Raw genomic sequence first — 57,117 nt, 5'->3', positions numbered from 1 at the left:
TCCAAGCCCGGTCTGGCCGGAATTGCGCGACTTCGTGACCAACTCTCAGGAGCGCGTCAGTTGGGACAGTGAATTGCGCAGCAAAGACGGGCGCGAGGTGATCTGCCGGATCGACCCGATCTGCCATGGCGCAACGCTGATCCGCTTCTGTCACAACTCCAAGAACCGTGATGCCCACCCAGAACCTGACGGGTTGAAGATCGTTTCCGCCTGAGCATCGGTTTCCAATCTTGCAGCCCGCACCAAGCCGGGTAAACATGCCCGCATGACCCAACACAGCGCGGCGTTCACCTCGACCTCTCCTGATGAAACCGCGCGACTTGCCATTCGTCTCGGAGCTAGTTTGCGTGCCGGTGATACGCTGCTTTTGGAAGGCAATATCGGCGCCGGGAAAAGCCATTTCGCCCGCGCTCTGATCCTGTCGCGACTTGCCGAACCCGAAGACGTGCCGTCACCCACCTTCACCATCGTACAGGCCTATGACCTGCCCGACTGTGAGTTGTGGCACGCCGATCTGTACCGCTTGGGTGATCCGGACCAGATCGTCGAACTGGGTCTTCTGGATGCTTTTCAAAACGCCATCTGCCTGATTGAATGGCCGGATCGGCTTGACGATTTGGTACCGCCAGAGGCTTTGACGGTGCGTCTTGAAAACCCCGACACATCCGACCGTCGCGACATCACCTTGTCCTGGACCCATCCGGCATGGTCGGATCGCGTTGCGGAGGCATTGGCATGAGCATCGATGCGTTTCTGACCGCGCAGGGCTGGGCCGGAGCGACCCGGGAACCACTGGCCGGTGATGCGTCTTCGCGCCTGTATATCAGGCTCTATCAAGGCTCAAAACGCGCAATCCTCATGATCGACCCACAAGACGACACAGAGCGGTTTGCAAAGCTGTCTGCCGAATTGAACAGTCTCGGCCTGTCCGCTCCAACCATCTTTGCCAAGGCGCCCGGCCTGATGTTGATCGAGGATTTCGGCAACGCGCAATTCGCCAAGGTCGCGCAGGAACGTCCTGAACTGGAAGTCGACCTGTACGCCGCAGCAACAGATGTTCTGTGCCATCTGGAAACCTGCCCTGTGCCGGCAGGTCTGTCGCGCGCAACGCCTGACGTGCTGGGTCAGATGATCGAACCGGCATTCACCCACTACCTGCCACGTCTTGGCATCAAGAATGACGCCGCAGCGCAGACCATCACCGCACGCTTGACGGACTTACTTAGCCTGCATGTGCCCGATGAAACTGTGCTGGTTTTGCGCGACTACCACGCAGAGAACATGATCTGGCTGCCGGAGCGGGATAACCTGCGTCGCGTGGGCCTGCTTGATTTTCAGGATGCCTTAGCCGGACCCCCAATCTACGATCTGGTATCGATGCTGCAGGACGCTCGCAGGGAAGTCTCTATAGCCTGCCAAACAGCCACGCTGCGCCATTACCTCGACCGATCTGGCCGATCCGAAAGCACGGTGATGCCGATGTTTCACCTTCTGGGTTTACAACGGAACCTACGCATACTCGGCATTTTTGCCCGCCTCGCCACCGAACGGCAAAAACCGGGTTACCTGTCACTGATCCCTAGGGTCTGGGGCCACATTAGGACAAGCCTCGCTACCCCGGTCGCCCATGACCTGGAACCGCTGATCCTTGATCTGTTCCCCGAACCCACGCCGGAACGCTTTGCTTCGAGGGCGCAGTGATGCCAGACGCCGTAATGCTTTTCGCCGCCGGGTTTGGCACGCGGATGGGGACCCTGACCGAGGACAAACCCAAACCTTTGATCCGCGTCGCGGGCAAGCCGCTGATCGACCACGCTATGGACTTCGTTAAAGCCATCTCCCCGGCATGTGTCGTTGCGAACGCCCATTACAAGGCGGATCAGATCGTCGATCATTTTGCCGGAACCGACGTTCGGGTCTCTGTCGAATCTCCTGAGATCCTTGATACCGGCGGCGGGCTGAAAGCTGCGCTGCCCTTGCTGAAGGCCGATGTGGTTTTCACGATGAACACAGATGCCGTCTGGGACGGGCCCAATCCGTTGGAAGTGCTCAAGGCAGCTTGGAGGGGTGACATGGACGCGCTACTCTTGTGTGTCCCCATGTCCCAAACCGTTGGACGTTCCGGCAAGGGTGACTTCGACATCACGTCTGACGGTCTGGCCCATTGGGGCAGGTACACTGTTTATTCCGGGGTTCAGATCATTCGGGCTGGACAAGTCTCTAAATCACCTGAAAACGTGTTTTCGCTCAGAACAATCTGGGAGGAACTGGAGGCAAAAGACCGGTTGCATGCGGTGACCTATCCCGGTCTCTGGTGCGATGTGGGGCATCCCGACGGGATCACCCTTGCCGAAGACATGTTGAGGTCTGCGGATGTTTGATCCGACGGACCGAGCGCGCCTGTTCGCGTTGCCTCCTGGGGCCGATTTTGCCCGTGAGCTTGCGCTTGGCCTGAAGTCGCGCCTTGCGGATCACCCGCCAGACGCCATGGCGCGGGTCGAGCTGTTCCTGAACACACGACGCATGCAGCGGCGGGTGGAATCCGTGTTCGACAGTCTGGGCGCCGGCTTCCTGCCAAGGATGAGGCTTATCACCGATCTGGCCGATCCCGTGGATCGCGCGAGCCTTCCCCGCCCGACGCCCGCACTGCGCCGCCAACTGGAACTCGCGGAACTGGTGCGCAAGCTGATTGATGCCGATCCAAGCTTGGCACCGCGTTCCGCAGTTTACGATCTCGCGCAAAGCCTCGGCGCGCTTCTCGATGAAATGCAGGCCGAAGGCGTGACGCCCGAGGATATCACAAACCTCGATGTGACCGACCAATCCGGCCATTGGGAGCGTGCCCAGCGCTTTCTGAATATTGTCACGCGCTACTTCGATCCAGACAGTGACACCCCAGATGCCGCTACCGTCAATCGCATGGCATTGGACCTCCGCTTGCGGCGCTGGCAGATCGCACCGCCAGAGCACCCCATCATCATTGCGGGATCGACCGGATCGCGCGGCTCGGCCTTTCAACTGATGACAGCCGCCGCGTCCCTACCGCAGGGCGCAGTTGTCCTTCCGGGGTTCGATTGGGACATGCCCGCTTCAACCTGGGATGTGCAGCGCAGAAACGTTCGCAACTCCGAAGCCATGCAAGGCGAAGACCATCCGCAGTTCCGCTTTGCCCGATTGCTGGAACGGCTGGAGTTGGAGCATCGCGATGTTGTCCCATGGACACATACACCCCCTCCAAACCGGGAGCGCAACGCGTTGGTGTCACTTGCGCTGCGCCCCGCCCCGGTCACGGATCAGTGGCTTCTGGATGGGCCGAACCTGCCGTCCTTGTCCGACGCGACACAGTCTCTAACCTTGCTCGAAGCGCCATCTCCCCGCGATGAAGCGCGGGCAATTGCCATGCGGTTGCGGCAAGCGGCCGAAGATGGCGTAACTGCTGCCTTGATCACACCGGACCGGATGCTGACGCGCCGGGTGACCGCTCTTCTGGACCGTTGGGGCATCCTGCCCGATGACAGCGCGGGCACCCCTGCACAATTGACCGCTCCGGGTCGGTTGCTCCGTCACATTGCCCAGCTTCGGGTCAACGGACCGACCGCCGATGCGCTTCTGACGATCCTGAAACATCCGCTGTGCCATGCGGGTGCCGATCGCGGGCAGCATCGCCTCTGGACCTCGGAAGTGGAACTGTTCATCCGCAAGACCGGCATCCCTTACCCGGACTTGTCGCAACTGATGTCGTGGAAAGGTGCGGACACAGCACAGGACTGGCTTGCCTGGATGGATCGCTGCCTGCTGCAACCCGCCGTTTCAGCGGCAAACGATCTGGATGCGCACGTCGCGCATCATCTCGCGCAGGCCGAGGCGATCTGCGCGGGCTCAAGCAGCGATGATGCATCTGAGCTTTGGAACAGGAAGGCGGGTGAGACCTGCCGCAAAGCCTTTGACGCGTTGATCGAAAACGCCGGGTTCGGAGGGAAACTCTCTGCGCGCGACTATGCGGACCTGGTGGACAGCCTGTTGCGCGCGGAAGAGGTCCGCGACCGCGATGCACCGCATTCGCAAATCCTGATCTGGGGAACCATTGAGGCCCGTGTAATGGGCGCTGATCTGGTGATCCTAGGCGGGCTGAACGAACAGTCATGGCCAGATGCCCCGCCCGCTGATCCGTGGCTGAACCGGCGCATGCGGCAGCAGGTGGGCCTTCTGCTTCCGGAACGTCGCATTGGCCTGTCGGCACATGACTTTCAACAGGCCGTCGGTGCAAAGGAGGTCTGGCTGAGCCGAGCAGTCCGGTCCGAAGACGCCGAAACCGTCCCGTCGCGCTGGATCAACCGCCTGACAAACCTGCTACGCGGTTTGCCTGAAACCGGTGGGCCCGATGCTCTGGACGCGATGCAGAGCCGGGGGCGTCACTGGCTGCGGCTGGGACGCGCGCTGGAGCAACCCATCTTCGCACCCGCTGCACCGCGCCCCTCACCCGTGCCGCCGGTGATCGCGCGGCCCAACGAATTGTCTGTCACCAATATCGAGAAACTGATCCGCGATCCTTATGCGATCTACGGGTCCAAGATCCTGCGGCTGCAGCAGCTTCATCCGATCCAACATGCACCAAACCCGATGCACCGGGGCACCGTCATTCACAAGGTGTTCGAGAAATTCGTCTCTGATACGGCCCAAAATGACCAATCAATCACCGAAGGTGCGCTATTGTCGATCGCTCAGAGCATCCTCGTTGCCGAGGTGCCCTGGCCGACGGACCGCATTCAGTGGCGCGTTCGGATCGAGAAGATCGCGCGCTGGTTCGTTGAAAACGAAATCGCCCGTCAAGCTTTGGCAACGCCCGTCCTGTTCGAGAAGAAAGGCGCGATGGACATTGCCGATCCCCCGTTTCGCATCACCGCCAAAGCCGATCGGATTGACATGAACGACCGCGCCGAGGCGTTCGTCTACGACTACAAGACGGGAACAGCACCAACCAAGGATCAACAACTGCAGTTTGATGTGCAGTTGCTCGTGACGGCGGCCCTGATCCTCGAAGGCGGGTTTGACACGTTCAGCCCCCGCTTTGTGGCAGAGGCCCGCTATATCTCGCTGGCCGGCGACGGCACGGAAGTGCCTGCACCGCTTGGGGACTGTCCGCCAGAGCGCGTCATGGAGATGCTAAGGTCGCTGATCGACGCCTACCGCCACCCGGATACTGGCTACACCGCGCGAAACCGCATGCACAAGGATGCATTCGGATCGGATTATGACCAGCTGTCGCGCTACGGGGAATGGACGGTGTCCGACCCTGCAACCAAGGTGCGCCTGACATGATCCGCAACGAGGCGACCGAGGCACAGGTCCGTGCCGCCGACCCCACGGCCTCAACATGGCTCAGCGCCAATGCGGGGTCCGGCAAGACGCGCGTTCTCACCGACCGCGTTGCGCGGCTGCTGCTGGGGGACACGCGCCCCGAACATATCCTGTGCCTGACATTCACCAATGCTGCGGCAAGCGAGATGCAGAACCGTCTGTTCAAGCGGTTGGGCGAATGGGCGATGTTGGACAACGCATCCTTGCGTGCACAGCTTGAGGAACTGGGCGAAGACCGCGAACGCCTGACACCCGATTTCCTGTCCCGCGCGCGGACGCTCTTTGCCCGCGCCATCGAAACGCCGGGCGGCCTGCGCATTCAGACGATCCACGCGTTCTGCGCATCCATCTTGCGGCGCTTTCCTTTGGAGGCTGGCGTCAGCCCGCAGTTTCAGGAAATCGACGACCGTGCGGCGCAATTGCTGCGAGAAACCATCCTCGACGAGATGTCCAGCGGTCGAGACGCGCACCTAATCGCCGACATTGCCCGCATCGCGTCAAACGAGCCGTTGCAGCTGTTGGCGGAATCCATCGTGGGCCAGCGCGACGGGTTTACCCCTGCATTGACCCGCGCTGACCTGATGCACCGCTACGGTCTGTCCGAAAGCGACTCGCTGTCCATGTGTCTCGCTCAGGTGTTTCCCCGCGACGAAACCGCGTTTTTGGCCGATTTAGTGCCTGACCTTCGCACGGGCGTCGGCATGGACAACGGACTGGCGGATGCCATCGGCACTGTTCAGGCAGGCGGCGTTGATGCGCTGTTGGCGATGGAAGCCGTCGTGTTCACCCAGAAAGGCGAGCTGCGCAAATCGTTGCCGCCTTCCGCCAAATTGCGCAAAGGCGCATTGGCCGCCAGCGTCAATCGCCTCGAAGACCTCTACCAACGGGTCGAAGCCGCGCGCGAGACGCGTCTGGCGCTGGAAGCGGTGGATCGGGATGCCACGCTGCACCGCTTTGCCGAGGCCTTTCTGCGCCGTTACGAAGAGACCAAACAGGCACGCGGGTGGCTTGATTTCGACGACCTGATCACGCGCACACGCACCTTGCTGACCGATCGGCAGCAGGCGCAGTGGGTGCTCTATCGCCTTGATGGAGGGATTGACCATATCCTTGTGGATGAAGCGCAGGACACCAGCCCGGCGCAATGGGATGTGATCAACAAACTGGCGCAGGAATTCACCTCAGGCGAGGGCGCCCGCGACGATGTCCGGCGTACGATCTTTGTCGTTGGTGACAAGAAACAGTCGATCTATTCCTTCCAAGGCGCCGATCCCCGCGAATTCGACACGATGCGCAGCGCGTTTCGCGAACAGATGCGGGCAACCGATGCGCCGCTTAAGGATGGGCAACTCAGCTATTCGTTCCGGTCGTCTGTGCCGATTCTGCGTTTGGTGGATCAACTGTTCCAAGGACGGAACAAGGCCGGTTTTCTGCCAGATCAGACCCACATATCGTTCCACGACCAAGTTCCCGGCCGCGTCGATCTGTGGCCCCTGATCGAACCCGCCGAAAACACCGAGGACGACCTGCCATGGGACACACCCGTTGATCGGGTCAGCCCCACGCATCACAACGTGATCCTCGCCAAGCGGGTCGCGCGGTTCATACACCAGACGCTCGAAAACAGGACCGCGATTCCCGTCGGGGCAAAGAACGGTGAGGTAGAGGCGCGGGCTGTTCATGCCGGGGATTTCCTGATTCTTGTGCGCAGCCGAGGTGCGCTGTTCCACGAAATCCTAAAAGCCTGCAAGGCGCTCAGCCTGCCAATCGCCGGCGCGGACAAGCTCAAGGTGATGGCCGAACTCGCGGTCAAGGACCTGCGCGCGCTTCTCTCCTTCCTCGCCACACCCGAAGACAGCTTGTCTTTGGCCTCTGCTCTGCGGTCCCCGCTGTTTGGCCTCGACGAACAGGCGATTTTCGATCTCGCCCACCGGCGCACGTCGCCCCATCTTTGGGAAGAGTTGCGCCGACGTAGAGACGATTTTCCATTGGTCATGGAAATCTTGGACGATCTGCGCGGGCAGGTGGATTTCCTGCGGCCCTATGATCTGCTGGAGCGCGTTCTGATCCGGCACAAGGGGAGGCAGAAACTCATCGGGCGCTTGGGGGAAGAAGCGGAAGACGGGATTGATGCACTACTCAATCAGGCATTGGCTTATGAGCAGACCGATATTCCAAGCCTCACTGGCTTCCTGCATTGGATGGAAACCGACGACATCGAGATCAAGCGCACCGTCGACAGCGCGGGCGCGCGCATTCGGATCATGACGATCCACGGGGCCAAGGGGCTGGAAGCGCCGATTGTGATCTTGCCAGACACGCACAAAAAGGCCTCCCAGTCCGGAAAGGAAGCATTTGTCCGCGCATCCGGATCCGCCCATTGGCGCGGCTCTGACAAAACACGGGCGGCGTTCCAACGTGCCGCGTTGGAAGAGGCGCGACAGGCCGAGGAAGAAGAGAAGGACAGGCTGCTTTACGTGGCCCTGACACGGGCGGAACGCTGGCTTGTCGTGGCTGCCGCCGGGACCGCGGACAGGAACGCTGAAAGCTGGCATGACCGCGTAAAGGCAACGTTGGAGGCTGTGGGCGCATACCCGCATCGTTTTGGCTTTGCCGATGACAGCCCAAGCGACGGTCTCCGTCTTGAGCATATGGATTGGCCACAGCCGGTGTCTGACAATCCCGCGCTGGAAGTGGACGAAGACATTACCCTTCCCGAACTTTTCGAAACCCGCGCACCGGATCCCGTAAAGCCTACAGGTGTTCTCAGCCCGTCCAATCTGGGAGGTGCCAAAGCGCTGCCGGGAGCGGATGGCGACCTGACGGACATCGCGAAAGAGCGGGGAACTCTGGTCCATCTCCTACTCGAAATCTTGCCTGTGGTGGAGACCGAAGAACGTCAAACCGCAGCGCTCCGTCTTGTTGGCTACCACCCGTTGGCTGATGAATTGATCGCAGAGGCGCTGGCGGTTCTCGACGCCCCGGAACTGTCACCTTTCTTTACAAAGACCGCCTTGGCCGAAGTCGCCGTAACCGCGACGGTCGATGTATTTCCAGACTCGCCGCTTCATGGAGTCATCGACCGCCTTGTGGTGACGGACAACAAGATCATAGCCGTGGATTTCAAAACGAACCGCACCGTACCCGAAACCGAGGATCAGACCCCCGAGGGTTTGTTGCGCCAGATGGGCGCCTATCACGCTATGCTGCGCCAGATTTATCCGGACAATGAGATCGAGACCGGTATCCTCTGGACACGGACCGCCACCTATATGCCGTTGTCGGAAAACCGTGTGACACAAGCACTCGTGAGAGCGCGCCACCTTGACGACCCATCTGAGGCTACCTAGTCTCTCGTTCCGACTGACCCATGCGCCCGAGCCTCAAGGAGAGCCCAAATGCCCACCGTCGCCGTGACCGATGAAACCTTCGATGCCGAAGTCAAGAACTCCAGTGTTCCCGTTGTCGTAGACTTCTGGGCCGAATGGTGTGGCCCCTGCAAGCAGATCGGCCCAGCGCTTGAAGAGCTGGCCGCCGAATATGGCGACAGCGTGAAGATCGCAAAGGTTGATGTCGACAGCAACCCGAACTCCGCTGCCGCAATGGGTGTGCGGGGTATTCCGTCGCTGTTCATCTTCAAAGACGGTCAGGTTGTGTCGAACAAAACCGGCGCCGCTCCGAAAGCCGCGCTCAAAGGCTGGATCGACGAAAGTATCTGATCTTTCGACGTATTCGTGCAAACGCCCGGCCCTCTGCGCCGGGCGTTTTGCGTTGCGGGGCTTGTGTGACATGGCTGTTCAGCCCATATCGGGACAAAGCGAAAAGGACGAAACATGGCTGATAACGACTTTCCCGGCTGGCACGGCACCACGATCATCGGCGTCCGCAAAGGCGGCAAGGTGGTGATCGCAGGTGATGGACAGGTCAGTCTTGGTCAGACCGTGATCAAGGGAACCGCCCGCAAGGTGCGCCGCATTTCACCGGGTGGATATGACGTTGTTGCCGGTTTTGCCGGATCGACTGCCGATGCGTTTACCCTGCTGGAACGCCTTGAGACCAAATTGGAGGCGACGCCGGGCCAATTGCAACGCGCCAGTGTCGAACTCGCCAAGGACTGGCGCACGGACAAGTACCTGCAAAAACTTGAGGCGATGCTGATCGTGTCGGACGGCAAGGACCTGTATGTCATCACTGGCGCAGGCGACGTGCTTGAGCCCGAACATGACGTGACCGCAATTGGGTCTGGCGGGAACTACGCCTTGGCGGCAGGTCGTGCGCTCATGGACACCGACAAGGACGCAGAAGAAATCGCCCGCGCGGCGATGGCGATTGCGGCCGATATTTGCGTCTACACCAACGGCAACCTGACGGTTGAGACGATTCAGGCCTGAATTCAAATCTGTCTCCTGTCGCCGAAAGGAACAAAAACATGACCGATCTCACCCCCCGCGAAATCGTGTCCGAACTGGACCGCTTCATCATTGGCCAGAAGGATGCCAAGCGCGCTGTGGCTGTTGCGTTGCGCAACCGCTGGAGGCGCAAGCAATTGAGCGATGATCTGCGTGAAGAGGTGTATCCGAAGAACATCCTGATGATCGGACCAACCGGCGTCGGCAAGACCGAGATCAGCCGCCGTCTGGCCAAGCTGGCCAAAGCGCCGTTCATCAAAGTTGAAGCGACGAAGTTCACCGAGGTGGGCTATGTCGGGCGCGACGTGGAGCAGATCATCCGTGATCTGGTCGATGCGGCCATCGCCATGACCCGCGACCACATGCGCGAAGACGTCAAGGCCAAGGCGCACGAAGCCGCGGAGCAGCGCGTGATCGAAGCGATCGCAGGAGAAGGCGCGCGGGAAGGCACGCGCGAGATGTTCCGCAAAAAGCTCAAGGATGGACTTCTGGATGACACGGTGATCGAACTTGAGCTTCAGGACACCTCAAGCCCGTTCCCGATGATGGATATCCCCGGTCAACCCAACATGGGTGGCGGTGGCATGATGAACCTCGGCGATTTGTTCGGCAAAGCCTTTGCCGGGCGGACCACCCGCAAACGGATGACAGTCGCCGAGAGCTATGAAACGTTGATCGCGGAAGAAGCCGACAAACTGCTGGACGACGAACAGGTCAAGGCCTTGGCGCTTGAGGCGGTTGAACAGAACGGCATCGTGTTCCTTGACGAGATTGACAAGGTGGCTGCGCGGCAGGAAACCCGTGGCGGCGATGTCAGCCGCGAAGGCGTACAGCGCGACCTGCTGCCTCTGATCGAAGGCACAACGGTCAGCACGAAATACGGTCCGGTCAAAACCGACCATATCCTTTTCATCGCCTCCGGCGCATTCCATATCGCAAAACCATCGGACCTGCTGCCCGAACTGCAGGGGCGTCTGCCAATCCGCGTCAACCTGCGCGCGCTGACTGAAGAGGACTTCGTGCGTATCCTGACGGAAACGGACAACGCGCTGACCCTGCAATACACGGCGCTTATGGCCACCGAGGAAGTGACAGTGACCTTCACCGAAGACGGGATCGCCGCTTTGGCCAAGATCGCAGCGGATGTGAACCAGTCAGTCGAAAACATCGGGGCACGACGGCTTTACACCGTCATGGAGCGCGTGTTTGAGGATCTCAGCTTTGAGGCACCGGACCGGTCCGGCGATCAGGTCACGGTCGATGCAGCCTTTGTTGAAAAGCATTTGGGCGAACTCACCCGGTCTGCTGACCTGAGCCGCTACGTTCTGTAGTCGACGACTGTGACCAACGAAAAAGCCCCGCCGAAACGGCGGGGCTTCTGTGTTTCCGGCAGGAGGCTTAGACCATCCACCACCGCTCTGCCATGCGGGCATTGTCCATCTGCCAGAGGTTGCCGACAGTGTCCGCCGTCGCGACCTTGTTGGACACGGCCTGCACATAGTTGGCAAACATCGGGATGATGACACCGCCATCGTCGCGCAGGATCTGCTGCATCTCGAAATACATTTCGCGACGCTTGTTGCTGTCCAGTTCCGCGCGCGCCGAAAGCAAAAGCTCCTGGAAGCGCGGCTGATCCCACTGGCTGTCGTTCCACGGCACACCGGCTTCGTAGGCTGTTGCGAACATCCAGTCTTCCGTGGCACGGCCCGAGAAGTACGACGCACAGAACGGCTTTTTCAGCCAGACGTTCGACCAGTAGCCATCCGCCGGTTCCTGCACCACGTTGATGTTGATGCCAGCACCCTTGGCCGAAGCCTGATAAAGCTGCGCCGCATCGACAGCGCCGTTGAACGCCGCATCGGACACGTTGAGGTCGATGTTGAGCTCGGTCAGGCCTGCTTCCTTGAGGTAGAACTTGGCTTTGTCCAAATCATAGGCCAGAGGCTCCATTTCGGAATGGAAGTACTGGTTGGCAGGGCCGATCGGTGTGTCATTGCCAGCCATACCGTGGCCCAGCAGGATCTTGTCCACCAGTTCCTGACGGTTGATGCCGTACTTGAGAGCGCGACGGACGTTCACGTCGGTGAACGGATCGACCTTGGTCAGCATCGGGAAGGTGTAGTGCTGGTTACCCGTCACTTCCTGAATGCGGATCATCGGGTTGGCCTTGAGCAGCGCCTCGGTCTTGAAGTCGATCCGGTTGATCACATCCACCTGACCCGTCATGAGCGCGTTCATCCGCGCCGTGGAGTCGTTGATGGCGATGTACTCGATCTCATCAAAGAAACCGGCGCTGTCGCCCTTGTAGTGGCTGTCGACCCGCTTGGCCGTCATACGCACGCCCGGCTCGAACGAGGTCACGGCGTAAAGACCTGTACCGATGCCCTTGGCAATCGCTTCTTCGATCTGACCGGCCGGGTACATCAGCAGGTGATAGTCGGACATCAGGTACGGGAAGTCTGCGTTGCCCGCCTCCAGCGTGAACTGAACCTGGTGTTCGCCGGTTTTCTTCATCTCGCTGATCGCCGCAACGATGGGCTGCGCCGCGGATTTCGCACCTTCCGCCACGTGCAGTTGCAGCGACTCGATCACGTCGTCCGCGCCAAACGGCTTGCCATTGTGGAAGGTCACACCCTGACGAAGGTTGAATGTCCAGGTCTTGGCGTCCGGGGTTGCTTCCCAATCGGTGGCCAGTTCGCCGATCAGCGAACCATCTGCCGCCACTTCGGTGAGGCTGTCGAACACAGCGCCCTGAGCGGAGGCGATCATGTAAAGGTCGGAATGCGTCCGGCCATCCCAGCTGTCCGAGGTGTTTGCACCATTCAGACCTGCCCGCAGGCGACCGCCACGTTTTGCCTGGGCAAACAGCGGCAGGCCGCTGGCCGCCAGAACACCGGCGGCAGCACCGGTTCGAAGTAGTCCACGTCTTGAAATGCGAGTCATCATCGTCTCCCTGTGATTATGAGCGGTCTCAGGCCGCCTGATGGTCCTTCATGGACCGATTCTCATGACATCTTATCAACGGCTGCGTCGCCAATGTTATCAACTCCACGTTCGTTGAGTAGATTAGTAAGCCAATCCGGGTCCATTTCTGGCACCGAACTGAGCAATAGGTCAGTATACGGGTGATGCGGCGGCACGAACATTTCCTGTTTCGGCCCCTGCTCGACCACCTCTCCGTCTTTCATCACCACCACTTCGTCGGCGATGGCTTTGACCGTCGCAAGATCATGGGTGATGAACATGTAACTAAGCTTGAGATCATCCTGCAGCCGCGCCAGCAGTTTGAGGATACCCTCGGCCACAAGCTGGTCCAAGGCACTTGTCACCTCGTCGCAGATGATGAACTTCGGCTCTGCGGCAAGCGCGCGGGCGATCCCTATGCGCTGTTTCTGACCGCCAGACAGCTCGGATGGCAAACGGTCGATATACTGAGCTGCGGGCAGTTCGATCTCGTCGAGCAACTCTTCGACACGGCGACGTTTTTGCTTACCAGTAAGTCCCATGTAGAACTGAACAGGCCGGCCGATGATGTCGCCAATCGTGGTGCGGGGGTTCAGCGCCGTATCCGCCATCTGGTAGATCATCTGCGCCTGCCGCAACTGATCCTTGTTGCGGCTTTTGTAATTCGCGGGAAGCGCTTTGCCGTCGAATTCGATCACACCTTTCGTCGGCGGCAGAAGGCCCGTGATGCAGCGCGCGGTGGTCGATTTTCCCGACCCCGATTCACCCACGACCGCAACAGTGCGACCTTCGTGAATGTCGAAGCTGACATTGTGCAGCACCGGAACCTTGCCATAGGCGGCGGACACGTTCTGAACAGACACCACAGGCGTGGCACTGGTGTGAACCGCTGGTTTTTGCGGACGCTCGAACGCGCGGACAGCCCAAAGGCTTTTCGTGTAGTCTTCCTTCGGCTGGGCCAACATCGTGCGGGTGTCGGACTCTTCGACCTCGTCCCCCTTGAGCAGAACCTTGATCCGATCCGCCATCTGCGCGACCACGGCAAGGTCATGCGTGATATAGATCGCCGCTGTGTCGAACTGCTCGACGATATCGCGGATCGACGCCAGCACTTCGATCTGCGTCGTCACGTCCAAGGCGGTCGTCGGTTCGTCAAAGATAATCAGGTCAGGACGGCAGGACATCGCCATCGCCGTCATCGCCCGCTGAAGCTGACCACCGGACACCTGGTGCGGATAGCGGAACCCGATCTGATCCGGGTTTGGCAGGCGCAAGCGGCGATAAAGCTCGATCCCGTCCTTCACGCTTTCGGCGCGGGACATGACCCCATGCTGCACCGGGCCTTCGGTGTGCTGGTCGATCAATTTGTGCGCTGGGTTGAAACTGGCGGCAGCGGATTGCGCAACATAGGCGATGCGCTTTCCCAGCAGTTCCCGCTTTTTGGCCGCAGACGCGGAAATCAGGTCGATACCGTCGAACATGACCGACCCTTTGGAGATCCGCACGCCGTCGCGCGTGAACCCCATCGCGGCCAGACCTAGGGTCGATTTCCCGGCACCTGATTCACCGATCAGGCCCAGAACCTCACCCTTGTTCAAAGACAGACTAGCGCCATTGATGATCGGCGACCAAACCTCGTCGCTCCGTCCTTCGATCCAGATATCCCGGATTTCAACAAGAGCGCTCATTCCTTCAACCCCGAGCTTCTGTGCAGCATCCAGTCCACTACGAAGTTGACGCCCACCGTCAGCAACGCGATGGCCCCGGCCGCCAACAGCGGCAGCGCAGCGGTCAGCGGCGAGAACGCCGCAAAGTTGATGAACTGCGCCGAGTCGCGCACCATCGTGCCCCAGTCCGCCAGCGGCGGCTGAATGCCCACACCAAGGAAGGACAGAGAAGCAATCGTCAGGAACACAAAGCAGAACCGCAGGCCGAATTCGGCGAGCAATGGCGCGGTCGCATTCGGCAGGATTTCCTTGAAGATCAGATAACCCAAACCTTCGCCGCGCAACTTTGCCGCTTCGATATAGTCCATCACAACGATGTTCAGACCCACCGCACGCGCCAATCGGAAAACACGTGTGCTGTCGATCAACGCGATGATGAGGATCATGTAGACCGTCAGCAGCCACCGCTCTGACCCGGCCCAAGCACTGGCGATCGTCATAAGAAGTAGCGCAAAGATCAGCGACGGGATCGCCATCAGAACGTCCACGGCACGGCTGAGAACCTGATCAAGCCAGCCTTGCAGCGTTGCCGCCAAAAACCCAAGTGTTCCGCCGATGAAAAACGCAAGGCACGTCGTGACAAATGCAATGCCAACCGTGTTCTGCGCGCCGTAGATCAAACGGCTCAGCAGATCACGCCCGATCTGGTCCGTGCCCAGCGGAAACAGCGGATCACCGCCCGTGGCCGCATTCCCTCCTGGCAGGACGTTCACCTTGGCAAACACAGCCTCTTGCCCATGCGGGGCCAACCACGCAGCAAAAATCGCGGTGAAGGCATAGAGGATCACCACCAGCACACCAAAGCTGGCGGTCAGCGGCATCTGCCGGAACAGCTTCTTGCTGCCACGTGTGCCCACGGTCCGACCCAGAGCGCGGAAGAGGTAGGCTGCAATCGCGGAGACAATAAAGAACTGAACCGCCCATCTGAAGAACACAACACCGGCATTCGGAATTCCTGCCTCGTTCTGGGTCGGCTGAAAGAAATACCAGACGGAAAACACCAAAAGGCACGCACCAAGCACATAGCCGAAAGCGACCGCAAAAGGCATGTCCCGGAAAGTAGGTGCATTCCCAGTGGCCTTTTGCCCAGCAAAGCGCAGCAACCAGCCGCCCGCCGCGACGCCCAATAAGATCAGGGCCAATGTCAGCAGCGTGCTCATTTCGGATGCCTCAGACGCGGGTTGGACAGAATCGACATGATGTCCGCTGTCAGGTTCAGCAAGATGTAGGCGGCAGCAAAGATCAGGCAGCAGGCCTGCACCACCGGGATGTCACGGATCTTTACGCTGTCCACGAACAGCTGCCCGATACCGGGATAGACAAACACCACCTCGACAACGACCACACCTGTGATCAGGTACGCCAGGTTCAACGCCACCACGTTGATGATCGGGGCAAGCGCGTTCGGCAACGCATGTTTCACGATCACCCGCATGGGCGACATGCCCTTGAGCCGCGCCATTTCGATGTAGGGCGACGCGAGAAGGTTGATGATCGCGGCGCGCGTCATCCGCATCATGTGCGCCGTCACGACGAGAGTGAGCGTCAGCGCAGGCAGCAGCGTTTTTTCCAACCGCTCGCCAAATGACATGCCCTCGAAGATGTTGGACAGTGATGGAAGGACCGGGTTCAGCACCGCGAGGAACAGGATCAGCACATAGGCCAAAAAGAACTCGGGAGATGAAATCGAGGTCAAAGTTGTGATGTTGGTCGCACGGTCAAACACGGAATTGCGAAACAACGCGGCCAGAATGCCAAGAACCAGTGACACCGGAACAGCGATGCAAGCCGTGACCGCGGCAAGGAACATTGTGTTGGCAAAGCGCGGCGCGATCTGTTGCGCAACCGTGGTGCGCACCCCACTGTCGGCCCCGACAAAGCTCGCGAAGTTCGCCTGCGCAAAGGAATTCCCCAGATCGCCCTGCACGGCTTTTCCAAGCCAATCGAAATAGCGCGTGATCGGCGGCTGATCGAGACCGAGGTCACGCCGGATCGCCTCGACCGCATCAGGCGTGGCGCCCTGCCCCAGAATGGCCTGCGCAAAGTCACCCGGAAGCATGTTGACGGCTGTGAAAATGACGATGGATACGACGAAGAGCGTAAGCAACCCGAGCGCAAGCCGCTGAAGAATGATGCGTAGAACAGAGTGCAACTTGTGGCTTAACCTTGGTTCCCGTCGTTTGCATACGTTAACAACCGGGGGCCACGTGTAAACATCAAATAACGATCAAACGCTAAGATGTTGAGATTCCGTCCATAATGCGAACCAACTCGGCACTGATACCGGGTTCGGACAGGGCATGACCTGCATTGCGCACCATCCGGAGGTCGCACTCGGGCCAAACGCGCGCCAACTCCCAGGCACGAACCGGCGGACAGATCATGTCGTAACGGCCTTGAACGATGGCTCCGGGAATGCCTGACAGGCGGTCCATGTTGTTCAGAATCCAGCCGTCTTCCTCGAGGAAACCGTTGTTGATGAAGTAATGGTTTTCGAGTCGCGCAAAGGCCCGTGCATAGTCACCGGGCGACTCACCCCCCGAACCGCTGGAATAGACCGACGCCAGGGCGTTCTCCCAGGCAGACCACGCCCGCGCAAACCGGGTCTCTGTCCGGAGGTCACCACAGAAGAGGCGACGGTGGTAAGCCGCGATCAGATCATCTCGTTCGTCTTCGGGGATCATATCGACGAATCGGGCCCAGGTTTCCGGCCAGAACTGCCCCGCACCCCCGCCATAAAACCAGTCCAGCTCGGCCTTGGTCATGGTGAAAACGCCACGGAGCACGAGCTGACGGACGCGATCCGGGTGGCTGATGCCATAGATCAACGCAAGCGTGGCTCCCCAACTGCCGCCAAACACGATGAACTGCTCGATCCCAAGCGTTTTGCGGATCAATTCGATATCGGCGACCAGATCCCACGTCGTGTTATTGTTCACGCTGGCATGTGGCCGCGACCGGCCGCAGCCACGCTGATCGAACAGGACAACCCGAAACACCTTGGGATCGAAATAGCGCCGCATCGACGGGCTGCATCCACCGCCGGGGCCGCCATGCAGCACGATCACCGGAATCCCGTTTTCCGCCCCACATTGTTCGACATAGACACTGTGCCCATCGCCCACAGACAGCATGCGCTGGTCATAGGGGTCGATGGGGGGATAAAGGTACTGCACTGCGCGCTTTTGGCTCGGGAATTTATCCATACCCAATCTATATTGGCAGCAAATACCAAAAGACCATGGGGAAAAGTCTTGTGACCGCCACAACAACCGTCGATCCATCTGAAATTGCCAAGTTCGAGGCGATGGCCGCCGAATGGTGGGATCCAGAAGGCAAGTTCAAGCCACTCCACATGATGAATCCTGTGCGGCTTGATTACCTGACGGCACAGATCGCAGCCGAATTTGATCGGGATTTGTCGCAGAAATCCCCTTTCACTGGCCTTCGCCTTCTCGACATTGGCTGCGGTGGAGGGCTTCTGTGCGAACCGATGGCGCGTCTTGGTGCGACCGTTGTCGGAGTCGATGCCGGCGGTAGCAACATTCCGGTGGCGCAGGCGCATGCAAGTCAATCCGGGTTAGAGATCGACTATCGCCACACCACCGCCGAGGCGATGGCTGATGCGGGTGAACAATTTGATGTCGTTCTGAGCATGGAAGTGATCGAACACGTGGCCGATCCACTTGGCTTTCTGTCAGCCTGTCAGCGCCTGTTGAAACCGGGTGGATTGCACCTGTGCTCAACGATCAATCGCAACGCAAAAAGCTTTGCAGCCGCCATTGTCGGGGCGGAATTTATCATGCGGTGGCTGCCAAAGGGCACCCATGATTGGGCCAAGTTCATCACACCGGACGAATTGTACGGGCTGCTCCGGCAGGCGGGCCTTGATCCGGTGGATCGCAAAGGGTTTCAGTTCAATCCCGTGTCATGGAAATGGAGCCTTTCTGACCGCGACCTGAGCGTGAACTATGTGACCGCGGCGGTGAAACCAGCCTAATCCGGGCAGGGATCACCCCCGGCTGTCAGGCTCTTCCAGCTTCACCCGCAACTCCCTGAGAACAGGGATCGCCGCGCGAACCTTGGTCTCGCCCAACTCCTGAACCATCTCGTTGATCAACGGCGTGATCGCCGCAATCGCGGCATCCCGCGCTGCCAGACCGGCGGGGCTGATCGACACCTGCTTGCGACGCGCATCGTCCCAATCGGGCCGAATATGCACATATCCTGACACCTCAAGCTTGCTCAGGGTGTTCGTCATTGCGCCACGGGTGACGTGAAACGCCTTAGCCAGTTGTGCTGGTGTCTTTTCGGACCCGCCCCGCGCCAACTGGTTCAGAACCGAGAAATGCGAGATCTCCATCTTGTTCGGCAACACGCGCGTCAGGCGGTTCCGCAGCAATTGATCTGCGGTCAGCAATTCGCTGAAAAGCGAAATGGCAAGGGGACTGCTGTCAGTCATCAAGGGCCAGAGAATTCTCTATCATGCTGTAAAGACGGAACTTTATGCCGAGCTTGTGCCACGTGCGACATATCGAGGTCAACAAGATGCACCCCCGGTTGCTGACCCGCATCCAACAAAACCTCACCCCACGGCGAAACGACAAGGGAATGCCCATGTGTTGTGCGCGGTTTGCCTATGCTGACCACATGCTGCCCAACCTGCGCCGGGGCCAGAACAAAACAGCCGGTTTCAATGGCACGGGCGCGGAGGAGTGGTTCCCAATGCATCGGTCCGGTTGCCGGCGAAAACGCAGCGGGCACCGTCAGGATGTCAGCTCCTGCTTGCGCCAAGGCACGGTGCAGATAGGGAAAGCGCACGTCATAGCAGACGGTCAGGCCGACATTTCCAAAGGGTGTTTCTGCCAGAACGGCGCGGTTGCCGGGCGCGAACCCGGCGGATTCCCGGAATGTCTCGGTTTCGGTCACCTGCACATCGAACATGTGCAGCTTGTCGTACTGCGCAGCAATCGATCCATCGGGAGCGATCAGAAAGGACCGGTTCGCGAACCGCTCTTCAGGCGGTTCTGCCCTGAGCGCCAAAGAACCGATGAGAATCCAGACACCCAAACGTGCCGCTTCGTCCCGCAGTCCGGCCAGCGTCGGGTCGTCATCCTGACCGACAAGCACACTGCGCTGATGACTGCGGCTGTTGCTGATGCAGTTGGTGACTTCGGGGGTAAGAATGAAACTTGCGCCCTCGGCGGCTGCCTCTCGTACTAAACCCGAAGTGACCCGCAGATTGGCCAAAGGGTCATCCGACGAGGTCAGTTGAAGCAAAGCTGCGCGCATGACGATCAGGCCGCCAGAAGCGGATCAAGCTTGCCCGCCCGGTCCAAGGCGTAAAGGTCATCACACCCGCCGACATGGGTGTCGCCGATGAAGATCTGCGGCACAGTCCGCCCGCCATTGGCGCGCTGGATCATCTCGGGCTTGCGGTCCGGGTTGGCCAGCACATCGATTTCGGTGAACGTCGCGCCCTTCTGGGTCAGCAAACGTTTTGCGGCGTGGCAGAATCCGCAGAGCGGCGAGGTGTAGATTTCGATCTGTGGCATGGCGTATCCCCTTGACTGACTGTCAGGGATTTAAGCCGCCTTTGCAACGCGCGCCAGAACCGTGACATAAATCTCTCTGCACTGTGCGCTTTGACAGGCGGTAGCACAGGCAGCCAGCGTTGCACCGGACGTCATCACATCATCAATAAGCAGGATCGGGCGTCCCTGCAGGCTTTGCGCGTATTTCGTGTTGACCGAGATTGCATCGGAAACTTCCGCAAAACGCGCATCGCGCGACTTGCCATCAAGCGATGCCGTACGCCGGGTCCGGAGCAAGACATTTGGGTCGAATTCAAGCTCCAGCCGTTCTGCAACCGCTTGAGCCAACAGCGCAGACTGGTTGTAGCGTCGCGAAAGCAGCCGAAAAAGATGCAGAGGAACAGGCATGACAAGCGTGTCTTTCGGCATGTCAGGCGGGCACGCCGCAACCATCCAATCTGCCGCCATGTCGACAATTTCATGCCGGTCCCCGTGTTTGAGTCCAAGCACAAGCCTGCGCGCCACGCCTTCGTATCGCAAAGGAGCGCGTCCTCGCGTCCAAGGGCGGCCTAGAGACAGACAATCGTCGCAATGCACAGCAATATCCGATTGGCCGGGGAGTGCGATGCCACACAGATCGCAGACGAGCCCGGTGATGAACGGTGTCTCGGCAAAACAGGCGGCGCAAATTCCGTTGTCCTGAGCGACAAGGCCACCACATCCGAGGCATTGCGGCGGGTAAATCATGCGCAGCGCCGTTTGCAATCCTGCCCGCAGCATCCTATCTGCCGCTCATGTCCGAAACTCCTGCCCTTTTTGATCGGCTTGCCCTGGCCAAGCACCGCAACCGCGCCCGGTTCAATCCAGCGGTTTTTCTGCATGAAGAGGCATTGGCCGACGTGCAAGATCGCATCGCTTTGGTTAACAAGTCCTTTACGGCTCCGACCATTGTGACCCCGTTCCCCGAAATCTGGCAGCCCCACTGGCAAACAGCCCGCATCGTGCCCGACGATGACATTTTGGACCTGACCGAGAACACCCACGACCTGATCGTGCACGCCATGGCGCTCCACTGGGCGAACGATCCTGTGGGGCAGCTGATCCAGTGTCGCCGCGCGTTGAAGCCGGACGGTTTGCTCTTGGTCGTGGCGCTTGGCGGTCAGACTCTGCACGAATTGCGCGCCGCCCTGGGACAAGCCGAGATCGAGGTGACCGGAGGACTGTCTCCGCGGATTTCGCCGATGGGTGAAATCCGCGATCTGGGCGCTCTCCTGCAACGCGCTGGCTTGGCGTTGCCAGTGGCCGACAGCGCCGTGCTCAAGACAAGCTATGCAACGCCGCTGCATCTGATGCACGACCTGCGTGCCATGGGGGAAACAAATGCCTTGTCCACGCGGATCAGGATGTCGACCCGCCGGTCGGTCATTCAGCGCGCGATGGAACTGTATGCAGACTCATATGCCGACGAAACTGGCAGGATTATTGCAACCTTTGAGCTGATCACACTCACAGGATGGGCGCCCGATTCGTCGCAACCGCAGCCATTGCGCCCAGGATCTGCCGCCCAAAGGCTCGCAGACGTGCTCAACACGGTCGAAACGCCGCTCAAAGATTGACCTGACCCAGATAGAGGTTAGTTAGCCGCTAAACGAAGAATAGGATGCCGGCCCGATGTTGGACGCAACGAAAACAGCTCAACGCCCGATTCACGCCCCGACCGATCACCCGAAGGTATCGGCAGAGCGGGTTGGCGTGCTTCTGGCCAATCTTGGCACACCAGACCACTACACGTACTGGCCAATGCGCCGCTACCTGAACGAGTTTCTGTCGGACCGCCGCGTCATCGACTACAGCCCCTGGCTCTGGCAGCCGCTGTTGCAATTGATCATCCTCACCAAACGTCCCTTCAGCTCGGGTGAGGCGTACAAGTCGATCTGGAACGAAGATCAGGGCGAAAGTCCGCTGATGACGATCACGAAGGATCAGACCGCCAAGATCACCAAGGCGATGCAGGACAGGTATGGCGATCAGGTCATGGTCGATTTCTGCATGCGGTATGGCAACCCGTCGACCAAATCCAAGGTCCGCGCAATGGTCGAGGCCGGTTGCCGCAAGATCCTGTTCTTCCCGCTGTACCCGCATTACGCCGGGGCTACATCTGCGACCGCGAATGACCAGTTCTTCCGCGCGCTGATGGATGAAAAGTGGCAACCCACGGTGCGGACCGTCGATCCCTATTACCAGCATCCGATGTATATCGAAGCTTTGGCGCAATCCATCGAACGCGCCTATGCCAAGCTCGAGAAACGCCCCGATATCCTCGTCTGCTCATATCACGGTGTGCCAAAGCGCTATCTGATGGAAGGCGATCCTTACCATTGTCAGTGCCAGAAAACGACGCGCCTTTTGAAAGAGCGGCTGGGCTGGGAAGACTCCGAGATCATGACGACCTTCCAATCGAAATTCGGCCCCGAAGAATGGCTCAAGCCCTATACCGTGGAAGAGGTCGCGCGCCTTGCCGAGGAAGACGGCAAAAAGAACATTGCGGTCTGCGCGCCTGCGTTTTCAGCCGATTGCATCGAAACGCTGGAAGAGATCAACGAAGAGATCAAGGAAAGCTTTGAAGAGGCCGGTGGTGAGCATTTCACCTACATTCCCTGCCTCAACGACGACGATGCGCACATCGCAGCGCTGTCGGCGGTGATCGAAGAGAACCTCAACGGCTGGCTCGATTGACCGGGCCTGTGCCACCGTCAGAAACAAAAAAGGCGGTGCATTGGCACCGCCTTTTTCGTTAGTCCAATCCGCCGTGGATTAGTCAGCAGCAGCAGCAGCCAGCAGTGCGATCAGCACCAGCGGGATGATGATGGCTGCGGACGAGGAGCTTGCTGCGGCTTCTTCAACCACAACGACCGGCTCCATCATCACGTCGTCTTTTGCGTAAGAACCGGCCATTGCTGTCGAAGCAGCACCAGCGAACGCGGCGGCGAGAACGAGTTTCTTCATGTTAACCTCCAGATATTTGCATGTCGGCGCGCAATAGCATCACACGACAGGCACCCAAGACTTACCTCGTAAGACTCTCTAACCAGTATATCGTGCCAAATGCAAACCTATCTTATCGCACGACTTTCCCGCTCCGCCGCTATGTCGTCAAATTAGCAACACCTGCGTGCCAACATTCGCCAGTTCGTAAAGTTCTTCGATATGCTCGTTGTAAAGACCGATGCATCCGTTCGAAGATCGTCGCCCGATCTTGCGTGTGTCATGGGTCCCGTGAATGCGATAATACGTCCAGCTCAGGTGCAGGGCGCGGGTACCAAGGGGGTTGTCCGGGCCCGGCGGCACGTAATCGGGCCATTCCGGATTGCGGATTTTCATCGACGGGGTCGGACGCCAATCTGGCTCAGGATCTTTGAGCACGATCTGCGTGCGACCACGACGTGTCAGGTCTTCGGTCAATGGCACGGAAGACGGGTACAGTCGGTAATTTCCGTTCTCTTCCCAGTAGTGAAGCGCCCGCGAATCGATATCCACGAGGATGGCGCCGTTGGTCAGGTTCGTGAAATAGGGGCGCCAGTCGAGCGTGCGGAAACTCGAAATGTTGCGGCGGACGACCTGCGACAGATCGCGCTCCATCTCGACGGTGGATCCATCGTTCACGTTCTGTGCCAAGGCAGGCGACGCGACAAGCGCGGCCGTTCCTGCCAGGAAACTGCGTCTGTTGACGGGAAAACGCGGATTATTTGCCATTTCATGGCCTCTTCGTCTGCAAAAAAATATGAAAGCTACCTGACATCTATATTGCGTGAATGCCTCAGTCGCAATTCAAAGGAATGTCATATCGGCAAATCTCGGCTTTGTGTGTTTGCTCCCACCCAAGACAGAGGATAAGCCCGGATACGACCAAACTTGGGGCTGATCATGAAGCGTTCGACATTTCTTTTGGGTGCAGCAGCTTTGGCATTGTCTGCCTGCGCAGGCGCACCGCCCCCGCCGACGCTTGGTGCGGATGGCAAGCCCCTTCCCAAGGTTTATCGCATCCGGGCCGCTGACACGGGACGTATCCAGTTCCGCATGCTGGACGCGATCAACGCGTTGCGTCAGGCATCCGGTGCCCCTGCGCTGGAGCTGAACGCGCAGCTAAACGCGGCCGCAGCCACCCATGCACGCGACATGAGCGTGCAGAATCGCCCTTGGCACTTCGGTTCAGACGGGTCTTCGCCCATCACACGCATCCAGCGTGCCGGGTATTCGGGGCGTTTGGTCGGAGAAGCGATCTCGGAAACCTACGAGACGGAACTGGAAACTCTGGGCGCGTGGATGGAAGCACCAAACACACGCACGGTTATCCTTGACCCATCTGCACGCGAATTGGGCTTTTCGTGGTTCCAGGAAGAGAACGGTAAAATCTGGTGGAACCTTGTGCTCGGCGCCCCGAATGAAACCGGGTTTACCCCGGTCAACATTCCCAGCTGAACAACTAACCTGTTGATTTTCTAGGGGTTGATGGTGATGGGCGTACCGTCTCTCACCATCGAGTAAATCTCGCGCATTTCCCGGTTTGTCACCGCGATGCAGCCCCATGTCCAATCGCGCCCACCCTTACGGTTTTTCCACGGCCGCCCGTGAATAAAGATGTCTCCGCCGGGCGATTTGCCCATTGTGCTGGCGACCTCGATGTCCCGCGGACGCGGGTAGTCGATCCCGATCGACAGGTAAAAATTGCTGTTCGGATTGCGGCGATCAATCATGTATTCGCCTTCGGGCGTTTTGCCGTCGCCTTCCACTTGCTTGTGCCCCTCGGGCGCAAAACCAAGGCCGATGTCATAGGTTTTCAGCACCGCGTTGTGATGCAAGAGGTACATCTTGCGATCCGCCTTTTGCACAACGATCCGGGTCACTTCCGGGCCGGTATAGGTGGGAAACTTCCCACAGGCCGTCACACCCAGAAGAAGTGCCAAGAAACAGAAGAGTCGCAACATTGGTTACACTGCCCGATTTGTTTTTCGGACAGTGTACCAGACTGTTCAACCATCGGTAAAACGAAACCGTGAGCGCGGACAGGCAAATTACCGCTGATCCAGCCGCTTTTCGATGGCTTCCAGTCGGGCCAGAACCTGGTCACGATAGGCGTCTGTCTTTTCGTTCAACTCTTCGGCATGGGCATCCTGCATCGAATTCACGATCAGACCCACAAGAAGGTTCACAACCGCAAAGGTTGTAACCATGATGAACGGCACAAAAAATGCCCAGGCCCAGGGGAACACCTCCATGACGGGGCGCACGATCCCCATGGACCATGATTCCAACGTCATGATCTGGAACAGCGAATAGGCCGATCTGCCCAGATCGCCGAACCATTCGGGAAAAGCGTCGCTGAACAACTTGGTCGCCATCACCGCGCCGATGTAAAAGATCAGCGCCATCAAGAGAAACACACTACCCATGCCGGGCAACGCCGTGATGAACCCTTCGACCACGCGCCGCAGACGCGGTGTGGCTGAAATGACCCGCAACACCCGCAGAATCCGCAGCGCCCGCAGGACCGAGAACCCCTGCGTCGCCGGAACAAGCGCGATCCCGACGATCACGAAATCAAAGATGTTCCAGCCGCTTTTGAAGAACCGAAGCCCATGAGCATAAAGCTTGAGCGCAATTTCGAGCACGAAGATCGCCAGACACAAGCTATCGAGCGCGAGAATCACTGGACCCGCGGCTGCCATGACCGCATCCGACGTCTCCAATCCCAGCAAAACAGCATTGAACAGGATCACGCCGATGATGAAATTCGTCACCCAAGCCTGTTCAAGAAACGCTGCCACCTTGTCCCGCATTGCCCTGCCTCGTCAGTTATTTCGGCGCAGAAGCGCCACCAGTTCCACATGGGTCGACCACCGGAATTGATCAACCACCCTGATCCACTCAACATCGTATCCAGCGCGGATCAGCGTGGCGGTATCCCGCGCAAATGTCGCCGGATTGCACGAAACATGGGCAATGCGCGGAACCGAAGACCGCGCAAGTTCTGCAACCTGTGCCGCAGCCCCAGCCCGCGGCGGGTCTATCACCACGCCATCGCATTTGGCCAATTCCTCTGGTTGCAGCGGGTTGCGGAACAGGTCCCGCACCTCGTGTGTGATCCGCTTTAGCCCTTCGGCATTGCGCCACGCATGGTCCAGCGCATTTGTCATGTCACGGTCGCCTTCGACCGCGTGAACCATCGCATCCTGTGCCAGTGGCAGCGCAAATGTCCCACAGCCCGCAAACAGGTCAGCCACCCGTTTTACCCCTGTGAGAGCCTGTTTGACCGCGTCGATTAGCGCCGCTTCGCCCTCGCGCGTGGCTTGCAGAAACGCGCCCGGAGGCGGCGTCAGGTCTGCCGGACCAAGACGCAAAACAGGCGCGCGCCGTTGCAACGCGATGTCATCGTCCCATGCGATGCGGGCAAGATCGTAGTCGCGCGCGAGATCGGACAGTGCCTGATGCAACGCAACATCCATTTCCTTGCCGCCAGTGACCGTGACATCGAGGCCGGTATCCGTCCGCGTCACAAGTGCCGACAATTCGCCCTTGCGCGACGCGCCCAGAACGCCAAGCGCTTCGACCATCGGCAAAGCGGCAGTCAGCTCTGGATGCAAAAGCTGGCAATTCGGAACCGAAATGATCGTGTCCGAGGCCTTCATGTGGAACCCGGCCAAGGCCCCCTTCTTTGTCCGCTTGACGGAAAAGGTTGCTCTCCGACGGGATTTCGCAGGAGACGTGATTGGCGGTTCCAGATCAACTGCAATCCCATGCGCGGCCAAGGCCTGCCGCACCACATCGCGCTTCCAATCAGAAACGAACACATCCGACGCATGTTGCAACTGGCATCCGCCACAGGACTTGGCATGGCTGCACGGTGGTTTGACCCTGTTTTCCGACGGTGTGTCGATCTTGGGATCACGCAGATGTTCACCATCCAAAGTGCCTGTCACCACTTCACCGGGAAGGGCTGCAGGCACGTAAATCGGTCCGTCGGCAATGCCGTCGCCCAGATGGCCCAGTCGTTTGATCTTTACTGTTGTCATGCCGCGGCTTTTGCCTCAGCGCGCCGCATTGGTCGAGGGCTATTCGGCGGCCTCGGCCCCGATAAAGCCGCCTGACTGCCTGTCCCAATAGCGCGCGTAGAGTCCATCCTTCGCAAGCAGCGCGTCATGGGTGCCGACTTCGACGATGTGTCCCTCGTCCATCACCACGATCCGGTCCATGCTGGCGATGGTGGAAAGGCGATGCGCGATGGCCAGAACCGTCTTGCCGCGCATGACGTGATCCAATGCAGTCTGGATCTCGGACTCTACCTCTGAGTCGAGTGCGCTGGTCGCCTCGTCCAGCACAAGGATCGGCGCATCCTTCAGGATCGCACGGGCAAGCGCAATGCGCTGTCTCTGCCCACCCGACAGCTTGACACCCCGCTCCCCAAGATGGGCGGCATATCCGGTGCGCCCCCTGTGATCGACCAGACCCAGAATGAACTCATGCGCCGAGGCACGTTGTGCCGCCTCGAACACCTCTTCGTCAGACGCATTAGGCCTGCCGTAGCGGATGTTCTCCATCGCGGATCGGTTGAACATCGAAGTTTCCTGCCGGACAACGGAAATGTCCGTCCGCAGCGCAATCTGGGTCACGTCGCGGATATCAGTTCCACCCACCGTGATCCGTCCCTTTTCCACGTCATAGAGCCGCAACAAGAGCGACACGACCGTAGATTTGCCAGCACCGGACGCGCCCACAAGCGCAACCTTCTCGCCTTCCGCAACGGTCAGATCAAACCCGTTCAAGGCCCGAGCAGCGCGGCCATACCCGAAAGACACATTGTCGAAATGGATTGGTCCCGTCGGCACGCTGCCCTGCGCAGAGGCGCGGTCGGTGATCCCATGTGTCGGCGTCAGCGTTCCGATGCCGTCCTCGACCTCGCCAATGTTGGTAAAGATCGACATCGCGACCCGACCCAGACGGTTGGTGAGCATAGACAGGCGTGTGGTGATCATCGCAGTCATGGCGATATCGCCGGCGGTGGCGCTGCCCGCGCTCCAAAGCCAAAGCGCACCGAGAATGGCAAACAAGGGCAGAATGCCACCCAAGGTCATCAGCACCATGCGGAACACCGCCGACAACGTGCCAAACTCAATCGATCGGTCGCGGTAGGCATCAAGCGCCCCGCGTGTTGCCGTATCCTCATCCGCATCCCGCGCAAAAAGCTTCACAGCCGCGATGTTGGAATAGATGTCCACTACCTGTCCGGTCACATGGGTACGTGCACCGGCCCGCGCCTTGGACCGTTTCTGAACACGGGGAATGAAATACCGTAATGCGGCCGCATAAAACCCTGCCCACACGACGAAGATCAAAAGCAAGCGCGCGTCGATCGTGAGCATCAAAATGAACGCACCGATGAACATCGCAATCGAATAGATCACGACATCGGACACCTCGATCACTAGATCGGTCAGCGCCCGTGCAGTCTGAATCGCCTTTTGACTGAGTCGACCCGCAAAGTCGTTCTCGAAGAACTGCATGGAATGGCCCAGCGTGTGCTGGTTGAGCCGCGCCAGGACCATCGGATAAAGGTTCGGCCCCAACAAGATGCTGGTCACACCCGCGTCCATCACGAAGATCAGCGGGCGGATCACCAGAAAGAACGCAACACCCACGATGACCACTGGCCAGAACGTGGCCCAGAAGGCACCCTGTTCGGCAATCTCGGTCTGGTCGATCACCCAACCGGTAAAGCGGGCAGCGACAAGTTCGGACATGCCGGTCACAAAGGTGATCGCAAAAGCGATGAGAATGGCCCGCTCGGCACCCCGCAACGCCCAGCGCATGAACGGCAAGATATCTTGCGGCGGGGGGCCCTCTGCGGGATCGAACGGTTTGATGAAATCCGCGATCGCCTTCATTCGGCAGCCTCCGCGCCGATGAACCCGCCGGACTGCCGATCCCAATACCGCGCATAAAGCCCGTTCTGCGCCAAAAGCGCGTCATGCGTTCCGATTTCAGCGATCCGACCGGCATCCATGACGATGATCCGGTCCATATTGGCAATCGTCGACAGACGGTGTGCAATGGCCAGAACAGTCTTGCCCTCCATCACGCGCTCGAGTGCCGACTGGATCTGTGCCTCGACTTCGGAATCAAGCGCACTGGTTGCCTCGTCCAAAACAAGGATCGGCGCATTCTTGAGAATGGCCCGCGCAAGCGCGATGCGTTGTCGTTGACCGCCCGACAGTTTGACACCCCGTTCGCCTAGATGCACCGCATACCCACGACGTCCACGGGAATCCTCTAACCCAAGGATGAACTCATGCGCCTCTGCCTTCTCGGCAGCGCGGAACACTTCAGCCTCTGTTGCATCGGGGCGACCGTACCGGATGTTGTCCAGCGCCGAGCGATTGAACATCGCGGTCTCCTGCGTGACCATACCGATCTGCCGCCGCAAACTGTCTTGGGTGACAGCCGCAATGTCCTGCCCGTCTATGGTAATGCGGCCTTTTTCGGTGTCATAGAGCCGCAACAAAAGCGACACGAGCGTGGATTTACCCGCGCCCGACGCCCCCACCACGGCAAGCTTTTCACCCGCCGCAATATCCAGCGTCACGTCTTCGATCCCGCCCTCGCGCTGTCCATACGCGAATGAAACGCCTTCAAACCGGATGTGCCCGTCTGTCACGATAAGGTCGCTCGCGGTTGGAACATCCTCGATCCGCTGCGCAGGGGCCAAGGTATTCATCCCGTCCTCAACCTCACCCACATGGCTGTAGATCACCATGATCGTGTAGCTGATCCACCCGGTCATCTGAGACAATCGTATCCCAACCGCACCGACGGCGGCGATGTCTCCTGGGGTCACGTTCCCATTGCCGCGCATGGCAATGGCCATACCCACCAATACAATCGGAAGCGCCCCCGCGATGAACATCAAACCGAGGCGAAACAGGGTCTGTGCCTCGCCAAAGCGCAGCGCAGTGCCGCGCAGATGTTCCATCGCGCCCAGCGCTTTTCCGTCCTCGTGCCGATCCCCCGCAAAGAGTTTGACGGTCTTGATGTTGCTGATCGTATCGACAACCTGTCCGGTGACCTGCGCTTTGGCCTCCGCACGGGCAGCAGATCGCGCGCGGATGATCGGCAGCATCACCCGCAGAAATCCCAGATAGACGGCAAACCAAACGGCGAGCGCGAGGATCATCCAAGGGCTGACAGCGCCTACCAGAAACGCTGTGCCAAGGATCGTGGCCAGACCAAAGGTCACCGCGTTGACCGTTTCGATAACGATCTCGGTCAGCGAATTCGAAGCCTGCATCTTCTTCTGTGCAAGTCGTCCCGCGAAATCATTGTCAAAGAAGGTGACGGATTGCCCAAGTGTCCAGCGGAACATGCGCGCCATGACCTGCATCCCGATATTGGGACCAATCATCACCGACTGCGTCAGGGCCAGACCCCCAAACAGCAGCGGGCGCGCGATCAGAAGAACAAAGACACAGGCAAAGATAAGGCCACCGTGTTCCGACAGGAACGCATCAGGCGACGTGGCAGACACCGCATCCACAACATCACCAAGCAACTGCATCGACACAACTTCGGTCAGACCTGCCAAAACCGATATGACAACGCCCAGCCAGACCACTCGCCAACCGCCCCTCAGACACCACGCCATGAACGCGCGAAGCTGAATCGGTGGTACACCCGGGGCCGGTGCGTCGGGATCGATCTGGTTTCCGGCAAGCTCTATCAGTTTTTGGTAACTGTGCCGTATCATTCCGCGGCCTTTGTATCAGGATCAAGGAACCCACCCGACTGGCGGGCCCAGAACCCTGCATATAGCCCGCCTTTGGCCAATAGCGCGTCATGGCTGCCCTGTTCGACAATCCGGCCCTCATCCATGACCAGAATGCGGTCCATATGCGCGATGGTCGACAACCGGTGAGCGATGGCGATGACGGTCTTGCCTTCCATCATGCCATAAAGCGTATCCTGAATCGCCGCCTCGACCTCGGAATCGAGCGCGCTTGTCGCCTCGTCCAACAGCAGGATCGGTGCGTTCTTGAGGATCACGCGGGCCAAGGTCACGCGCTGCCGTTGACCACCCGAAAGCTTGACCCCCCGTTCGCCCACCTGCGCATCATACCCGGTGCGACCCTGCGGGTCTTGCAGGTTGAGGATGAAGTCATGCGCCTGTGCCTGCTTGGCCGCTGCGATCATCTCGGCCTCCGTCGCATTGGGACGGCCATACAGAATGTTGTCCCGGACAGAGCGGTGCAGCAACGAGCTGTCCTGCTGAACCATGCCAATGGCCAGACGCAGACTGTCTTGCGTGACATGCGAAATGTCCTGACCGTCGATCAGTATGCGCCCGCTTTCGGCTTCGTAGAACCGCAAGAGCAGCTTGACCAATGTGGATTTGCCCGCCCCGGATCGCCCGATCAGACCAACCTTCTCACCGGGTTTGATTGTCAGGTTGATCGCGTTCAAGCCCCCGGAATCGCGGCCATAGTGGTGTGTTAGAGACTGAATCTCGATATTTCCCTCGGTCAGGTTCAACGGTTTGGCATCCGGTTGATCCACCAACGTTATGGGCTGGGCAATGGTTTCCATTCCTTCGGCCACAACACCCAATTGGCGGAAGAACGAGGTCAGCGCCCACATGATCCAACCGGTCATCGCATTAAGGCGCAGTGTCAGCGCAGTCGCCGCAGCGACGATCCCGACGCTGGCCTGGCCTTGCATCCAGAGCCAGAATGCCCAACCCACGACGGCAACGATCAAAAGTCCGTTCAGCGTGACAAGCACCACATCCATGATGGTGAAAAGCCGCATCTCGTATTGGAACGTCTTTCGGGTGTTCTCGATCGCGTCCTTGGCGTAAGTCAGTTCGGTATCGCTGTGTGCGAACATCTTGACGGAATGGATGTTGGTATAACTGTCGACCACACGCCCGGTCACCTCTGACCGCGCATCGGACGCTGCCTGCGACGCGGGGCCAACCCGTTTGACTGTCCACACCACCAATGCGCCATACAGAAACAGCCAGCCAATCATGGGAATCGCAAGACGCGGATCCGCCTGCCCAAGCAGAACCAAGGCCCCGATCACGTAGGCCAGCGAGAACGTAATTGCGTCGAACACCTGAAACACCGCTTCGCCTGCGGCGGGTGGGGTCTGCATGATCCGGTTCGCGATGCGCCCGGCAAAATCGTTCTCGAACCAGCCGACCGACTGGCGGAGCACATGCTTGTGCGCCCGCCACCGGATCAAGGTGCCGAAATTCGGCAGAATCGTGTTGTTCAGAAGCAGAACATCCAAGGCCTGCAAGGCAGGCCGAACCAGCAGGATGAACACGGCAAGCGCAATCAACCAGCCGCCATAGGCCTCCCACACCTCTGTCGGATCACCGGCAAGGATATCGACAACCCAACCCATCGCCCAGATGAGCCCGATTTCGATGGACGCAACAACAACCGACATGATCGCGGCATAGACAAAAACCCGTTTGAACGGTTGCGCGTAGTCGAGCATGAACGGCAAAAGCCGCGTCGGCGGTGCATCCTTTTCGTCGTAGCGGCCGTAGGGATCGACCAGATTTTCGAAAAAGCGGAACACCAAACGGTCTCCTTGGGAAACAGGCAAGAGGCCCAGATCACGCAGAAGCGCGTGTGGCCCGTGACGACAGATAAATCAATGTTCGGTGTTGTCCGTATGACACCGCAACTTTAGCGCGGGTTTTTTCCAGAGAAAACCCGTCTACCCCAGAAGATCAGTTTTGCTGAGTGTAAATCCGGATGCGATCCACGTGTCCTCAACCTCGCGCAGCTTTTCGCCCAGCGCGGCACCCGAGTACGCGGGCATCAGATCTCCGGGCTTGACCGGACATTTCTGGTTAGATCCGATTTCGGCGGCACGCATCGCCTCGGGGTCAAGCGGCATTTCCAGAAGCACCGCCCGCAACAGCAGCACATCCCACGCGATGTCTCGTCCATACCGATAGCCAAGTTCAGAAGCCGTTTCCGATGTGGAAATCAGGCTCTGATACTGCCCAAGTCGCCGTTGATCCTTTTTTGATAAACGCAATTCGGTCCCGTCGAATACAGCAAGTGCTGCCAAACGCCGAAGCGGATCTGGCGCCAATCCGACAGACTGCTCAAGATTCACCAACGGGGCCAAACCAGACATCTGGCTTCCTGGCAGAACAGCATTCAAGACGCCGCTCTGCGCCATTGATCCGACCGCCGGTGCCGGTTCGTGCGCAGACAAGAGCTTGATAAGTTCTGCGCCGATCCTCTCGCGCGACAGTCCGCGCAATCCGTCAAGGCTGACCGCGATGGCGGCCAGCGCATCAGGATCAAAACCAAGATCGGGGTCCCCGTACCACGCGGAAAAGCGAAAAAAGCGGAGGATGCGAAGGTAATCCTCGGCAATACGATCCTGCGCAGTCCCGATGAACCGCACGTGTCGCGCTTCAAGGTCAGGCAATCCTCCCAATGGGTCGATAACCCGACCGGACGCGTCCGCATAAAGCGCATTCATCGTGAAATCGCGCCGTGCCGCATCTTCGGCCATGTCTGTCGAAAACCGCACCACGGCATGACGCCCATCGGTTTCGGTATCCGCGCGAAAGGTCGTGACCTCATAGCCGACACCTGCCGAAACGACCGTGATGGTCCCATGTTCAATACCGGTGGGCACCGACTTGAGGCCTGCATCTTGGGCAAGCGCCTGTACGGTTTCCGGCATGGCGTCAGTGGCGATGTCGACATCGGTCACCGGAACACCCATGAGCGCGTTTCGAACGCATCCACCGACAGCAAACGCGCTGTTCCCGCGAGCTTGCAAAGCGGTAAACACCGCTTGCGTGCCCTGCGAACTTAGCCAATCACCGGTAACCCTCATTCCACACCCATCCGATGCGCCAACCCACGCAGGATACGTGCGGTGGCCCCCCAAATGTAATACGGTCCAAACGGAACGGTGTAGTAGTGTCGACGTGTGCCCCGCCAGCGGCGGGATTGAATGGTGAACAACGCCACATCCGTCACATGAGCCAAAGGCACGCGGAACACCTCGGCCACTTCGCCCGGTTCTGGCTGCACATCGAAATCCCGGTCAATCCAACCGATCACCGGCGTGACAAGAAAACCCGTCACGGTTTCATGGGTGGGAAGCGTGCCAAGAACCTCGATATGACCACGCGGCAAGCCCACTTCTTCCTCGGCTTCGCGCAAGGCTGCAGCGATCACATCCGCATCACCTTCATCCTGCTTGCCGCCGGGAAAGGCGATCTGGCCGGGATGGTGTTTCAGCCGTGACGACCGCTTCGTCAAAAGCACCTCGGCACCTTGCGGACCTGCAATAACCGGCACCAAAACACCAGCGGGGCGCAGTTTGCGCCCCTCTGGAAGAACCACATCTGGGTTCAGGTCAAAGTCGGACGATGCCGTACTGTTTTGCAACAACGCCGCTTCAAGCCGCACCCGGTCATTCACCAGACACCTCTTCGGCCTCGAACCCGACGGTCGCAGGATCAAGATCGTAATGTGCGCCGCAGAACTGGCAATCAGCGGTCACGCGACCCTCTGCCGTGGTCATCGTTGAAATATCCTTGGCCGAATAGATCGACAGGCTTTGCCGGACACGGTCTTCGGAGCAGGTACAGCCAAAGCGCACCGGCAACGCATCGAACACGCGCGGTCCCTCCTCATGGAACAGCCGGAACAGCAGGTCGGTCGATGGCAGGGTCGGGCCAATCAGCTCCATGTCCTCAACCGTCGCCAAGTGAAAGTTCACCCGGTTCCAATGTTCGCCCTCGTCCTCGTTCAACAGATCTTCGGCGTGCAACAGACCGCCTTCACCCGATCCACCGTCGGTCGCAAAAGGCGACGCCTTGGGCATGTGCTGGACCATGATCCCGCCCGCGCGCCAATGCTGCGGCACACCTGGCTCGGTAGACTGACCAAAGCTGAGCGCGAATTTGGTCGGCAACTGTTCGGACTGTGCAAAATACGCTTCCGCGCAGCTTGCCAAGGTCTGGCCCGTGAGCGGTGTGATCCCCTGATAAGGCTGCATCCCTTTACCCTGATCCATCAGGATCGCAAAATAGCCCTCGCCGATCTGCGCCATCGCGGGTCCATCGTTGATCCGGTCAGGATCAAAGCTGGCATAAGCGCGGATGCGTGCGGGCTCACCTTCGGCTTCGGGCGCGTAGAAATCCGTGGCAATCATGCGCACAGCACCCTTGGTCTGGATCTGCAATGACAGCTTCCAGCGGAGTTTGATCGTCTGCCCGATCAACGCGGTCAGCAACGCCATCTCGGCCACAAGCGCTTCCACCGGGGCCGGGTAGTTGTGCTGCTTGAGAATTCCGCTCAACACCCCGTCCAGACGGGCCACTCGGCCACGAATGTCCGAACGGTCAAGTTGAAATGGCAGGACGGTGTCGTCCCAGGCGATTTTCGATCCGAGTGTCATGGATTTTCCTTGCTTGCCGCCCTCCGGCATGTTCGGGACTATATAAGGGACGATCCGGCAGGTCCAAGGGGCAGAAGGGGAATGACACGATGCGCAGGTACGGCGAGGCACCCGAAACAGGGCGATCCTACAAGGTTCGAACAGGCGCTTATGCCATTTTGCCAACTGAGGGCAGCTTACTTCTGACACATCAGGACGCTCCGGAACCCGAGGTGCAATTGCCGGGTGGTGGCATCGACCCGGGTGAATCCCCAGTCCAGGCTTTGATTCGGGAAGTCTATGAAGAAACCGGCTGGCGCATCTCCCGACCCCGACGTCTGGGCGCGTATCGGCGGTTCACCTACATGCCGGAATACGATCTCTGGGCAGAGAAGATCTGCCTGATTTACATGGCCTCTCCGGTTATTCCCTATGGCGACCCTTTGGAACCGGGGCACACCGCTTTGTGGATGGGTGTCGATGAGGCGCTGAATACTTTGGCCAATTCCGGCGACCGCGATTTCGTGGCGCGCTATGCGTCACACCTGACCGTATTCCAAAAGCGCAGCTGAGATATCGTCGTCAAACTCGGTCGCGCCAGCCAATCTGTCGCGCAACGCATCGTAAAGTGCATCCAGAAAATCGGGCCCCGAAAGACCCGAAGCAACCGTGCGAACCACGTCGAGAAGACCGACAGTGTCGAGCATTGACCCATCAGGCAGGACTGCTTCGGTAAACCCGTCTGTATAAAGCAAGAGCCGATCGCCCGGTGCCAGCTGGAGTGTGTGATCATGGAACATGGCATCGTCGATCAAGCCAACGGGCAATCCTCCTGAACCGATGAACTCTGCCGTTCCATCACCACGCAGCAGAAGCGGCGGCGGATGCCCCGCTTGGACGAACCGCGCAAGTCCAGTGTCTTGGGCAACATGAACATAGGCCAAGGTCAGGTATTCGGTCACGCCTTGCTGCCCGACCACCCTCGCATTCAGACGTGCCGCCATGTGTGCCGGTGGAAGAAAGGAAAACCCGTCATCCCCCCGCTGCAACGCAAGGTTTTCGTCGGGAAATTCTGAACTCAGGTACCCCGCAACACGAGCCGTCATCATGGCTGACGTGATGCCATGGCCGGATACATCGAGACTAAACAGGCCGAAATCGCCGTTTTCGACCGAGAACATTCCAGCAAGGTCGCCACCGACATGCCCACAGGACCGCAAAAGCACACTGACCCGGCTGTTGCCGAAAATCGCAGATCGGACAGGCATCAAGGATTGCTGCAGCACTCGCGCTTGCTGAAGATCCTTGTCGATGGAGGCATGAATGCTCTGTAATTCGGCCAGCGTGTCAGCGATCACCGCATTCTTCGACCGAAGCTCCTGTTCCATCGACAGGATACGGGCACCGGCATTGATCCGGGCGCGCAATTCGTCGCCATTCACCGGCTTTGTCAAGAAATCATCGGCCCCGGATTCCAGCCCGGTGGCCACGGCCGCCTTTTCGGATTTCGATGTCAGAAGGATAAAGTAGCCATAGGCCGCCCGCCGGGTCGCGCGGAACGCGGCACAAAACTCCGGCCCGCTCAGCCCCGGCATCATCCAGTCCGAAATAATGAAATGCGGCTGAAACGTTTGGCACAGTTCCAAGCCGGTTTCGGCATCTTCAGCCTCCGCCACCTCGAACCCCCAGCGTTTGAGCATGAGGGTGAGGATCCGACGCTGTGCGCGACTGTCGTCAACGACAAGCACGCGACGCAGAAGCGCGTCTTGCACATTGGGGAACGCAAACTTCGCGCTCTGAAACATAACCATCACCAACCCATGCGTCGGCCCCCGGTGTCTCTTTAGCTGCTGGGCGTTAACGGAAAGTGAAAACCAAAATCCACGACATCAGGCAGCGTTGTTTTGCAAAATCTTCATCTTTGATTGCTACCCCGTCCGCGTGATGGAGGGTCTCATGATCGACTGGACACGTGTTGAAGAACTGCGCGATGAAATCGGCCCCGAAGATTTCGCCGAGGTTGCGGAACTCTTCCTAATGGAGGTTGAGGATACGCTGTCTCGGCTCAAAGATGCTGAAAACGATAGCCAGACTCTGCAGGAATTGATGCATTTCCTGAAAGGCTCGGCACTCAATCTGGGATTTTCGCAGCTTGCAGAGACCTGCAGCACAGCGGAATCAGCCGCCGCCAAGGGCAGCATCCAAACTGATATCCCTTACCTGAAATCCCTGTACAACCAGTCCCGCATTCTGTTCGAAGCCGAATACGCGCAGCGGTTCGCTGCCTAGATAAATTTATGGAGTGATGCCGGGTCCGATCCGTCTGCCTGTTCGAAGACGTGATCACGCAAACGTTGCATTCCTGCGATCCATCGGTCCGTATCGGCAGCGCGCTGTGCGAAATAAGTCTGCGCCTCCGGGTGCGGGAAGATCATGAACCGTCCTTCGTCGATCCCCCGCAAAGTCGCCTCGGCCACCGCATCGGGTGTAATCACCCCTTCAGGACGCAAGTCATTGGGCGAATCGTAGCCCAACAACGGCGTTGCAACGTAGAGCGGGCAAACAACAGACACCTGAATTCCGTCCCTGCCGTATTCGATTGCCAGTGATTGCGCCAGACTGACTGCGGCATGTTTCGTCGCGGAATAAGCGGCATCCCCGATCTGCGACAGCACGCCCGCCGCCGATGCGACATTGACCAGAACGCCGGACCGGCGCGCGACCATCTTCGGCAACAGCAACCGCGTCGCGCGCAAATGCGACATGACATGCAAATCCCAGCTTTTTTGCCAATGCGCATCTGACCGCGATGTTGGACCATCTGGCTCGCCCAGCGCGAAACCCGCGTTGGAAAACAACATGTCCACCTGGCCAAAAGCAGCCTCCGCAGCAGCGACCATCTTAACGATGTCACCCGGATCGCTCAGGTCGCCTTGATACGGCACGCCGCCGATCTCATCCGCAATCCGCCCTGCGTGGTCACCGTTCAAATCGCACACAAGAACGTAAACGCCCCGTGCCGCCAAAGCCCGGGCCAAGGCCGCGCCGATGCCCTGCCCAGCCCCGGTGACAATCGCAGTTGCCCCGTCGAACCGCATCAGATCACGAATTGCGACAGCAGATCGTCGTCGGTGATGTCCTGATAGGTAAAACCCGCCGCATTCAGCTGCCCGAAAAGCCGGTCGAAATTGACCGCATTGCGCGTTTCGATCCCGATCAGCACAGAACCGTAGTTTCGCGCCGATTTCTTCAGGTATTCGAACCGTGCGATGTCGTCCTCAGGACCAAGGAAGTTCAGGAAATCCTTAAGCGCACCGGGTCGCTGCGGCAGCCGCAGGATAAAGTATTTCTTCAATCCAAGGTATTTCTGGGCCCGTTCCTTGACTTCAGGCAAACGCTCAAAATCGAAGTTGCCGCCGGTGGTCACGCACACAACCGTACGTCCCTTGATCGACTGACCCAAATCCTGCAACGCATCGACCGACAAAGCACCGGCAGGCTCCAACACGATCCCCTCAACATTGAGCATTTCAAGAATCGTAGTGCACAGACGGTCTTCCTTGATGGTCAGCGTATTTGCCAACCCGATCCCATTAAGCCGCGCAAAGGTCTTTTGCCCGATCTGACCCACCGCAGCGCCATCGGCAAAGGTGTTCACATAATCAAGACGCACCGGCTTGCCGGCCTCAAGTGCCGCGCGCAAACAGGCACCACCAGCTGGTTCGACAAACGTGTATTGGCAATCAGTGCCAAGATAGCTGAGCATGCCAGCCGACAAACCCCCACCACCGACAGGCAAGACGATATGGTCCGGCATCCGGCCCAATTGTTCGATCACCTCGACCGCGACGCTGGCTTGCCCTTCGATCACGTCCTCATCATCGAACGGAGACAGGAAATGTCCTCCGGCTTCGGCGCAAAACGCTTGGGCAGCGGCTAGTGTGTCGTCGAAATAGTCACCAATCAGACGGATCTCGATGCTATCGCCCCCGAACATCGCAGTCTTCTGAATTTTCTGTTGCGGCGTTGTCACCGGCATGAAAATCACGCCGGTCTTGCCGAAATGCTTGCACATATAGGCCACGCCCTGCGCGTGATTTCCCGCGCTTGCGCAGACAAACAGCTCTACATCGGAGCGCTTGCGCATCGCGTTAAACGCACCGCGCAGCTTGTAACTGCGTACAGGGGAAAGATCTTCGCGCTTGAGGTAAATCTCCGCGTCGTATCGTTCCGACAGATGTGCATTGCGCAGCAGCGGCGTCGGCGGGAAAACCTCGCGCATCGCCAGGGTCGCGTCACGCGCGGATTGTGCAAAATCAGTCATATATCCCCCTCGGGGCAGTAGCGCACGGGCGCAAGCGGTCAGTCAATGGGGCGATCTTCGACGAAATGCCCGTAAAGCGTGGTCAAAACCGAAATCCCGATGATCGTGGCGAACCAGTTGACCACCAGCGAATAGACCACGTTGATCGCGGAACTGGGATTATCGTTGAACCACGAAGGAAGCTGGATGATCACGCTTGCGCCGACCACGATCAACGCAAGAACAAGGATCGTTCCGCTTTGCCCCCTGGTCACGTCCCAGGTCTCTCCCAGCGTCAGCTTATCGCCCAGCGCCGCAGCCGGCAGCATCACACCCAAGCGGAAGAACAAATAAGCTGCTAAGCCAATCAGAACCAACGACATGACGCCCGCCAGCGCAGGCAACCCGATCGAAATGATGCCAACGGGAATCGACAGAACCATCACGCCGAGAACAACCAACACGCCGATCAGGATGGACCGCCCGAGATACCCCATGACCGCGGAGCCATGAAACGTCGGCAGCCAGCCAGACGTGCTTTCCCCGGTCAGCGCAAAACGATGCCACGCGACCGCGATCCATAGGCTGGCGATCACCGCCAGAATACCCAAGATGATGGTCGGAAAGATCGTTTCCGGCGACATGACCGGCACCTGCGTTCCTTCGAAGTCCATCATTTGCGGCGGATTCAGGAAACTGTAGACCGTGTAAATGCTCTGAATGAGATACAGAACCAGCGAAAGGCGGAAGGCCTGTTCCAGATTGGCCATCACCAGATTGAACGAATGTCGGAAAATCTGCCAACCTTTCATCCCACTCATCACCCCGTCTCCTCTGCCCTGTTCCAAGGCCACTTCTTGCCCCTGCTCTGAAAAACAAGTAATCGCCCCGGCAAACCCGTTAAAGGAAAACCCATGTCTGCGCCCAAAAAAGTTGTTCTGGCCTACTCCGGTGGCCTTGATACCTCGATCATTCTGAAATGGCTGCAAACGGAGTATGGTTGCGAAGTCGTGACCTTCACCGCCGATCTGGGCCAAGACGAAGAACTGGAGCCAGCGCGCGAAAAGGCGGTCATGCTCGGGATTGATCCTTCGAACATCTACATCGAGGACGTGCGCGAAGAATTCGTCCGCGATTTTGTCTTCCCGATGTTCCGCGCCAACGCACTGTACGAAGGGTTGTACCTGCTTGGCACCTCCATCGCCCGGCCGCTGATCTCCAAGCGTCTTGTTGAAATCGCCGCGATGACCGGTGCCGACGCCGTGGCGCATGGCGCAACCGGCAAGGGCAATGATCAGGTCCGGTTCGAACTGGCGGCTTACGCGCTCAACCCCGATATCAAGGTGATTGCGCCGTGGCGCGAATGGGATCTGACCTCGCGGACCAAACTGCTGGACTTCGCCGAAAAGAACCAGATCCCGATCGCCAAGGACAAGCGCGGCGAGGCACCGTTCTCGGTCGATGCAAACCTGCTCCACACTTCGTCCGAAGGTAAGGTTCTGGAAGACCCCGCGCAGGAAGCGCCCGATTACGTCTACCAGCGCACCGTGCATCCCGAAGATGCGCCCGATACGCCCGAAATGGTCGAGATCACCTTTGAAAAGGGTGATGCCGTTGCCATCAACGGCGAGGCGATGTCCCCTGCCACGATCCTGACCAAGCTGAATGAGCTTGGCGGCAAGCACGGCGTCGGTCGTCTGGACCTCGTGGAAAACCGCTTTGTCGGTATGAAGTCACGAGGCATCTACGAGACACCGGGCGGCACAATCCTGCTCGAAGCGCATCGGGGCATCGAACAGATCACGCTCGATTCAGGCGCAGGCCACCTCAAGGATTCGATCATGCCGCGCTATGCGGAACTGATCTACAATGGTTTTTGGTTCAGCCCCGAACGCGAAATGCTTCAGGCCTTGATCGATAAGAGCCAAGAACACGTCACCGGCACTGTGCGCGTCAAACTCTACAAGGGCTCCTGCAACACAGTTGCCCGCTGGTCGGATCATTCGCTCTATTCCGAGGCCCACGTGACCTTCGAAGAAGACGCGGGTGCCTACGATCAGAAAGACGCGCAAGGCTTCATCCAGCTCAACGCACTGCGTCTGAAGCTGCTGGCGGCACGGAACCGTCGGCTGAGCGGAAAGTAAAAGGCCCCGCCAAAACGGCGAAGCCTCGGAACTGACCTGCCGTCCCAGCGACGGCAGGTCGGTTCAGTAGACTTACATGCCTGACGATACTGCAAAGCCGGTGATCCCGCCCATGCCAAGGTCTGCCAGCATTTCAGCTGCACCAGTGTCGAGGTTGATGGAGTAAAGACCGGCGGTTTCCGATCCTTCCATCTGGAGAATTGCGTACCCCATGTTTTCGCCCTGCGCAGGCGAGAGGATGTCAAATCCACCCATCGCGGCAAGATCAACGGCTTCGCCACCGACAGTGACCGCACCAATCGTTGCGAGCGTGCCTTCATTGTTGGCAAGGCTGACCAGAGCGTCGGTCGCCGCATCCAAGGCATATTGGAACGTGCTTTCCGCCTTCATGCCATTGATCGCATTTGTGTAGGCATTGGCAAAAATCATCGGCTCAGCACCCGCGTTTGCATCGCCATCCGCATAAGCCAGATCGTTGAACCGACGCACCGACCCGGCGCGTTCGTCATTGTCACCGAAGCCTTCAGGGAAATAGACAAGATTGTCACCCGCCGTCGAGACGACCCGCACCGCATCAATCGCGTTGTTGAAGTCGAACCCGACAGAGGCACCCTCTGCCACCATGGCATCGTCCATGAACGACGCACCCAAGTCGGTCATCTCTCCAGACATCGGGTCGATGGTAAAGATGGCCCCATTCGAAAAGCCAAGAAGATGACCTGTCACAGGGCGGTAGGCAATGGCGTGAACGGCTGTTGCAAGATCAAAGGTCATCACATCGCCCGGTGCAGAAATGTCAGACATAACGACAAGCGTCTTTCCGTCATTGGCCAAGGCATGACCCATGGTCGTGGCATGCCCTGCCGCCATCGCGCCGGTTGCCGACATGGCCAAAACGGTCGCTGTAAGTACTGTCTTCATGTGTCTCTCTCCTGATTGCAGGCGGGCTGGATACCCGCGCTTGCAACAAGTCACGCATGGAAGAGGCAGCAAGTTTCACTTCGATCAAAAAAATTATCGGCCGAGTTTTAAGCCATCCAGTTTGCGATACGCTGGAAGTGTCCGCTCCACCAATTCTGCAAGATGACCTGTCAATTCGGGCAACGGTCCTTCGGGACCAGCAAACCCAGTGGTTGCATGCAGAGACTTGTACCAATGCGGCGCCCACACCCCATCGTAGGGCTTTGGCCCGGCAGGCCAGGACAACATGGCCGGATCGAAGTCCAACCCAATTGTTTCGCACAAAGCGCGCAACATGCACTCTGGATCGTCACGGATATCGGCGCTGTCGATCACGACCGGGCTTTGACCAAGCGCCAGAACATGATCGAACAGCTCTGCCTGCGCATCAAATCCGATGTCATCGGTAGTCAATTGCGGATAGCCTTTGGCAAAGCTTGCAACCACGCGGGCGGGATGCCGGATCAGGAAGACATTCACACAGTCCGACATGAACCCACGTGGGATACCGTCGATCATGTGCTGGCACATATGCTTGTGATAGGCGTGGGTTTTTCCGTCAGGAATGGGCCTGATCAGAGACTGTTCCACGGCAACTGCGTCTTCGATCCGATCCGCAAGGACCACGTCGCGCATCGGATGATCAAGTCCTGTCAGCTGCAAATAGGGCCCGTAGAACGGCTCATCCACAACCGCAAAGTCGGCGCGCTGGGCAAAAGAATACATCATTGCGGTCGACAGATTGCGCGGTCCGGACCACATCGCCACTTTCATCTCAGCCGCCTCCCGACAGGTCTCTTTGTCCCGGACGGTATCGCCTGAAGGAGATCGCGCAAGCGGTAACTCGATTTCACCTTCAAGTGAGGCGCCAAGTCAGAAATTGCGTCGTGCCCGTCTTTCATCGCAGGCTGAACCCTATCTACAGGAGGTTTCCCATGCGCCCACTTCGCCGCAGTCGTCCCATGATCCTATCCTTGGCCATTCTTGCCGGGATTTTTCTGCAATCCACCGACGCACATGCGGGGGAAACACGAGAGATCGTCGTTGCGGGAGGATGCTTCTGGTGCGTTGAGGCAGATTTCGAACGCGTAAGAGGCGTAAAAGAAGCGGTGTCCGGCTATACCGGCGGCACAGTAGCAAACCCGACCTACAAACAGGTGACAGGGGGACGCACGGGCCACTACGAGGCGGTGAAGATCACCTATGACAGTGCGGTGGTCGACCGCGACCGCCTTTTCAATCTGTTCTTCCGGTCGATTGACCCCACTGATGCGGGCGGTCAGTTCTGCGATCGTGGGCAAAGCTACGCGACGGCGATTTTCGTCTCTAACGCTGCCGAACGCGCCGCAGCTGAAAAAGCCAAAGCCGATGCGCAGGCCGCCTTGGGTCGCGAGATCGTAACTCCTATTCTGGACGCGTCCGCGTTCTACGAGGCAGAAGACTACCATCAGGACTACTACAAGGGCACCAATCGGGTCCTGACACGCTTTGGCCCGATCCCGCAAAACGAGGCGTATAAGAGATACCGTAAAGGCTGCGGTCGCGACGCGCGAATTGAAGAGCTTTGGGGTAGCAACGCGCCGTTCATCGGCAACTAAGCCAGACGCGCGTCTTCGATATCCTTGAGATCGGGGATCACATCAGCGGTGCCGTGGCGCGTGACCATGATGGCGCCCGCCTGCTGACCCAGTGATATCGCCTGTTCCATCGGCAGACCACGATCCAACCCTGCCACCAGAAAACCGGTGAATGTATCCCCAGCCCCAGTCGTATCAACTGGCGTAACGGGAATCGCGGGGAACGTCTTGTCGGCGCCGTCATCCGTGTTCACCCAGCGACACCCATCGCCCCCGAGTGTCACAATCACATCCCGCACGGGCAAGTCGGTCAGCGCGACGCCCAGCGCATCCGTCAACTGCTGCGCCTCTATTGCATTCATGACAAGAATGTCGAGCATTGGCAAAACCGCCTCGACCGAATGAGCATCGAATGGAGCCGCAGCATATACCACCCGCATCCCCTTTGACGAAGCAAGCGTTGCCCCTTCGATCTGTGCGGAGGTTTCGTTCTGGAACACGAAGGTGTCAGCTTCGGTTGCGGCGGTAAGTGCTGAGGCGATATGTGTCTCTGTCAAAGCGCGGTTTGCCCCGGGATAAAGCAAGATCGCGTTCTCACCGTTATCGTCAACCATGATGACCGCATGGCCCGTCGGCACGTTCAGTTCGACGATATTGCGCGTATCGACACCGTATTCCAACAACCGCTCGACCGCCCAGCGCCCATCGCTCCCCACGGCACCGATATGCACCGCGCGTGCGGCTGCACGGGCAATGGCGACCGACATGTTTGCACCCTTTCCGCCCAATCCACGGCTGTGTTCAGTCGATGCAAGCGTTTCACCGGGCGCAAGCAGGTGTGGCACCTGATAAAACAAATCCGCGTTGATCGAACCGAGGTTATAAACGGCCATGTGTCACCGACCCTTGCACGCCGCCAGAACCGCCATATTCAGAATGTCGCCTGCGGTCATGGAGGTCGAACAAATCTGGATCGACTTGTCGACACCCGCCAGAATCGGCCCGATCACAGTGGCACCCGCCATTTCCTGCATCAGCTTGACGGAAATCGACGCAGAGTGGCGCGCAGGAACGACGAGGATGTTTGCTGGACCAGTCAAACGCTGGAACGGATAGAATTTTTGCGCATTCCGGTTCAGCGCCACATCGACGGTCATTTCGCCTTCATATTCGAAATTCACGCCACGCCGGTCAAGAACGCGAGGCGCAATGTGCATCTTCTCGGCACGTTCGGACACCGGGTATCCGAAGGTCGAGAACGACACGAACGCCACACGCGGCTCTAACCCGATCAAACGGGCCACTTCCGCTGCACGTTCGGCGATATTGGCAAGATCTTCCTCATCCGGCCATTCATGCACCAGCGTATCCGCGATCAGCACAATACGTCCTTTGACCAACAATGCGGTCACACCCGCAGCCCCATGCGCTGCATCCGCGTCGAAGACGTGGTTGATCAACTCAAGCACATGCGCAGATTTCCGCGTTGCCCCAGTGACAAGCGCATCGCCATGCCCCTGTTGCAGCATCAAAGCGCCAAACACATGCCGATCCCGCGCGGCAAGACGGTGAATGTCCTGATGGTCGTAGCCTTTGCGTTGAAGCCGACCGTAAAGCACATCCTTGTACCGGCTCAGATGCTGCGTATTGGCCGCATTGACCACTTCGATCTCGCGCACTGCATCGCCCAAACCGGCCTCTTCCAGTTTGGCCTTCACATCTGCTTCACGACCGACAACCAAGGCTTTGCCAAAACCCGACCGCTGGTACATGACCGCAGCACGCAGCACGCGCGGATCATCACCTTCGGCAAAGATCATCCGTGCCTGCGCCTTGCGCGCCCGTGCATTGATCCCGCGCAGGATGCTTGCTGTCGGATCCATCCGCGATTTGAGTGATTCCTCGTAGGCCACAAGATCAATGATCGGCCGCCGCGCAGCTCCTGTATCCATGCCTGCCTTGGCAACAGCAGGCGGAATGCGGTGTATCAGTCTCGGATCGAACGGTGTGGGAATGATGTAATCGCGCCCGAAGGTCAGGCTTTTTCCATAGGCCAGCGCGACCTCATCCGGAACATCTTCACGCGCGAGGTCGGCCAGGGCCTGAGCACAGGCAATCTTCATTTCGTCGTTGATCGCGCGGGCATGAATATCCAAAGCGCCCCGGAACAGGTAAGGGAAGCCCAACACGTTGTTCACCTGGTTCGGATAGTCGCTGCGCCCGGTGGCCACGATCGCATCCATCCGCACCTCGTGCGCCTCTTCCGGCGTGATCTCGGGATCGGGGTTCGCCATGGCAAAGATCACCGGATTGTCCGCCATCGACCGAACCATGTCCTGCGTGACCGCGCCTTTGACGCTCACCCCAAGGAACACATCCGCGCCGACCATCGCCTCTTCCAGCGTGCGCGCATCGGTCTTGACCGCATGCGCCGATTTCCACTGGTTCATGCCTTCGGTGCGACCTTGGTAAATCACACCCTTGGTATCTGCGACGATGCAGTTGTCGTGGCGTGCGCCCATCCGCTTGAGCAGTTCGATACAGGCAATACCCGCCGCTCCAGCCCCGTTCAGAACGATCTTCACATCTTCGATCTTTTTGCCGGACAGGTGGAGCGCATTCAGAAGGCCCGCCGCACAGATCACCGCCGTGCCATGCTGATCGTCGTGGAAGACAGGGATGTCCATCTCTTCCTTGAGGCGCTGTTCGATGATGAAACACTCGGGCGCCTTGATGTCCTCAAGGTTGATGCCGCCAAAGGTCGGCCCCATCAGCCGCACCGCTTTGCAGAATTCATCGGGGTCTTCGGTGTCCAACTCGATGTCGATGGAGTTCACATCAGCGAAGCGTTTAAAGAGAACGGATTTTCCCTCCATTACCGGCTTCGATCCCAGCGCGCCCAGATTGCCCAGACCCAGAACCGCCGTCCCGTTGGAAATCACCGCGACGAGATTGCCCTTGTTCGTGTAATCATAGGCCAGACCGGGGTCTTTCGCGATGTCTTCGCACGGAACAGCCACACCGGGGGAATAGGCGAGCGACAGATCGCGCTGCGTGGTCATGGGGACGGTGGCCTGCACCTCCCATTTGCCGGGAGTCGGTTCAAGGTGGAAGGCAAGCGCTTCTTCGCGGGTGTATTTCGGGTTGGACATGCGTCAGAGGCCTCATACGTCAAAATCGGGTTTTCCACCCGGGTCGGTCGCCTTAATGTCACGCCAAAGCACCGAGGGGAAGCTTGTGAACGAGAATAAATCGCCCGTCACACCCATGATGGCGCAATATCTGGAAATAAAATCCCAGCATGCCGACGCTTTATTGTTCTATCGCATGGGTGATTTTTACGAATTGTTCTTTGACGATGCTGCGGCTGCATCCGAAGCACTGGACATCGCGCTCACCAAACGCGGCAAACATGACGGTGATGACATCCCAATGTGCGGCGTTCCAGTTCACGCAGCCGAAGGTTACCTGCTGACCCTGATCCGAAAAGGGTTCCGTGTCGCCGTCTGCGAACAGATGGAAAGCCCTGCAGAGGCGAAAAAGCGGGGATCGAAATCCGTCGTGAACCGCGATGTGGTGCGTCTTGTCACGCCCGGTACGCTAACTGAGGAAACTTTGCTAGAGGCGCGGAGCCACAACTTTCTGGCCGCTTTGGCCTGTGTCAGAGACGAATGGGCGCTGGCTTGGACAGATATTTCGACCGGTGCGCTGCATGTTTTGTCGCTCTCGCTTGCACGGGTCGGTCCGGAACTGGCGCAACTGTCCCCGGCAGAGATCCTTATGGCCGAAGGCACGGAAACCGCAGTTGCCAACGTGCTTAAAGATCTCGGACTTGAACCAACGTGGCTCGGCAAATCGAGTTTTGACTCAACAGGCGCGCATGCTCGACTGACACAGCAATTCGGTGTGTCGTCGCTTGACGCCTATGGCCAATTCTCGCGGCCTGAACTCTCCGCAATGGGTGCGTTGATCGAATATCTCGATCTGACGCAAAAGGGTCGCCTTCCCCTGCTCCGCCCTCCGCAGCAGGAAAAGCTCGGCAGTTCCATGCATATCGACGCTGCGACGCGTCGAAACCTCGAGCTGACTCATTCTCTGCAAGGTGGCCGTGCTGGGTCGCTGTTGTCGGTCATTGATCGGACAGCGACGGCAGGCGGCGCACGGCTTTTGGAACGACGATTATCGACCCCTTCGCGTGATCTATCGGTCATCCGCAATCGGCAGGACGCGATAACCTGGGCCATGTCTGACCCGATGATTGCCCGTCAAATACGCGATGCCCTGAAACGCGTCCCTGATGTGGACCGCGCTTTGTCGCGCCTTGGAATGGAGCGTGGCGGGCCGCGCGATATGGCCGCGATTCGCAATGCTCTGACACAAGCAGACGCGATTTATGCCGTGTTAGAGACACATGATCTTCCAGAGGTGCTTCGAAGCGCTGTTTCGACATGTACGGGGCACACTGATCTCGCCACTCTCTTGGACGACGCCCTGATCGCCGAACCACCGCTTTTGACGCGGGATGGCGGCTTCATTGCACCGGGTTATGATGCAGCACTCGACGAAGCCCGCAAACTGCGTGACGAAGGACGCGGCGTCATTGCTGGACTTCAGGCGGAATATTCCGAGTTGGCGGGTGTGTCTTCGCTCAAGATCAAGCACAACAACGTGCTGGGCTATTTTATCGAAACCACATCGACCCACGCACAAAAGATGATGGCGCCTCCGTTGAATGAAACCTTCATCCATCGGCAGACGACAGCTAACCAAATTCGGTTCACGACCGTCGAACTCTCGGAACTCGAACGCCGCATCATGAATGCGGGTGGTGAAGCTATCGAGATTGAAAAGCGGCTCTATGACACCTTAAGTCGGGCGATCCTTCATCGACAGCCCGCACTGAACGCCCTTGCGACCGGGTTAGCGGAACTCGACCTCGCAACGGCTTTGGCAGATCTGGCCATCGATCTCGACTGGTGCCGACCGATCGTAGACGAATCCCGCGCCTTCGAGATTGAGGCTGGGCGACATCCTGTTGTTGAACGGTCTCTCAAAGCGCATGGCGGTACGGGGTTTGTCGCGAATGATTGTGACCTCTCGGCTAATGCAGACAAGGCGTCAATCACGCTACTGACCGGGCCGAACATGGCCGGTAAGTCGACATTCCTGCGCCAGAACGCCCTGATCGCGCTGCTTGCCCAGATCGGGTCCTACGTACCGGCGAAGTCCGCGCATATCGGCGTGGTTAGCCAGATTTTCAGCCGTGTGGGCGCGTCTGACGATCTGGCGCGCGGGCGGTCAACTTTCATGGTTGAAATGGTCGAAACCGCCGCGATTCTGAACCAGGCCGACGACCGCGCCTTGGTCATCTTGGACGAAATCGGGCGTGGAACGGCGACCTATGACGGCCTGTCCATCGCCTGGGCCACTCTGGAACACCTGCAATCCGTTAATAAGGTCAGGGCGCTTTTTGCGACGCATTACCACGAGCTCACCGCTCTTGCGAACAAACTGGATGGCGTGAAGAACGCCACCGTGGCCGTGCGTGAATGGGAAGGCGAGGTGATTTTCCTCCACGAGGTTCGGGAGGGTGCCGCGGATCGGTCATATGGCGTTCAGGTGGCGCAGCTTGCTGGCCTACCACCTGCCGTCATCACACGCGCCCGTTCCGTTTTGGATGCGTTGGAGAAGGGGGAACGCGAGAACACGTCGCCTAAGGCGTTGATCGACGATCTGCCGCTATTCTCTGCCGCAGCTCACGCGCCACAACCCGTCAAACCCAAAGCCGATAACAAAATCGAGGCGCAGATCAAAAATCTGCACCCCGATGAAATGACGCCAATGGAGGCGCTACAGGCTCTGTATAACCTGAAGGCGCTTCTAAAGGACGATTAGGATTTGGGCATCGAACTGACGCCAACCTGCGCCGGACGCAGCAAGCGGTCATAGAGCATGAACCCTTCGGTCGAGACCTGAATGATCTCACCAGCCGTTGTGCCGGGAACCGGTGCTTCGAACATTGCCTCGTGCATCTGCGGATCAAACTTGTCGCCCACCTGCGGTTTGATCGCGGTGACGCCATGCTTGCTGAACACGTTCAGCAATTCGCGCATCGTCAGCTCCACACCTTCGATAAACGCCTTCGACGCTTCGCGTTGTTCTTCGGGAATGGCGTCCAGAGCCCGCTGAAGGTTGTCATAGACTGGCAGAAGATCACGCGCCAAACGCGATCCGCCGTATTGCTGTGCCTCACGACGATCTTTCTCAGACCGTTTGCGCGCATTCTCGGCCTCGGCCAAAGCGCGCATGAACTTGTCCTTCAGATCATCCCGCTCGGCGCGCAGGGCGTCCAATTCCGCCTCCATGCTGTCGATCTCTTCTTCGAGCGCTTCGTTTTCCTCTGCCTCAGCCTCGGCCAAACTGTCGAGGAAATCTTTCGTGTGATCCGTTTCGGCCATTTACTTACCCTTGGTTGCGGTCGCCGAGCAGTTTCCCGACGAGCTGCGCTGTGTAGTCCACGATCGGTACGATCCGTCCATAATTCAAACGGGTCGGGCCTATAACCCCCACCGCACCGATAATTTTACGATCAGCGTTCATATATGGAGACACGACCAAAGAGGAACCCGAAAGTGAGAAAAGTTTATTCTCAGAGCCGATAAAAATGCGCACACCGTCGCCCTGTTCGGTCAGCTCAAGGAATTCGGCAATGTCCCGCTTGCGTTCAAGATCGTCGAACAACTCGCGAATGCGGTCCAGCTCTTCTGCATGGGTGTCTTCGGCCAACAGGTTTGACCGACCCCGCACTATCAGACGTCCTGAATTATCGGCTTGATCGTCCCAGATTGCCAATCCCTGCTCGACCAAAGTGGCCGCCAGCGAATCAAGCTCGCGCCGCTTGTGTGCAATGTCGTCCTTGATCGTGCGTCGCAGATCGGACAAAGTTTTTCCTTCGACGAGCGCGTTCAGGAAATTCGCCGCTTCGCGCATGGAACTTGGCGTTTGACCGGCTGGTGGCTTGAACAATCGGTTCTCGACATGGCCATCCGCAAACACTAGGACCACCAGCGCCTGATCGCCGCCCACAGGCAGGAATTCGATGTGCTTGATCGCCGCCTCGTGTTTTGGCGTAAGGACAAGCGACGCGCCTTGCGTGACACCAGACAACGCAGAGCCCACCCGGTCGAGGATCGTCGCGACATCCTGACTGTTGCTGGTCATTGTTGCGTCGATCTTTTGCCGGTCGTCCTGATCCAGATCACGCACCTCCAACAATCCATCAACAAACATCCGCAAGCCCAATTGCGTCGGAATGCGGCCGGCGCTGATATGGGGACTGTCCAGCAGACCCAGGAACTCAAGGTCCTGCATCACGTTCCGAATAGTGGCCGCCGACACCTTTTCATTCAGCGTGCAAGTCAGCGTGCGCGAACCAACTGGTTCGCCGCTTGACAGATAGCCTTCGACAACCTTGCGGAAGACTTCCCGCGATCGGTCGTTCAATTCATCCAGAAGTTTGGTTCCGTCGCTCAATCGCTCACCTCGTGTCGAAGATGACGGTCATTTCTATGACAGACTATTGGCTTGCGAAACCGGAAAGGCTGCCTGTATCCGTACACAGAACTTTAAAGGATGTGCCATGCGACCGTCAGGACGGAAATTAAGCGAAATGCGCGCGGTTTCAATCGAAACCGGGATCAGCAAACACGCAGAAGGATCGTGCATGATCCGCATGGGCGACACCCATGTGCTTTGCACCGCAACAATCGAAGACCGCGTGCCGCCCTTTATCAAGGGATCGGGCCTTGGCTGGGTGACTGCGGAATACGGTATGTTGCCCCGGTCCACCACAAGCCGGATGCGCCGCGAAAGCACCACCGGAAAGCAAGGCGGGCGCACTGTCGAAATTCAGAGACTGATCGGGCGCAGCTTGCGGGCGGGCGTAGATCGGGTCGCTCTTGGCGAACGTCAAATCAGCATCGACTGCGATGTGATCCAGGCTGATGGGGGCACACGATGCGCGTCTATCACCGGTGGCTGGGTGGCGTTGCGTTTGGCCGTGAACAAGCTGATGAAAGCCGGTGATGTTATCAGCGATCCGCTCATTTCTCCGGTCGCTGCCGTCAGCTGCGGGATTTATGCGGGCCAGGCCGTTCTCGACCTCGATTATCCAGAGGATTCCGAGGCAGGTGTCGATGGCAACTTCATTCTGCGCGGTGATGGCCAATTGATCGAGATCCAAATGTCCGCAGAAGGATCGACCTTTACACGTGATCAGATGGCACAACTCATGGATCTGGCGGATGCCGGGATACAAGAGCTGGTGGCACTTCAACTCAAGGCTGTCGAATGAGCCGCAAATTCGAAGGAAAGCAACTTCTCGTCGCGACCCACAACAAGGGGAAGCTCGAGGAAATTGCCGATCTTTTGAAAGATTACGGTGTCTCGGTCGTTGGCGCGGCCGAGATGAACCTGCCGGAACCAATCGAAGACGGAACCACGTTTGTCGAGAACGCGCGCATCAAGGCTCATGCTGCTGCCAAAGCGACTGACCTTCCCGCCCTGTCGGACGACAGCGGGCTTGAGATTGACGCCCTGAACGGCGCTCCGGGTGTTTATACTGCGGATTGGGCAGAAACAGAGACGGGTCGTGACTTTGTCATGGCAATGGAAAAGGCACACAACGCCATCCTGGCTTCTGGCGTTGAACCGCCCTGGACAGGCCGTTTTGTCTGCACTCTGGTTCTAGCCTGGCCGGATGGCCATGACGAGGTGTTTCCCGGCACGATGGAAGGGCAAATCGTCTGGCCGATGCGCGGAGATCAGGGCCACGGATATGACCCCGTGTTCCAGCCCGTCGGCTATGATGTGACCTTCGGAGAAATGGACCGCTGGGAAAAGAACAAGATCAGCCATCGCGCAGATGCCTTCCGCAAATTCGTGGCCGGGTGCTTTGGCTGAACTCTGGCAAGAGCGCGGATTTGGCCTCTATGTCCACTGGCCGTTCTGTGCCGCCAAATGCCCTTATTGCGATTTCAACAGCCATGTCCGATCCGCCGTAGATCAGGGGCTGTGGGCTGACGCATTAGCCCGCGAAATTCGCCGTACCGGGCTGGAAACCGGGCCACGCGTTCTCACCTCGATCTTTTTTGGCGGCGGCACGCCCAGTCTGATGGAGCCCGAGACTGTTCACACCGTCCTGAGCGCGGCGCGCGATGTCTGGAGCTTTGCCAACGATATCGAAATCACGCTTGAGGCCAATCCCACCTCCGTCGAAGCGCACCGCTTTGAGGGCTATGCCAAACATGGCGTGAACCGGGTGTCTCTGGGTATCCAGGCGCTCGATCCTGACGATCTTCGGAACCTTGGGCGCCTGCACAGCGTGTCAGAGGCACAAGCGGCCTTCAAAACAGCACGAGAGTGCTTTGACCGTGTGAGTTTTGATCTGATTTACGCGCGGCAAAACCAATCTCTTGCCGATTGGGAACGCGAACTAACCACCGCCCTCGACATGGCGGTCGATCATCTTTCACTTTACCAATTAACCATGGAGGAAGGCACCGCGTTTTGGGATCGCGCCCAACGCGGACTGCTACGCGGTCTTCCCACAGACGATCTTGGGGCAGACCTCTATGATCTGACCCAACGACTGTGTGAACAGGCGGACTATACCGCGTACGAAGTCTCTAATCATGCCAAACCCGGCGCGGAATCAAAACATAACCTGCTTTACTGGCGCGGCGGTGACTACGCTGGAATTGGTCCCGGAGCACACGGACGATTGACGATTGACGGGCGTCGCATCGCAACAGAGTGCTGGAAACAACCAGAGGCCTGGCTCAAAGCGGTTAAGGACGGCACAGGAATTAGGGATGGCGTGCTTCTAGATCAACAAGATATAGCGGACGAACGCCTCATTATGGGACTGCGCCTTCTTGAAGGTCTACTGATGGATGACATTTCAGATTATGTAGACAACATGCGTCTGAAACAGCTGGTTGCAGACGGTCTGGTCTGGCAGCAGGACGATCATATTGGGGCGACCGCGACGGGTCGCCCTGTCCTGAATTACCTCATCGCACAACTTGCCAAGAGCTGATCAACGCGCAGAGCTCAGCACCATGCAAAGTGCATCTAGGTCTTCCAAACTATCATAGCTGATTGTGACAGTTCCAGATTCGCCCCCGGCACTGTGATTGATCGAAACTTTCATACCCAAAGCGGCGGAAAGATCGCCTTCCAGCGCCTTTGTGTCTGCGTCTTTTTCAGAACCGCCTGCAGATTTGGTCAAAGCCTTTGGCTTCTTTGCCCCATCTGCGTTCTGCGCCTCGCGAACAAGTCGTTCGGTATCCCGCACAGAAAGGCCCTGGCGTACGATTTGTCCGGCTAAAAGCACAGGATCCGGCGCCGTGATCAACGCGCGGGCATGCCCTGCTGACAACTTACCGTCAACGACAGCCTGCTTCACAACGTCAGGCAGGTTCAACAAACGCAACAGGTTGGCAATGTGACTGCGACTTTTCCCCAACGCCTGCGCGAGCTTTTCCTGCGTATGGCCGAAGCGGGTCATTAATTGATCATATCCAGCCGCTTCTTCAATCGGGTTCAAATCCGCCCGCTGAATGTTTTCGATGATCGCGATCTCAAGAACGTCCTCATCTGAAAACTCGCGGATAACCACGGGAACTTCGTGCACTCCAGCCGCCTGCGCCGCGCGCCAACGGCGTTCACCAGCGACAATCTCATACTGGGTGTCAGAGGTGCCGCGAGGCCGAACGATCAGGGGTTGGATGACTCCTTTGCTGCGGATCGACAGCTTCAGTTCTTCAAGAGCTTCTGGGTCAAACTGACGGCGCGGCTGATCGGGATTTGGGAACAACTGGTCGACCGGCAAAGTGCGGACCGGTCGCTGCCGCGTTGGCGCATCCGCGTCTACGCTTGGTTCGATATCCGCCATCAGCGCGGACAATCCCCGCCCTAAGCCGCGTCTCTGTTCTTTCTTTTCGGCCATCCGATCCACCTACGCTGCTGTGACTGTTTCGTTTTTTCCAAGGAATTCGCGCGCCAATGCCCGATACGCGATGGCTCCCTTGGAGTTGGTGTCATATTCAAGAACCGGCATTGCGAATGACGGTGCTTCGCTGACCCGAACATTTCGTGGGATCACGGTCTTGAACACAAGGTCCCCGAGATTATCCCGAGCATCTGTTTCAACCTGTTGCGACAGGTTATTCCGGGAATCATACATTGTCAGCACAACGCCTTCGATCCTGAGGTTCGGATTCGCCGATTGCCGAACCTCTCGGATCGTCAGCATCAGCTGACTAAGCCCCTCAAGCGCAAAGAATTCACTTTGCAGCGGGACCAGAACGGAATGTGCCGCCACCATCGCGTTGACCGTCAAAAGATTTAACGACGGGGGGCAATCAATCAGGACAAAGTCGAAGGCAAACTGATCCATGTCGGTTTGGCGCAACGCGTCATGCAACAGGTAACTGCGTTTCTCATTCGCGATCAGCTCAATATCAGCCGAGCTGAGGTCTGTGGTTGAGGGCACGAGAAACAGATTTTCCTGACCCGTTTCACAGATGATGTCCGAAAGCGGAAAGTCATCCAGAAGCAGGTCATAGGTTGTGGCGCGTCGGTGTTCGGGCAAGACACCCAGTCCGGTCGATGCGTTACCCTGCGGATCAAGGTCGACGACAAGCACCTTTTGACCGATTTCTGCCAAGGCGGACGCAAAATTTATGGCTGTCGTGGTTTTGCCAACTCCGCCTTTCTGGTTTGCGATCGCTATGATTTTCGGGCCAGCCGGCCGTGTGGGATCAAACACGAGAAAGACCTCCAATCTCCAAAACGGCAGCTTCGGGATGTATGACACTTCTATGCGCTTCGCAGGTGAATCGCCACTTCTTTTGGGCCTCCGCCACCTCATTTCGCCACGTCCCCCCCTTCATGAAGAAAGCTGTTCCGTTTGGTGCAAGGTGTCGTTCTGAGAATCCAAGCAAATCGTCCAGTGGCGCAAGCGCACGTGCGCTGATGACGTCACTGCCCATTGGATCAACATCCTCGATCCGTTTGGCAATGACGGTAAACGGGGTTTTTGTTTCACGTGAAACAGTGCGCAGGAACGTGGCTTTGCGCTGGTCACTTTCCATCAAGGTAACGCTCACACCCATTTCCTGAAGAGCAATAGCAACGACTGCTCCGGGAAATCCACCGCCGGACCCCAGATCAACCCAGGTTTCTGCCCCCTCCGGGCAGAGTGAGGCAACTTGAAGTGAATCGTCAAAATGACGTTTTCCGGCATCCTGCAAGGAAGCTCGGGAAACGAGGTTGATCTTAGGTGACCACTTTACGAGAAGCTCGGCATATATCGCCAATCGCTCCTGTGTTTCACGTGAAACATTCATCCAGCGGCTCGCTCACGCGGAGTAAGCGATCTGATGCGCGACAGGATCAGCAACAAAGCTGAAGGGGTCATTCCATCAATCCGCGATGCCTGAGCGATGTTGGCTGGCTGTGACCGGGACAGTTTGAGCTTCAGTTCGTTTGATAGACCTTCAATTTCAGAAAAATCAAAGTTAGAGGGGATGACTTGCGCTTCGTCCCTCTTCAAAGCTTCGATATCTTTTTTCTGTCGCTCGATATAATTCGCGTACAG

55 protein-coding genes (2 of these 55 only partly in view) are annotated in these 57,117 nt (G+C 58.4%); 21 read left to right on the top strand and 34 right to left on the bottom strand.

What is annotated here, in order from left to right; all coding sequences use genetic code 11:
* The 9 genes from ACMVPR_RS17620 to hslU all read left to right on the top strand — a co-directional run.
* On the top strand, window positions 1-214 hold the final stretch of the coding sequence (locus ACMVPR_RS17620) for a PAS-domain containing protein (RefSeq protein WP_416883927.1). Its footprint begins 1,301 nt before the window's first position; 214 of the gene's 1,515 nt are visible here — the last part of the coding sequence; the start codon falls outside the window, past its left edge; its stop codon occupies window positions 212-214.
* A 51-nt stretch (window positions 215-265) separates the two neighbouring features.
* Window positions 266-739, top strand: coding sequence for a tRNA (adenosine(37)-N6)-threonylcarbamoyltransferase complex ATPase subunit type 1 TsaE (tsaE, locus tag ACMVPR_RS17615; RefSeq protein ID WP_416883926.1), 474 nt, complete (start codon window positions 266-268; stop codon window positions 737-739).
* A complete protein-coding gene (locus ACMVPR_RS17610) occupies window positions 736-1,701 on the top strand; it encodes an aminoglycoside phosphotransferase family protein (RefSeq protein WP_416883925.1) in 966 nt (321 codons plus the stop codon). The genes tsaE and ACMVPR_RS17610 overlap by 4 nt, the downstream gene beginning before the upstream one ends.
* On the top strand, window positions 1,701-2,381 hold the full coding sequence (locus tag ACMVPR_RS17605) for a nucleotidyltransferase family protein (protein ID WP_416883924.1): 681 nt from the start codon (window positions 1,701-1,703) through the stop codon (window positions 2,379-2,381). Before ACMVPR_RS17610 ends, ACMVPR_RS17605 begins: the two co-directional genes overlap by 1 nt.
* Window positions 2,374-5,319 carry a double-strand break repair protein AddB gene (addB, locus tag ACMVPR_RS17600; protein ID WP_416883923.1) on the top strand — a complete coding sequence of 982 codons (2,946 nt, stop codon included), beginning with the start codon at window positions 2,374-2,376 and terminating at the stop codon, window positions 5,317-5,319. Before ACMVPR_RS17605 ends, addB begins: the two co-directional genes overlap by 8 nt.
* The gene (gene addA, locus ACMVPR_RS17595; RefSeq protein WP_416883922.1) at window positions 5,316-8,708 is read left to right on the top strand and encodes a double-strand break repair helicase AddA; all 3,393 of its coding nucleotides are present in this window, start codon (window positions 5,316-5,318) and stop codon (window positions 8,706-8,708) included. Before addB ends, addA begins: the two co-directional genes overlap by 4 nt.
* Window positions 8,709-8,756: 48 nt before the next feature.
* On the top strand, window positions 8,757-9,077 hold the full coding sequence (trxA, locus tag ACMVPR_RS17590) for a thioredoxin (RefSeq protein WP_292265939.1): 321 nt from the start codon (window positions 8,757-8,759) through the stop codon (window positions 9,075-9,077).
* A 114-nt stretch (window positions 9,078-9,191) separates the two neighbouring features.
* Window positions 9,192-9,749 carry an ATP-dependent protease subunit HslV gene (gene hslV, locus ACMVPR_RS17585; protein ID WP_300584225.1) on the top strand — a complete coding sequence of 186 codons (558 nt, stop codon included), beginning with the start codon at window positions 9,192-9,194 and terminating at the stop codon, window positions 9,747-9,749.
* A 38-nt stretch (window positions 9,750-9,787) separates the two neighbouring features.
* Window positions 9,788-11,098 carry an ATP-dependent protease ATPase subunit HslU gene (gene hslU, locus ACMVPR_RS17580; RefSeq protein WP_416883921.1) on the top strand — a complete coding sequence of 437 codons (1,311 nt, stop codon included), beginning with the start codon at window positions 9,788-9,790 and terminating at the stop codon, window positions 11,096-11,098.
* Between the two features lie 67 nt (window positions 11,099-11,165).
* Here the strand turns inward: hslU and ACMVPR_RS17575 are convergent, their stop codons facing one another.
* The 5 genes from ACMVPR_RS17575 to pip all read right to left on the bottom strand — a co-directional run bounded on the left by ACMVPR_RS17575 (window position 11,166) and on the right by pip (window position 17,664).
* A complete protein-coding gene (locus ACMVPR_RS17575; RefSeq protein WP_292265947.1) occupies window positions 11,166-12,710 on the bottom strand; it encodes an ABC transporter substrate-binding protein in 1,545 nt (514 codons plus the stop codon).
* Window positions 12,711-12,772: 62 nt separating this feature from the next.
* Window positions 12,773-14,419: an ABC transporter ATP-binding protein gene (locus ACMVPR_RS17570; protein WP_300584229.1), complete on the bottom strand. Its 1,647-nt coding sequence runs from the start codon at window positions 14,417-14,419 to the stop codon at window positions 12,773-12,775.
* A complete protein-coding gene (locus ACMVPR_RS17565) occupies window positions 14,416-15,618 on the bottom strand; it encodes an ABC transporter permease (RefSeq protein ID WP_416883920.1) in 1,203 nt (400 codons plus the stop codon). Before ACMVPR_RS17565 ends, ACMVPR_RS17570 begins: the two co-directional genes overlap by 4 nt.
* Entirely contained in the window at window positions 15,615-16,610 is a 996-nt protein-coding gene (locus ACMVPR_RS17560) for an ABC transporter permease (RefSeq protein ID WP_300584233.1), read from the bottom strand. Before ACMVPR_RS17560 ends, ACMVPR_RS17565 begins: the two co-directional genes overlap by 4 nt.
* An 82-nt stretch (window positions 16,611-16,692) precedes the next feature.
* On the bottom strand, window positions 16,693-17,664 hold the full coding sequence (pip, locus tag ACMVPR_RS17555; RefSeq protein WP_416883919.1) for a prolyl aminopeptidase: 972 nt from the start codon (window positions 17,662-17,664) through the stop codon (window positions 16,693-16,695).
* Window positions 17,665-17,714: 50 nt separating this feature from the next.
* Here pip and ubiG point away from each other — a divergent pair, with 50 nt between their 5' ends.
* Window positions 17,715-18,458, top strand: coding sequence for a bifunctional 2-polyprenyl-6-hydroxyphenol methylase/3-demethylubiquinol 3-O-methyltransferase UbiG (gene ubiG / locus ACMVPR_RS17550; RefSeq protein WP_416883918.1), 744 nt, complete (start codon window positions 17,715-17,717; stop codon window positions 18,456-18,458).
* Window positions 18,459-18,470: 12 nt separating this feature from the next.
* On the opposite strand, the gene ACMVPR_RS17545 is transcribed toward ubiG, so the two are convergent.
* From ACMVPR_RS17545 to ACMVPR_RS17530, 4 genes are read right to left on the bottom strand one after another with little or no spacing between them, the layout of a single operon-like run.
* Window positions 18,471-18,920 (bottom strand): MarR family winged helix-turn-helix transcriptional regulator, encoded by a 450-nt coding sequence (locus ACMVPR_RS17545; protein ID WP_292268700.1) that lies wholly within the window; start codon window positions 18,918-18,920, stop codon window positions 18,471-18,473.
* On the bottom strand, window positions 18,920-19,750 hold the full coding sequence (locus tag ACMVPR_RS17540; RefSeq protein WP_416883917.1) for a carbon-nitrogen hydrolase family protein: 831 nt from the start codon (window positions 19,748-19,750) through the stop codon (window positions 18,920-18,922). Before ACMVPR_RS17540 ends, ACMVPR_RS17545 begins: the two co-directional genes overlap by 1 nt.
* A gap of 5 nt (window positions 19,751-19,755) precedes the next feature.
* Entirely contained in the window at window positions 19,756-20,013 is a 258-nt protein-coding gene (grxC, locus tag ACMVPR_RS17535) for a glutaredoxin 3 (RefSeq protein ID WP_416883916.1), read from the bottom strand.
* Between the two features lie 30 nt (window positions 20,014-20,043).
* Entirely contained in the window at window positions 20,044-20,739 is a 696-nt protein-coding gene (locus tag ACMVPR_RS17530; RefSeq protein WP_416883915.1) for a ComF family protein, read from the bottom strand.
* Between the two features lie 47 nt (window positions 20,740-20,786).
* On the opposite strand from ACMVPR_RS17530, the gene ACMVPR_RS17525 reads away from it, so the two are divergent.
* Together ACMVPR_RS17525 and hemH are read left to right on the top strand one after the other, a co-directional pair.
* Window positions 20,787-21,608, top strand: coding sequence for a methyltransferase domain-containing protein (locus tag ACMVPR_RS17525; RefSeq protein WP_416883914.1), 822 nt, complete (start codon window positions 20,787-20,789; stop codon window positions 21,606-21,608).
* 55 nt (window positions 21,609-21,663) lie between these two features.
* A complete protein-coding gene (gene hemH / locus ACMVPR_RS17520; protein WP_300584249.1) occupies window positions 21,664-22,728 on the top strand; it encodes a ferrochelatase in 1,065 nt (354 codons plus the stop codon).
* A gap of 78 nt (window positions 22,729-22,806) precedes the next feature.
* Here the strand turns inward: hemH and ACMVPR_RS17515 are convergent, their stop codons facing one another.
* Together ACMVPR_RS17515 and ACMVPR_RS17510 are read right to left on the bottom strand one after the other, a co-directional pair.
* Window positions 22,807-22,998 (bottom strand): ferrochelatase, encoded by a 192-nt coding sequence (locus ACMVPR_RS17515; RefSeq protein ID WP_292268708.1) that lies wholly within the window; start codon window positions 22,996-22,998, stop codon window positions 22,807-22,809.
* A gap of 147 nt (window positions 22,999-23,145) precedes the next feature.
* Window positions 23,146-23,745, bottom strand: a complete 600-nt coding sequence (locus ACMVPR_RS17510) for a L,D-transpeptidase family protein (RefSeq protein WP_300584252.1) — start codon at window positions 23,743-23,745, stop codon at window positions 23,146-23,148.
* 171 nt (window positions 23,746-23,916) lie between these two features.
* Between ACMVPR_RS17510 and ACMVPR_RS17505 the strand changes: the two genes are divergently transcribed.
* Complete coding sequence (locus tag ACMVPR_RS17505; RefSeq protein ID WP_416883913.1) at window positions 23,917-24,471, top strand: CAP domain-containing protein; 555 nt, start codon at window positions 23,917-23,919, stop codon at window positions 24,469-24,471.
* Between the two features lie 20 nt (window positions 24,472-24,491).
* Here the strand turns inward: ACMVPR_RS17505 and ACMVPR_RS17500 are convergent, their stop codons facing one another.
* From ACMVPR_RS17500 to ACMVPR_RS17460, 9 genes are all read right to left on the bottom strand, one after another.
* Window positions 24,492-24,977, bottom strand: coding sequence for a L,D-transpeptidase family protein (locus ACMVPR_RS17500; protein ID WP_416883912.1), 486 nt, complete (start codon window positions 24,975-24,977; stop codon window positions 24,492-24,494).
* 87 nt (window positions 24,978-25,064) lie between these two features.
* On the bottom strand, window positions 25,065-25,829 hold the full coding sequence (locus ACMVPR_RS17495) for an ion transporter (protein WP_416883911.1): 765 nt from the start codon (window positions 25,827-25,829) through the stop codon (window positions 25,065-25,067).
* A 12-nt stretch (window positions 25,830-25,841) separates the two neighbouring features.
* Entirely contained in the window at window positions 25,842-27,062 is a 1,221-nt protein-coding gene (locus tag ACMVPR_RS17490) for a class I SAM-dependent RNA methyltransferase (protein WP_416883910.1), read from the bottom strand.
* 39 nt (window positions 27,063-27,101) lie between these two features.
* Window positions 27,102-28,931, bottom strand: coding sequence for an ABC transporter ATP-binding protein (locus tag ACMVPR_RS17485; RefSeq protein ID WP_416883909.1), 1,830 nt, complete (start codon window positions 28,929-28,931; stop codon window positions 27,102-27,104).
* Window positions 28,928-30,787: an ABC transporter ATP-binding protein gene (locus ACMVPR_RS17480; RefSeq protein WP_416883908.1), complete on the bottom strand. Its 1,860-nt coding sequence runs from the start codon at window positions 30,785-30,787 to the stop codon at window positions 28,928-28,930. Before ACMVPR_RS17480 ends, ACMVPR_RS17485 begins: the two co-directional genes overlap by 4 nt.
* Entirely contained in the window at window positions 30,784-32,628 is a 1,845-nt protein-coding gene (locus tag ACMVPR_RS17475) for an ABC transporter ATP-binding protein (RefSeq protein ID WP_416883907.1), read from the bottom strand. Before ACMVPR_RS17475 ends, ACMVPR_RS17480 begins: the two co-directional genes overlap by 4 nt.
* Window positions 32,629-32,769: 141 nt before the next feature.
* On the bottom strand, window positions 32,770-33,915 hold the full coding sequence (locus ACMVPR_RS17470) for a CCA tRNA nucleotidyltransferase (protein ID WP_416883906.1): 1,146 nt from the start codon (window positions 33,913-33,915) through the stop codon (window positions 32,770-32,772).
* Window positions 33,912-34,508 (bottom strand): CoA pyrophosphatase, encoded by a 597-nt coding sequence (locus ACMVPR_RS17465; RefSeq protein WP_416883905.1) that lies wholly within the window; start codon window positions 34,506-34,508, stop codon window positions 33,912-33,914. Before ACMVPR_RS17465 ends, ACMVPR_RS17470 begins: the two co-directional genes overlap by 4 nt.
* Window positions 34,501-35,490, bottom strand: a complete 990-nt coding sequence (locus ACMVPR_RS17460) for an Hsp33 family molecular chaperone HslO (protein ID WP_416883904.1) — start codon at window positions 35,488-35,490, stop codon at window positions 34,501-34,503. The genes ACMVPR_RS17465 and ACMVPR_RS17460 overlap by 8 nt, the downstream gene beginning before the upstream one ends.
* 89 nt (window positions 35,491-35,579) lie before the next feature.
* Between ACMVPR_RS17460 and ACMVPR_RS17455 the strand changes: the two genes are divergently transcribed.
* Window positions 35,580-36,041, top strand: coding sequence for an NUDIX domain-containing protein (locus ACMVPR_RS17455; protein WP_416883903.1), 462 nt, complete (start codon window positions 35,580-35,582; stop codon window positions 36,039-36,041).
* Here ACMVPR_RS17455 and ACMVPR_RS17450 read toward each other — a convergent pair.
* A complete protein-coding gene (locus tag ACMVPR_RS17450) occupies window positions 36,009-37,274 on the bottom strand; it encodes a PP2C family protein-serine/threonine phosphatase (RefSeq protein WP_416883902.1) in 1,266 nt (421 codons plus the stop codon). The two genes, ACMVPR_RS17455 and ACMVPR_RS17450, sit on opposite strands and share 33 nt — an antisense overlap.
* 151 nt (window positions 37,275-37,425) lie before the next feature.
* Here ACMVPR_RS17450 and ACMVPR_RS17445 point away from each other — a divergent pair, with 151 nt between their 5' ends.
* Complete coding sequence (locus tag ACMVPR_RS17445) at window positions 37,426-37,758, top strand: Hpt domain-containing protein (RefSeq protein ID WP_416883901.1); 333 nt, start codon at window positions 37,426-37,428, stop codon at window positions 37,756-37,758.
* Here the strand turns inward: ACMVPR_RS17445 and ACMVPR_RS17440 are convergent.
* The 3 genes from ACMVPR_RS17440 to ACMVPR_RS17430 are packed head-to-tail and all read right to left on the bottom strand — an operon-like array spanning window position 37,755 to window position 40,593.
* Complete coding sequence (locus ACMVPR_RS17440; RefSeq protein ID WP_416883900.1) at window positions 37,755-38,567, bottom strand: SDR family NAD(P)-dependent oxidoreductase; 813 nt, start codon at window positions 38,565-38,567, stop codon at window positions 37,755-37,757. The genes ACMVPR_RS17445 and ACMVPR_RS17440 overlap by 4 nt on opposite strands.
* Window positions 38,567-39,793: a threonine ammonia-lyase IlvA gene (ilvA, locus tag ACMVPR_RS17435; RefSeq protein ID WP_416883899.1), complete on the bottom strand. Its 1,227-nt coding sequence runs from the start codon at window positions 39,791-39,793 to the stop codon at window positions 38,567-38,569. The genes ACMVPR_RS17440 and ilvA overlap by 1 nt, the downstream gene beginning before the upstream one ends.
* Window positions 39,794-39,831: 38 nt before the next feature.
* On the bottom strand, window positions 39,832-40,593 hold the full coding sequence (locus ACMVPR_RS17430; protein ID WP_416883898.1) for a hypothetical protein: 762 nt from the start codon (window positions 40,591-40,593) through the stop codon (window positions 39,832-39,834).
* Between the two features lie 93 nt (window positions 40,594-40,686).
* On the opposite strand from ACMVPR_RS17430, the gene ACMVPR_RS17425 reads away from it, so the two are divergent.
* Window positions 40,687-41,916, top strand: coding sequence for an argininosuccinate synthase (locus ACMVPR_RS17425; protein WP_416883897.1), 1,230 nt, complete (start codon window positions 40,687-40,689; stop codon window positions 41,914-41,916).
* Between the two features lie 72 nt (window positions 41,917-41,988).
* On the opposite strand, the gene ACMVPR_RS17420 is transcribed toward ACMVPR_RS17425, so the two are convergent.
* Together ACMVPR_RS17420 and ACMVPR_RS17415 are read right to left on the bottom strand one after the other, a co-directional pair.
* Window positions 41,989-42,837 carry a DUF4394 domain-containing protein gene (locus tag ACMVPR_RS17420; RefSeq protein WP_416883896.1) on the bottom strand — a complete coding sequence of 283 codons (849 nt, stop codon included), beginning with the start codon at window positions 42,835-42,837 and terminating at the stop codon, window positions 41,989-41,991.
* A 93-nt stretch (window positions 42,838-42,930) separates the two neighbouring features.
* Entirely contained in the window at window positions 42,931-43,650 is a 720-nt protein-coding gene (locus ACMVPR_RS17415) for an HAD family hydrolase (protein ID WP_416883895.1), read from the bottom strand.
* 161 nt (window positions 43,651-43,811) lie between these two features.
* On the opposite strand from ACMVPR_RS17415, the gene msrA reads away from it, so the two are divergent.
* Window positions 43,812-44,474 carry a peptide-methionine (S)-S-oxide reductase MsrA gene (msrA, locus tag ACMVPR_RS17410; protein WP_416883894.1) on the top strand — a complete coding sequence of 221 codons (663 nt, stop codon included), beginning with the start codon at window positions 43,812-43,814 and terminating at the stop codon, window positions 44,472-44,474.
* Here msrA and ACMVPR_RS17405 read toward each other — a convergent pair.
* Both ACMVPR_RS17405 and ACMVPR_RS17400 read right to left on the bottom strand, forming a co-directional pair.
* Complete coding sequence (locus tag ACMVPR_RS17405) at window positions 44,471-45,346, bottom strand: ribokinase (RefSeq protein WP_416883893.1); 876 nt, start codon at window positions 45,344-45,346, stop codon at window positions 44,471-44,473. The genes msrA and ACMVPR_RS17405 overlap by 4 nt on opposite strands.
* A gap of 3 nt (window positions 45,347-45,349) precedes the next feature.
* Window positions 45,350-47,605 (bottom strand): NADP-dependent malic enzyme, encoded by a 2,256-nt coding sequence (locus tag ACMVPR_RS17400; RefSeq protein WP_416883892.1) that lies wholly within the window; start codon window positions 47,603-47,605, stop codon window positions 45,350-45,352.
* Window positions 47,606-47,720: 115 nt separating this feature from the next.
* On the opposite strand from ACMVPR_RS17400, the gene mutS reads away from it, so the two are divergent.
* Window positions 47,721-50,348, top strand: coding sequence for a DNA mismatch repair protein MutS (gene mutS / locus ACMVPR_RS17395; RefSeq protein ID WP_416884679.1), 2,628 nt, complete (start codon window positions 47,721-47,723; stop codon window positions 50,346-50,348).
* Here the strand turns inward: mutS and ACMVPR_RS17390 are convergent.
* Entirely contained in the window at window positions 50,345-50,911 is a 567-nt protein-coding gene (locus tag ACMVPR_RS17390) for a nucleotide exchange factor GrpE (protein WP_416883891.1), read from the bottom strand. The two genes, mutS and ACMVPR_RS17390, sit on opposite strands and share 4 nt — an antisense overlap.
* Before the next feature lie 4 nt (window positions 50,912-50,915).
* Window positions 50,916-51,986 (bottom strand): heat-inducible transcriptional repressor HrcA, encoded by a 1,071-nt coding sequence (hrcA, locus tag ACMVPR_RS17385; protein WP_416883890.1) that lies wholly within the window; start codon window positions 51,984-51,986, stop codon window positions 50,916-50,918.
* A 106-nt stretch (window positions 51,987-52,092) separates the two neighbouring features.
* Here hrcA and rph point away from each other — a divergent pair, with 106 nt between their 5' ends.
* Genes rph through hemW form a run of 3 tightly spaced genes read left to right on the top strand, consistent with a single transcriptional unit; the run spans window position 52,093 to window position 54,552 of the window.
* Window positions 52,093-52,806 carry a ribonuclease PH gene (gene rph, locus ACMVPR_RS17380; RefSeq protein ID WP_300584299.1) on the top strand — a complete coding sequence of 238 codons (714 nt, stop codon included), beginning with the start codon at window positions 52,093-52,095 and terminating at the stop codon, window positions 52,804-52,806.
* Complete coding sequence (gene rdgB / locus ACMVPR_RS17375) at window positions 52,803-53,414, top strand: RdgB/HAM1 family non-canonical purine NTP pyrophosphatase (RefSeq protein ID WP_416883889.1); 612 nt, start codon at window positions 52,803-52,805, stop codon at window positions 53,412-53,414. The genes rph and rdgB overlap by 4 nt, the downstream gene beginning before the upstream one ends.
* The gene (gene hemW, locus ACMVPR_RS17370) at window positions 53,377-54,552 is read left to right on the top strand and encodes a radical SAM family heme chaperone HemW (RefSeq protein WP_416883888.1); all 1,176 of its coding nucleotides are present in this window, start codon (window positions 53,377-53,379) and stop codon (window positions 54,550-54,552) included. Before rdgB ends, hemW begins: the two co-directional genes overlap by 38 nt.
* Here hemW and ACMVPR_RS17365 read toward each other — a convergent pair whose 3' ends face one another.
* The 4 genes in view from ACMVPR_RS17365 to mnmG are tightly spaced (at most 9 nt apart) and all read right to left on the bottom strand, a layout consistent with a single transcriptional unit that may run on beyond the window.
* Window positions 54,553-55,464, bottom strand: a complete 912-nt coding sequence (locus ACMVPR_RS17365) for a ParB/RepB/Spo0J family partition protein (protein WP_416883887.1) — start codon at window positions 55,462-55,464, stop codon at window positions 54,553-54,555. It abuts the gene before it with no gap.
* Window positions 55,465-55,473: 9 nt separating this feature from the next.
* Window positions 55,474-56,286 carry a ParA family protein gene (locus ACMVPR_RS17360; protein WP_416883886.1) on the bottom strand — a complete coding sequence of 271 codons (813 nt, stop codon included), beginning with the start codon at window positions 56,284-56,286 and terminating at the stop codon, window positions 55,474-55,476.
* Window positions 56,279-56,866, bottom strand: coding sequence for a 16S rRNA (guanine(527)-N(7))-methyltransferase RsmG (gene rsmG / locus ACMVPR_RS17355; RefSeq protein ID WP_416883885.1), 588 nt, complete (start codon window positions 56,864-56,866; stop codon window positions 56,279-56,281). The genes ACMVPR_RS17360 and rsmG overlap by 8 nt, the downstream gene beginning before the upstream one ends.
* On the bottom strand, window positions 56,863-57,117 hold the end of the coding sequence (gene mnmG, locus ACMVPR_RS17350) for a tRNA uridine-5-carboxymethylaminomethyl(34) synthesis enzyme MnmG (RefSeq protein ID WP_416883884.1). It continues 1,629 nt past the right edge of the window; only the last 255 of its 1,884 coding nucleotides appear in the window; the start codon falls outside the window, past its right edge; its stop codon occupies window positions 56,863-56,865. Before mnmG ends, rsmG begins: the two co-directional genes overlap by 4 nt.

Source organism: Marivita sp. (assembly GCF_048006345.1).
Taxonomy (GTDB): domain Bacteria; phylum Pseudomonadota; class Alphaproteobacteria; order Rhodobacterales; family Rhodobacteraceae; genus Marivita.
Note: the sequence above shows the minus strand (reverse complement) of the source record. Positions and strands in the feature narration are given on the sequence as shown.

Coding starts and splice junctions, on each gene's coding strand:
- trxA (WP_292265939.1), top strand. CDS start 8,757: ATGCCCACCGTCGCCGTGACCGATGAAACCTTCGATGCCGAAGTCAAG.
- ACMVPR_RS17400 (WP_416883892.1), bottom strand. CDS start 47,605: ATGTCCAACCCGAAATACACCCGCGAAGAAGCGCTTGCCTTCCACCTT.
- ACMVPR_RS17445 (WP_416883901.1), top strand. CDS start 37,426: ATGATCGACTGGACACGTGTTGAAGAACTGCGCGATGAAATCGGCCCC.
- ACMVPR_RS17500 (WP_416883912.1), bottom strand. CDS start 24,977: ATGTTGCGACTCTTCTGTTTCTTGGCACTTCTTCTGGGTGTGACGGCC.
- ACMVPR_RS17575 (WP_292265947.1), bottom strand. CDS start 12,710: ATGACTCGCATTTCAAGACGTGGACTACTTCGAACCGGTGCTGCCGCC.
- ACMVPR_RS17425 (WP_416883897.1), top strand. CDS start 40,687: ATGTCTGCGCCCAAAAAAGTTGTTCTGGCCTACTCCGGTGGCCTTGAT.
- ilvA (WP_416883899.1), bottom strand. CDS start 39,793: ATGACTGATTTTGCACAATCCGCGCGTGACGCGACCCTGGCGATGCGC.
- ACMVPR_RS17515 (WP_292268708.1), bottom strand. CDS start 22,998: ATGAAGAAACTCGTTCTCGCCGCCGCGTTCGCTGGTGCTGCTTCGACA.
- ACMVPR_RS17510 (WP_300584252.1), bottom strand. CDS start 23,745: ATGGCAAATAATCCGCGTTTTCCCGTCAACAGACGCAGTTTCCTGGCA.
- addA (WP_416883922.1), top strand. CDS start 5,316: ATGATCCGCAACGAGGCGACCGAGGCACAGGTCCGTGCCGCCGACCCC.
- grxC (WP_416883916.1), bottom strand. CDS start 20,013: ATGCCACAGATCGAAATCTACACCTCGCCGCTCTGCGGATTCTGCCAC.
- ACMVPR_RS17495 (WP_416883911.1), bottom strand. CDS start 25,829: ATGCGGGACAAGGTGGCAGCGTTTCTTGAACAGGCTTGGGTGACGAAT.
- ACMVPR_RS17455 (WP_416883903.1), top strand. CDS start 35,580: ATGCGCAGGTACGGCGAGGCACCCGAAACAGGGCGATCCTACAAGGTT.
- ACMVPR_RS17565 (WP_416883920.1), bottom strand. CDS start 15,618: ATGAGCACGCTGCTGACATTGGCCCTGATCTTATTGGGCGTCGCGGCG.
- ACMVPR_RS17460 (WP_416883904.1), bottom strand. CDS start 35,490: ATGACACTCGGATCGAAAATCGCCTGGGACGACACCGTCCTGCCATTT.
- rsmG (WP_416883885.1), bottom strand. CDS start 56,866: ATGAATGTTTCACGTGAAACACAGGAGCGATTGGCGATATATGCCGAG.
- ACMVPR_RS17415 (WP_416883895.1), bottom strand. CDS start 43,650: ATGAAAGTGGCGATGTGGTCCGGACCGCGCAATCTGTCGACCGCAATG.
- ACMVPR_RS17390 (WP_416883891.1), bottom strand. CDS start 50,911: ATGGCCGAAACGGATCACACGAAAGATTTCCTCGACAGTTTGGCCGAG.
- rdgB (WP_416883889.1), top strand. CDS start 52,803: ATGAGCCGCAAATTCGAAGGAAAGCAACTTCTCGTCGCGACCCACAAC.
- ACMVPR_RS17545 (WP_292268700.1), bottom strand. CDS start 18,920: ATGACTGACAGCAGTCCCCTTGCCATTTCGCTTTTCAGCGAATTGCTG.
- ACMVPR_RS17505 (WP_416883913.1), top strand. CDS start 23,917: ATGAAGCGTTCGACATTTCTTTTGGGTGCAGCAGCTTTGGCATTGTCT.
- pip (WP_416883919.1), bottom strand. CDS start 17,664: ATGGATAAATTCCCGAGCCAAAAGCGCGCAGTGCAGTACCTTTATCCC.
- ACMVPR_RS17405 (WP_416883893.1), bottom strand. CDS start 45,346: ATGGCCGTTTATAACCTCGGTTCGATCAACGCGGATTTGTTTTATCAG.
- ACMVPR_RS17490 (WP_416883910.1), bottom strand. CDS start 27,062: ATGACAACAGTAAAGATCAAACGACTGGGCCATCTGGGCGACGGCATT.
- ACMVPR_RS17570 (WP_300584229.1), bottom strand. CDS start 14,419: ATGAGCGCTCTTGTTGAAATCCGGGATATCTGGATCGAAGGACGGAGC.
- hemH (WP_300584249.1), top strand. CDS start 21,664: ATGTTGGACGCAACGAAAACAGCTCAACGCCCGATTCACGCCCCGACC.
- hslU (WP_416883921.1), top strand. CDS start 9,788: ATGACCGATCTCACCCCCCGCGAAATCGTGTCCGAACTGGACCGCTTC.
- ACMVPR_RS17480 (WP_416883908.1), bottom strand. CDS start 30,787: ATGATACGGCACAGTTACCAAAAACTGATAGAGCTTGCCGGAAACCAG.
- msrA (WP_416883894.1), top strand. CDS start 43,812: ATGCGCCCACTTCGCCGCAGTCGTCCCATGATCCTATCCTTGGCCATT.
- ACMVPR_RS17530 (WP_416883915.1), bottom strand. CDS start 20,739: ATGATTTACCCGCCGCAATGCCTCGGATGTGGTGGCCTTGTCGCTCAG.
- ACMVPR_RS17420 (WP_416883896.1), bottom strand. CDS start 42,837: ATGAAGACAGTACTTACAGCGACCGTTTTGGCCATGTCGGCAACCGGC.
- tsaE (WP_416883926.1), top strand. CDS start 266: ATGACCCAACACAGCGCGGCGTTCACCTCGACCTCTCCTGATGAAACC.
- ACMVPR_RS17540 (WP_416883917.1), bottom strand. CDS start 19,750: ATGCGCGCAGCTTTGCTTCAACTGACCTCGTCGGATGACCCTTTGGCC.
- ACMVPR_RS17610 (WP_416883925.1), top strand. CDS start 736: ATGAGCATCGATGCGTTTCTGACCGCGCAGGGCTGGGCCGGAGCGACC.
- ACMVPR_RS17440 (WP_416883900.1), bottom strand. CDS start 38,567: ATGCGGTTCGACGGGGCAACTGCGATTGTCACCGGGGCTGGGCAGGGC.
- ACMVPR_RS17605 (WP_416883924.1), top strand. CDS start 1,701: ATGCCAGACGCCGTAATGCTTTTCGCCGCCGGGTTTGGCACGCGGATG.
- ACMVPR_RS17470 (WP_416883906.1), bottom strand. CDS start 33,915: ATGAGGGTTACCGGTGATTGGCTAAGTTCGCAGGGCACGCAAGCGGTG.
- mutS (WP_416884679.1), top strand. CDS start 47,721: ATGATGGCGCAATATCTGGAAATAAAATCCCAGCATGCCGACGCTTTA.
- ACMVPR_RS17485 (WP_416883909.1), bottom strand. CDS start 28,931: ATGAAGGCGATCGCGGATTTCATCAAACCGTTCGATCCCGCAGAGGGC.
- ACMVPR_RS17430 (WP_416883898.1), bottom strand. CDS start 40,593: ATGAGTGGGATGAAAGGTTGGCAGATTTTCCGACATTCGTTCAATCTG.
- ACMVPR_RS17365 (WP_416883887.1), bottom strand. CDS start 55,464: ATGGCCGAAAAGAAAGAACAGAGACGCGGCTTAGGGCGGGGATTGTCC.
- hemW (WP_416883888.1), top strand. CDS start 53,377: ATGCCTTCCGCAAATTCGTGGCCGGGTGCTTTGGCTGAACTCTGGCAA.
- addB (WP_416883923.1), top strand. CDS start 2,374: ATGTTTGATCCGACGGACCGAGCGCGCCTGTTCGCGTTGCCTCCTGGG.
- hslV (WP_300584225.1), top strand. CDS start 9,192: ATGGCTGATAACGACTTTCCCGGCTGGCACGGCACCACGATCATCGGC.
- ACMVPR_RS17450 (WP_416883902.1), bottom strand. CDS start 37,274: ATGTTTCAGAGCGCGAAGTTTGCGTTCCCCAATGTGCAAGACGCGCTT.
- rph (WP_300584299.1), top strand. CDS start 52,093: ATGCGACCGTCAGGACGGAAATTAAGCGAAATGCGCGCGGTTTCAATC.
- ACMVPR_RS17525 (WP_416883914.1), top strand. CDS start 20,787: ATGTCCGAAACTCCTGCCCTTTTTGATCGGCTTGCCCTGGCCAAGCAC.